This is a genomic window from Xanthomonas sacchari (assembly GCF_024266585.1).
Lineage (GTDB): Bacteria > Pseudomonadota > Gammaproteobacteria > Xanthomonadales > Xanthomonadaceae > Xanthomonas_A > Xanthomonas_A sacchari_C.
Genome location: NZ_CP100647.1, coordinates 4,035,553 through 4,090,080, shown reverse-complemented (window position 1 = coordinate 4,090,080; position 54,528 = coordinate 4,035,553). Strand labels below are relative to the sequence as shown.

General features: G+C 66.7%; 59 protein-coding genes and 5 tRNA genes (2 of these 64 cut by a window edge). 59 read left to right on the top strand and 5 right to left on the bottom strand.

What is annotated here, in order from left to right; all coding sequences use genetic code 11:
• Positions 1-760, bottom strand: partial view of a glutamyl-tRNA reductase gene (gene hemA / locus NKJ47_RS17170; protein ID WP_254458968.1) — the 5' portion only. The gene continues 524 nt to the left of window position 1, outside the view; 760 of the gene's 1,284 nt are visible here — the first part of the coding sequence; it begins with the start codon at positions 758-760; the stop codon falls past the left edge of the window.
• A 67-nt stretch (positions 761-827) separates the two neighbouring features.
• Between hemA and NKJ47_RS17165 the strand changes: the two genes are divergently transcribed.
• The 53 genes from NKJ47_RS17165 (at position 828) to NKJ47_RS16905 (ending at position 42,541) form a co-directional block, all read left to right on the top strand.
• Positions 828-2,498 (top strand): tetratricopeptide repeat protein, encoded by a 1,671-nt coding sequence (locus tag NKJ47_RS17165; RefSeq protein ID WP_254458967.1) that lies wholly within the window; start codon positions 828-830, stop codon positions 2,496-2,498.
• Positions 2,495-3,148: a lipoprotein insertase outer membrane protein LolB gene (lolB, locus tag NKJ47_RS17160; RefSeq protein WP_254458966.1), complete on the top strand. Its 654-nt coding sequence runs from the start codon at positions 2,495-2,497 to the stop codon at positions 3,146-3,148. Before NKJ47_RS17165 ends, lolB begins: the two co-directional genes overlap by 4 nt.
• Entirely contained in the window at positions 3,145-4,059 is a 915-nt protein-coding gene (gene ispE, locus NKJ47_RS17155) for a 4-(cytidine 5'-diphospho)-2-C-methyl-D-erythritol kinase (protein ID WP_254458965.1), read from the top strand. The genes lolB and ispE overlap by 4 nt, the downstream gene beginning before the upstream one ends.
• Positions 4,022-4,098, top strand: a tRNA-Gln gene (locus NKJ47_RS17150). The genes ispE and NKJ47_RS17150 overlap by 38 nt, the downstream gene beginning before the upstream one ends.
• A 133-nt stretch (positions 4,099-4,231) precedes the next feature.
• Positions 4,232-5,191 (top strand): ribose-phosphate diphosphokinase, encoded by a 960-nt coding sequence (locus tag NKJ47_RS17145; protein ID WP_160966991.1) that lies wholly within the window; start codon positions 4,232-4,234, stop codon positions 5,189-5,191.
• A gap of 167 nt (positions 5,192-5,358) precedes the next feature.
• Positions 5,359-6,006 (top strand): 50S ribosomal protein L25/general stress protein Ctc, encoded by a 648-nt coding sequence (locus tag NKJ47_RS17140; RefSeq protein ID WP_254458964.1) that lies wholly within the window; start codon positions 5,359-5,361, stop codon positions 6,004-6,006.
• Positions 6,007-6,060: 54 nt separating this feature from the next.
• On the top strand, positions 6,061-6,642 hold the full coding sequence (gene pth, locus NKJ47_RS17135) for an aminoacyl-tRNA hydrolase (protein WP_254458963.1): 582 nt from the start codon (positions 6,061-6,063) through the stop codon (positions 6,640-6,642).
• Positions 6,643-6,721: 79 nt separating this feature from the next.
• A complete protein-coding gene (ychF, locus tag NKJ47_RS17130) occupies positions 6,722-7,813 on the top strand; it encodes a redox-regulated ATPase YchF (RefSeq protein ID WP_010341267.1) in 1,092 nt (363 codons plus the stop codon).
• 158 nt (positions 7,814-7,971) lie between these two features.
• Positions 7,972-8,057 (top strand) — tRNA-Tyr (locus NKJ47_RS17125).
• Positions 8,058-8,089: 32 nt separating this feature from the next.
• Positions 8,090-8,163 (top strand) — tRNA-Gly (locus NKJ47_RS17120).
• A gap of 30 nt (positions 8,164-8,193) precedes the next feature.
• Positions 8,194-8,269, top strand: a tRNA-Thr gene (locus tag NKJ47_RS17115).
• A gap of 45 nt (positions 8,270-8,314) precedes the next feature.
• Positions 8,315-9,505 carry an elongation factor Tu gene (gene tuf, locus NKJ47_RS17110; RefSeq protein ID WP_242081676.1) on the top strand — a complete coding sequence of 397 codons (1,191 nt, stop codon included), beginning with the start codon at positions 8,315-8,317 and terminating at the stop codon, positions 9,503-9,505.
• 166 nt (positions 9,506-9,671) lie between these two features.
• A tRNA-Trp gene (locus NKJ47_RS17105) sits at positions 9,672-9,747 on the top strand.
• 50 nt (positions 9,748-9,797) lie between these two features.
• Complete coding sequence (secE, locus tag NKJ47_RS17100; RefSeq protein WP_254458962.1) at positions 9,798-10,211, top strand: preprotein translocase subunit SecE; 414 nt, start codon at positions 9,798-9,800, stop codon at positions 10,209-10,211.
• A gap of 13 nt (positions 10,212-10,224) precedes the next feature.
• A complete protein-coding gene (gene nusG, locus NKJ47_RS17095) occupies positions 10,225-10,782 on the top strand; it encodes a transcription termination/antitermination protein NusG (RefSeq protein ID WP_048490043.1) in 558 nt (185 codons plus the stop codon).
• 200 nt (positions 10,783-10,982) lie between these two features.
• Positions 10,983-11,411 carry a 50S ribosomal protein L11 gene (rplK, locus tag NKJ47_RS17090; protein ID WP_010341342.1) on the top strand — a complete coding sequence of 143 codons (429 nt, stop codon included), beginning with the start codon at positions 10,983-10,985 and terminating at the stop codon, positions 11,409-11,411.
• Between the two features lie 3 nt (positions 11,412-11,414).
• Positions 11,415-12,113: a 50S ribosomal protein L1 gene (gene rplA, locus NKJ47_RS17085; RefSeq protein ID WP_254458961.1), complete on the top strand. Its 699-nt coding sequence runs from the start codon at positions 11,415-11,417 to the stop codon at positions 12,111-12,113.
• Positions 12,114-12,597: 484 nt separating this feature from the next.
• The gene (rplJ, locus tag NKJ47_RS17080) at positions 12,598-13,140 is read left to right on the top strand and encodes a 50S ribosomal protein L10 (RefSeq protein ID WP_010341340.1); all 543 of its coding nucleotides are present in this window, start codon (positions 12,598-12,600) and stop codon (positions 13,138-13,140) included.
• A 63-nt stretch (positions 13,141-13,203) separates the two neighbouring features.
• Positions 13,204-13,572, top strand: coding sequence for a 50S ribosomal protein L7/L12 (rplL, locus tag NKJ47_RS17075; RefSeq protein WP_019797548.1), 369 nt, complete (start codon positions 13,204-13,206; stop codon positions 13,570-13,572).
• A gap of 299 nt (positions 13,573-13,871) precedes the next feature.
• Entirely contained in the window at positions 13,872-18,023 is a 4,152-nt protein-coding gene (gene rpoB / locus NKJ47_RS17070) for a DNA-directed RNA polymerase subunit beta (RefSeq protein ID WP_254458960.1), read from the top strand.
• 130 nt (positions 18,024-18,153) lie between these two features.
• Positions 18,154-22,371 carry a DNA-directed RNA polymerase subunit beta' gene (rpoC, locus tag NKJ47_RS17065; RefSeq protein WP_254458959.1) on the top strand — a complete coding sequence of 1,406 codons (4,218 nt, stop codon included), beginning with the start codon at positions 18,154-18,156 and terminating at the stop codon, positions 22,369-22,371.
• 228 nt (positions 22,372-22,599) lie between these two features.
• The gene (gene rpsL / locus NKJ47_RS17060; RefSeq protein WP_003469157.1) at positions 22,600-22,974 is read left to right on the top strand and encodes a 30S ribosomal protein S12; all 375 of its coding nucleotides are present in this window, start codon (positions 22,600-22,602) and stop codon (positions 22,972-22,974) included.
• A gap of 12 nt (positions 22,975-22,986) precedes the next feature.
• On the top strand, positions 22,987-23,454 hold the full coding sequence (gene rpsG, locus NKJ47_RS17055) for a 30S ribosomal protein S7 (RefSeq protein WP_010341334.1): 468 nt from the start codon (positions 22,987-22,989) through the stop codon (positions 23,452-23,454).
• A gap of 138 nt (positions 23,455-23,592) precedes the next feature.
• Positions 23,593-25,683 carry an elongation factor G gene (gene fusA, locus NKJ47_RS17050; protein WP_017914774.1) on the top strand — a complete coding sequence of 697 codons (2,091 nt, stop codon included), beginning with the start codon at positions 23,593-23,595 and terminating at the stop codon, positions 25,681-25,683.
• A gap of 90 nt (positions 25,684-25,773) precedes the next feature.
• Complete coding sequence (gene tuf / locus NKJ47_RS17045; RefSeq protein ID WP_242081676.1) at positions 25,774-26,964, top strand: elongation factor Tu; 1,191 nt, start codon at positions 25,774-25,776, stop codon at positions 26,962-26,964.
• A 475-nt stretch (positions 26,965-27,439) separates the two neighbouring features.
• Positions 27,440-27,751 (top strand): 30S ribosomal protein S10, encoded by a 312-nt coding sequence (rpsJ, locus tag NKJ47_RS17040; RefSeq protein ID WP_010341589.1) that lies wholly within the window; start codon positions 27,440-27,442, stop codon positions 27,749-27,751.
• Between the two features lie 11 nt (positions 27,752-27,762).
• Positions 27,763-28,413, top strand: a complete 651-nt coding sequence (gene rplC, locus NKJ47_RS17035; protein ID WP_019796625.1) for a 50S ribosomal protein L3 — start codon at positions 27,763-27,765, stop codon at positions 28,411-28,413.
• Between the two features lie 12 nt (positions 28,414-28,425).
• Positions 28,426-29,031, top strand: coding sequence for a 50S ribosomal protein L4 (rplD, locus tag NKJ47_RS17030; protein WP_010341591.1), 606 nt, complete (start codon positions 28,426-28,428; stop codon positions 29,029-29,031).
• Positions 29,028-29,327, top strand: a complete 300-nt coding sequence (gene rplW / locus NKJ47_RS17025) for a 50S ribosomal protein L23 (protein WP_010341592.1) — start codon at positions 29,028-29,030, stop codon at positions 29,325-29,327. Before rplD ends, rplW begins: the two co-directional genes overlap by 4 nt.
• A gap of 10 nt (positions 29,328-29,337) precedes the next feature.
• The gene (gene rplB, locus NKJ47_RS17020) at positions 29,338-30,165 is read left to right on the top strand and encodes a 50S ribosomal protein L2 (RefSeq protein ID WP_010341593.1); all 828 of its coding nucleotides are present in this window, start codon (positions 29,338-29,340) and stop codon (positions 30,163-30,165) included.
• Between the two features lie 6 nt (positions 30,166-30,171).
• A complete protein-coding gene (rpsS, locus tag NKJ47_RS17015; RefSeq protein ID WP_010341594.1) occupies positions 30,172-30,441 on the top strand; it encodes a 30S ribosomal protein S19 in 270 nt (89 codons plus the stop codon).
• A gap of 12 nt (positions 30,442-30,453) precedes the next feature.
• A complete protein-coding gene (gene rplV / locus NKJ47_RS17010; protein WP_003470663.1) occupies positions 30,454-30,789 on the top strand; it encodes a 50S ribosomal protein L22 in 336 nt (111 codons plus the stop codon).
• Positions 30,790-30,806: 17 nt separating this feature from the next.
• Entirely contained in the window at positions 30,807-31,541 is a 735-nt protein-coding gene (gene rpsC, locus NKJ47_RS17005; protein WP_010341595.1) for a 30S ribosomal protein S3, read from the top strand.
• A 5-nt stretch (positions 31,542-31,546) separates the two neighbouring features.
• A complete protein-coding gene (rplP, locus tag NKJ47_RS17000; RefSeq protein ID WP_003470657.1) occupies positions 31,547-31,960 on the top strand; it encodes a 50S ribosomal protein L16 in 414 nt (137 codons plus the stop codon).
• Positions 31,960-32,145 carry a 50S ribosomal protein L29 gene (gene rpmC, locus NKJ47_RS16995; RefSeq protein WP_010341597.1) on the top strand — a complete coding sequence of 62 codons (186 nt, stop codon included), beginning with the start codon at positions 31,960-31,962 and terminating at the stop codon, positions 32,143-32,145. The genes rplP and rpmC overlap by 1 nt, the downstream gene beginning before the upstream one ends.
• Before the next feature lie 11 nt (positions 32,146-32,156).
• Entirely contained in the window at positions 32,157-32,426 is a 270-nt protein-coding gene (rpsQ, locus tag NKJ47_RS16990; protein ID WP_010341599.1) for a 30S ribosomal protein S17, read from the top strand.
• A gap of 14 nt (positions 32,427-32,440) precedes the next feature.
• Positions 32,441-32,809 (top strand): 50S ribosomal protein L14, encoded by a 369-nt coding sequence (gene rplN, locus NKJ47_RS16985; protein ID WP_003486699.1) that lies wholly within the window; start codon positions 32,441-32,443, stop codon positions 32,807-32,809.
• Positions 32,810-32,824: 15 nt separating this feature from the next.
• On the top strand, positions 32,825-33,142 hold the full coding sequence (gene rplX, locus NKJ47_RS16980) for a 50S ribosomal protein L24 (protein ID WP_010341604.1): 318 nt from the start codon (positions 32,825-32,827) through the stop codon (positions 33,140-33,142).
• A gap of 11 nt (positions 33,143-33,153) precedes the next feature.
• Positions 33,154-33,696, top strand: coding sequence for a 50S ribosomal protein L5 (gene rplE / locus NKJ47_RS16975; protein ID WP_010341606.1), 543 nt, complete (start codon positions 33,154-33,156; stop codon positions 33,694-33,696).
• A gap of 107 nt (positions 33,697-33,803) precedes the next feature.
• A complete protein-coding gene (rpsN, locus tag NKJ47_RS16970; RefSeq protein ID WP_160967013.1) occupies positions 33,804-34,109 on the top strand; it encodes a 30S ribosomal protein S14 in 306 nt (101 codons plus the stop codon).
• Positions 34,110-34,361: 252 nt separating this feature from the next.
• On the top strand, positions 34,362-34,760 hold the full coding sequence (rpsH, locus tag NKJ47_RS16965) for a 30S ribosomal protein S8 (protein WP_010340446.1): 399 nt from the start codon (positions 34,362-34,364) through the stop codon (positions 34,758-34,760).
• A 16-nt stretch (positions 34,761-34,776) separates the two neighbouring features.
• Positions 34,777-35,304 (top strand): 50S ribosomal protein L6, encoded by a 528-nt coding sequence (rplF, locus tag NKJ47_RS16960; RefSeq protein ID WP_017908703.1) that lies wholly within the window; start codon positions 34,777-34,779, stop codon positions 35,302-35,304.
• 85 nt (positions 35,305-35,389) lie between these two features.
• Positions 35,390-35,749 carry a 50S ribosomal protein L18 gene (rplR, locus tag NKJ47_RS16955; protein ID WP_254458958.1) on the top strand — a complete coding sequence of 120 codons (360 nt, stop codon included), beginning with the start codon at positions 35,390-35,392 and terminating at the stop codon, positions 35,747-35,749.
• A gap of 155 nt (positions 35,750-35,904) precedes the next feature.
• Entirely contained in the window at positions 35,905-36,450 is a 546-nt protein-coding gene (rpsE, locus tag NKJ47_RS16950) for a 30S ribosomal protein S5 (protein ID WP_010340449.1), read from the top strand.
• Positions 36,443-36,634 (top strand): 50S ribosomal protein L30, encoded by a 192-nt coding sequence (rpmD, locus tag NKJ47_RS16945; protein ID WP_010340450.1) that lies wholly within the window; start codon positions 36,443-36,445, stop codon positions 36,632-36,634. Before rpsE ends, rpmD begins: the two co-directional genes overlap by 8 nt.
• 6 nt (positions 36,635-36,640) lie before the next feature.
• A complete protein-coding gene (gene rplO, locus NKJ47_RS16940) occupies positions 36,641-37,084 on the top strand; it encodes a 50S ribosomal protein L15 (RefSeq protein ID WP_019796105.1) in 444 nt (147 codons plus the stop codon).
• 7 nt (positions 37,085-37,091) lie between these two features.
• Positions 37,092-38,462 (top strand): preprotein translocase subunit SecY, encoded by a 1,371-nt coding sequence (secY, locus tag NKJ47_RS16935; RefSeq protein WP_254458957.1) that lies wholly within the window; start codon positions 37,092-37,094, stop codon positions 38,460-38,462.
• Positions 38,463-38,801: 339 nt separating this feature from the next.
• Positions 38,802-39,158, top strand: a complete 357-nt coding sequence (gene rpsM / locus NKJ47_RS16930; protein ID WP_010340453.1) for a 30S ribosomal protein S13 — start codon at positions 38,802-38,804, stop codon at positions 39,156-39,158.
• Positions 39,159-39,167: 9 nt separating this feature from the next.
• Complete coding sequence (gene rpsK / locus NKJ47_RS16925; protein WP_003470632.1) at positions 39,168-39,560, top strand: 30S ribosomal protein S11; 393 nt, start codon at positions 39,168-39,170, stop codon at positions 39,558-39,560.
• A gap of 14 nt (positions 39,561-39,574) precedes the next feature.
• Positions 39,575-40,204, top strand: coding sequence for a 30S ribosomal protein S4 (gene rpsD / locus NKJ47_RS16920; RefSeq protein WP_184502563.1), 630 nt, complete (start codon positions 39,575-39,577; stop codon positions 40,202-40,204).
• A 50-nt stretch (positions 40,205-40,254) separates the two neighbouring features.
• Positions 40,255-41,253 carry a DNA-directed RNA polymerase subunit alpha gene (locus tag NKJ47_RS16915; protein ID WP_010340455.1) on the top strand — a complete coding sequence of 333 codons (999 nt, stop codon included), beginning with the start codon at positions 40,255-40,257 and terminating at the stop codon, positions 41,251-41,253.
• A gap of 200 nt (positions 41,254-41,453) precedes the next feature.
• Complete coding sequence (gene rplQ / locus NKJ47_RS16910; protein ID WP_010340456.1) at positions 41,454-41,837, top strand: 50S ribosomal protein L17; 384 nt, start codon at positions 41,454-41,456, stop codon at positions 41,835-41,837.
• A gap of 191 nt (positions 41,838-42,028) precedes the next feature.
• Entirely contained in the window at positions 42,029-42,541 is a 513-nt protein-coding gene (locus tag NKJ47_RS16905) for a disulfide bond formation protein B (RefSeq protein ID WP_254458956.1), read from the top strand.
• A 164-nt stretch (positions 42,542-42,705) separates the two neighbouring features.
• Here the strand turns inward: NKJ47_RS16905 and NKJ47_RS16900 are convergent, their stop codons facing one another.
• Together NKJ47_RS16900 and NKJ47_RS16895 are read right to left on the bottom strand one after the other, a co-directional pair.
• Positions 42,706-43,596, bottom strand: a complete 891-nt coding sequence (locus NKJ47_RS16900; RefSeq protein WP_254458955.1) for an alpha/beta hydrolase family protein — start codon at positions 43,594-43,596, stop codon at positions 42,706-42,708.
• A gap of 274 nt (positions 43,597-43,870) precedes the next feature.
• A complete protein-coding gene (locus tag NKJ47_RS16895; protein WP_254458954.1) occupies positions 43,871-46,015 on the bottom strand; it encodes a TonB-dependent receptor in 2,145 nt (714 codons plus the stop codon).
• Between the two features lie 199 nt (positions 46,016-46,214).
• On the opposite strand from NKJ47_RS16895, the gene NKJ47_RS16890 reads away from it, so the two are divergent.
• Together NKJ47_RS16890 and NKJ47_RS16885 are read left to right on the top strand one after the other, a co-directional pair.
• The gene (locus NKJ47_RS16890) at positions 46,215-47,609 is read left to right on the top strand and encodes a class II 3-deoxy-7-phosphoheptulonate synthase (RefSeq protein WP_254458953.1); all 1,395 of its coding nucleotides are present in this window, start codon (positions 46,215-46,217) and stop codon (positions 47,607-47,609) included.
• Positions 47,610-47,870: 261 nt separating this feature from the next.
• Complete coding sequence (locus NKJ47_RS16885) at positions 47,871-49,034, top strand: mechanosensitive ion channel family protein (protein WP_254458952.1); 1,164 nt, start codon at positions 47,871-47,873, stop codon at positions 49,032-49,034.
• 166 nt (positions 49,035-49,200) lie between these two features.
• Here NKJ47_RS16885 and NKJ47_RS16880 read toward each other — a convergent pair whose 3' ends face one another.
• Together NKJ47_RS16880 and typA are read right to left on the bottom strand one after the other, a co-directional pair.
• Positions 49,201-49,686 carry a DUF2127 domain-containing protein gene (locus tag NKJ47_RS16880; RefSeq protein WP_254458951.1) on the bottom strand — a complete coding sequence of 162 codons (486 nt, stop codon included), beginning with the start codon at positions 49,684-49,686 and terminating at the stop codon, positions 49,201-49,203.
• A gap of 16 nt (positions 49,687-49,702) precedes the next feature.
• Positions 49,703-51,532 carry a translational GTPase TypA gene (gene typA, locus NKJ47_RS16875; protein WP_010340464.1) on the bottom strand — a complete coding sequence of 610 codons (1,830 nt, stop codon included), beginning with the start codon at positions 51,530-51,532 and terminating at the stop codon, positions 49,703-49,705.
• Positions 51,533-51,730: 198 nt separating this feature from the next.
• On the opposite strand from typA, the gene NKJ47_RS16870 reads away from it, so the two are divergent.
• The 4 genes from NKJ47_RS16870 to NKJ47_RS16855 form a co-directional block, all read left to right on the top strand.
• Positions 51,731-52,225, top strand: a complete 495-nt coding sequence (locus tag NKJ47_RS16870) for a peptidylprolyl isomerase (protein ID WP_184502556.1) — start codon at positions 51,731-51,733, stop codon at positions 52,223-52,225.
• Positions 52,226-52,314: 89 nt separating this feature from the next.
• Positions 52,315-52,692 (top strand): glutaredoxin family protein, encoded by a 378-nt coding sequence (locus tag NKJ47_RS16865; RefSeq protein ID WP_254458950.1) that lies wholly within the window; start codon positions 52,315-52,317, stop codon positions 52,690-52,692.
• 36 nt (positions 52,693-52,728) lie between these two features.
• Entirely contained in the window at positions 52,729-53,715 is a 987-nt protein-coding gene (locus tag NKJ47_RS16860; protein ID WP_209248487.1) for a malate dehydrogenase, read from the top strand.
• 69 nt (positions 53,716-53,784) lie between these two features.
• A protein-coding gene (locus NKJ47_RS16855; RefSeq protein ID WP_254458949.1) for a LysR family transcriptional regulator crosses the window boundary here: on the top strand, positions 53,785-54,528 show its 5' portion. Its footprint extends 135 nt past the window's final position; the window shows 744 of its 879 coding nt (coding positions 1-744); it begins with the start codon at positions 53,785-53,787; its stop codon lies beyond the right edge, outside the window.

Below are 54,528 nucleotides of genomic sequence, written 5' to 3'. Positions count from 1 at the left end.
CCTGCGCCCGGGTCACTACCGGCTCGCGCGCGGCGGTGGCCGAGAACACCACGTCGGCCTCGTGCAGGTGGCGCTCCAGCTCGCTCAGCGGCAGCGCCACGCCGCCGTGGCGGCTGGCCAGTTCCTGCGCGTGGGCGAGGGTGCGGTTGGCGATCAGCAGGCGCCGCACGCGGCCCTCGCTGAGATGCTTGGCGGCCAGCTCGATGGTCTCGCCGGCGCCGACCAGCAGCACGGTGGATTCGCTGAGCCGGGCGAAGGAGTTCTGCGCCAGGCGCACCGCGGTGGAGGCGACCGACACCGGATTGGCGCCGACCCGGGTGTCGGTGCGCGCGCGCTTGGCCACCGAGAAGGTCTGCTGGAACAGCCGGTCCAGGCGGCCGCCCATCGCCCCGTGCTCGCGCGCCAGCGACCAGGCGTCCTTCACCTGGCCGAGGATCTGCGGCTCGCCCAGCACCATCGAGTCCAGCCCGGTGGCGACCCGGAACAGGTGCCGCACCGCGTCCGCGTCCTGGTGCTGGTACAGGTAGCCGTGCAGGCCGGCGGCGTGCGAGTCCAGCCAGTCGGCCAGGTGCTGCGCATCGCTGGCGATGGCGTACAGCTCGGTGCGGTTGCAGGTGGACAGCAGCGCCGCCTCGGCGACGTCGGGCAGCGCGCGCAGCGATTGCAGCGCGCGCGGCAACGCATCGCCGGCGAATGCCACCCGTTCGCGCAGGTCGACCGGCGCGGTCTGGTGGTTCAATCCGAGCACCCACAACGTCATCTGTTCAGTTGCTTGCGATAAGCTGCTGGCCATTCAAGGGCCCCATTTTACGGCCCGGCCGCTTCCGATGCCCGCACTGATTCGCATCCGTACCTTTCTGTTGCTGTCCGCAATCGCCGCCGTGGCCGCACCGGCCGCCGCCAAGGCGCCGAGCCCCGCCCAGGATGTGATGACGCCGGTGCTGGCCGGTGAGTTCGCGCTGCAGGCCGGGCAATTGGCCGACGCCTCGCGCTGGTACCTGCAGGCGGCCAACGCCAGCCCGGGCGATGCCGGCCTGGCCGAACGCGCCACCCGCATCGCGATGCTGGCCAACGACAGCACCGCCGCCGCCCAGGCCCTGGCGCTGTGGCGGCAGCGTGCGCCCGAGTCGCTGGCCATGCGCAGCGCCGAGGCCGCGCTGGCCCTGCGCAACGGCAACCTGCGCCAGGCGCGCAGCCTGCTGGTGGCCCTGCTGCGCGACAAGGACCCGCGCGGCTGGCGCTTCGCGCTGATCGCCCTGGTCAGCGGCAACCGCGATCCGGAGGTCGCGGCCAAGGCCCTGGACCAGTTGCTCGACGCCAACGCCATCCCCGACCAGCTCGAGGCCTGGCAGGAGTTCGGGCGCCTGGCGCTGCGCCTGGATCAGCCCAAGCTGGCCGAACGCATCGTCGACCAACTGGTCAAGCGCTTCCCGCAGGAGCCGCGGGTCGCGCTGCTGCATGCCACGCAGTTGCAGCAGGCGGGCAAGACCGAACAGGCGCGGGCGCTGCTGCAGGGCGTCGAGCCCGAGGTGGCGGGCGACCCGGACCTGCGCACCGCGCTGGCCTACGCCTACGACGCGATCGGCGACACCGCTGCCGCGGCGCGGGTGCTGGCGCTGGGGCCGCAGACCACCCAGAACTACGGCCTGCGCGCCTCGATGCTGGCCAAGCTGCAGGACAACGCCGCCCTGACCGCGCTGTACGACGAGCTGCGCAAGGGCGCCGACCGGCCCGATCCGGAGCGGCGCCTGTTGCTCGGCAAGATCGCCGAGTTCCTCAAGCGCAACCAGGAAGCGGTGGACTGGTACCGCGGCGTGCCGGGCGGTCCGCTGCGCAGCGAGGCGCGGCTGCGCGCTGCCGGCGCGCTGTACGCGCTTGGCCAGAAGGACGCCGCCTTCGCCGAGGCGCGCGCGCTGCAGGACGATGCCGAGGCCGACGATGCCGCGCGCCGCGACGCCTACGTGCTGGAGGCGGAACTGCGCCAGCGCAGCGGCGACGACGCCGGCGAGCTGCAGGTGTTCGAGCGCGGCCTGGCCGCGTACCCGGACGACAACGCGCTGCTGTACGCACGCGGGTTGGCCTGGGAGCGCCGCGACCGCATCGACCGCGCCGAAGCCGACCTGCGCAAGATCCTGGTCACCGAGCCGGAGAACGTGGCGGCGCTGAATGCGCTCGGCTACACCCTGGCCGACCGTACCAAGCGCTACCGCGAGGCGCTGCAACTGATCGACCGCGCACGCACCGCCGACCCCGACAATGCCGCGATCATCGACAGCTACGGCTGGGTGCTGTATCGGCTCGGCAAGACCCAGGAAGCGCTGGTGCAACTGCGCCGCGCCTGGAGCCTGGTCAAGGATCCGGAAATCGCCGCGCACATCGGCCAGGTGCTGTGGGAGCAGGGCAAGCGCGAGGAAGCCAACAAGTACTTCGAGGAGGCGCGCAAGCTCGATCCGGACAATCGCGCGCTGCGCCGCGCGCTGGAACAGGTGGCGTCGTGAGTTCCGGTCTGCGCGCCGCCTGGGCGCTGGCCGCCGGGCTGTTGCTGGCCGGTTGCAGTGCGCTGCCGACGCGCGCCCCGGCGCCGGTTGCCGTCGCCGCGCCCGATGCCGCCGCGCAGCAGGCCGAGGCGGCACGCGCGCAGTGGCTGCAGGCGCATCCGGACTGGGCGTTCCAGGGGCGGGTGGCGATCACCAAGGGCCGCAACGGCGGCAGCGGCCGCATCGACTGGACGCAGCGGCAGCGGCAGTACGAAGTGCAGCTCAGTGCGCCGGTGACCCGGCAGAGCTGGCGCCTGATCGGCGACAGCCACTCCGAGGCCGGGCGCCTGGAAGGGTTGGAGGGCGGCCCGCGCGAGGGCGAGAACGCCGAGCAACTGCTGCTGGAGGCGACCGGCTGGGAAATCCCGGTCAACCTGCTGCCGGACTGGGTGCGCGGGCTGGTGGCGACCGACGCGCAGGCGCCGGAGCGGGTCGACTACGACGCGCAGGGGCGGCCGCACACGCTGCGGCAGATGGGCTGGGAGATCGAATTCCAGGACTGGTACCCGCCCAGCGACGGCCGTCCGGCACTGCCGCGGCGCATCGAGGCGCGCAACGGCGACGCCAAGGTGCGCCTGCTGGTCGACGCCTGGACCGTGCCCGCGCCATGAGCGGGACCATCGACGGGGGCTGGTCGAGCTGGCCGGCCCCGGCGAAGCTGAACCTGTTCCTGCAGATCACCGGCCGCCGCGCCGATGGCTACCACCAGCTGCAGACCGTGTTCCGGCTGCTGGACTGGGGCGATACGGTGCACCTGCGGTTGCGTCCCGACGGGGTGGTGGCGCGGATCGGCCCCTCTGTGGCCGGCGTCGCCGAGGCCGACGACCTGCTGGTGCGGGCTGCGCGGCTGCTGCAAAAAGCGGCGAATGTCGCGCAAGGGGTGGAGATCCGCGTCGAAAAGTGCATCCCGGCCGGTGGTGGCTTCGGGGGCGGCTCGTCCGATGCGGCGACCGCACTGGTGGCGCTGAACGCGCTGTGGGGCGCCGGGCTGGACGAGGACGCCCTGGCCGCGCTCGGCCTGTCGCTGGGGGCGGACGTGCCGGTGTTCGTGCGCGGGCGCGACGCCTGGGCCGAGGGGGTGGGGGAGCGGTTGACCCCGCTCGCGCTGCCGCCGGCCTGGTATGTGCTCGCCGATCCGGGGGTGCACGTGCCCACCGCGGCACTGTTCCAGTCCCCCGATTTGACGCGGGATGCTGCGCCCGCGAAAATAGCGGACTTCGTTTCAGGTCTCCTGCTCGGCAACGCGTTCGAGCCGGTCCTGCTTCGCCGCGAACCGGCCGTCCAGGCCACGTTCCAGGCGCTCGCGCGGATCGGCACGCCACGCTTGACCGGATCGGGAAGCGGTTGTTTCGTCGAGTTCGCCGATCGCGCTGCCGCCGTGCGCGCGCTGGCGGACTTGCCGGATGGGATGCGCGCCTGGGTGGCAGGTGGCGTCCCGCGTTCGCCGCTGCTCGACGCGCTGGAGGCTTGGCACAGGTTTACGCAGGGGCGTCGCCAAGAGGCCCAAGGCACCAGGTTTTGATCCTGGCATTCGTAGGTTCGAATCCTACCGCCCCTGCCATTGTTCCACGCGGATCCGCCTGCATGCGCATGCGCGGCCGGATCCGACAGGCGCGGCGCCGCCCCGCCTGACCGCCGCCGGTTCCACGTCGTTTCGTCGCTACACGCTCTTTGCAGCCACCCGAGAGACCCTCATGCAAGACCAACGCAACCTGCTGGTGTTCTCCGGCAACGCCAACAAGCCCCTGGCCAAAAGCATCTGCCGCGAGCTGGGCGTGCGCCCAGGCAAGGCGATGGTCTCCAGCTTCTCCGACGGCGAAGTGCAGGTGGAGATCGAGGAGAACGTGCGCCGGCAGGAAGTGTTCGTGATCCAGCCGACCTGCGCGCCCAGCGCAGAGAACCTCATGGAGCTGCTGGTGATCATCGACGCGCTCAAGCGCGCCAGCGCCGCCAGCGTCACCGCGGTGGTGCCGTACTTCGGCTACTCGCGGCAGGACCGGCGCATGCGCTCCTCGCGCGTGCCGATCACCGCCAAGGTCGCGGCGAAGATGTTCAGCGCGGTCAATGCCGACCGCGTGCTGACCGTGGACCTGCACGCCGACCAGATCCAGGGCTTCTTCGACATCCCGGTCGACAACGTCTACGCCTCCCCGCTGCTGCTGGCCGACATCTGGCGCGCCTACGGCACCGACAACCTGATCGTGGTGTCGCCGGACGTGGGCGGCGTGGTCCGCGCGCGCGCCGTGGCCAAGCGCCTGGACGATGCGGACCTGGCGATCATCGACAAGCGCCGCCCGCGCGCCAACGTGTCCACGGTGATGAACATCATCGGCGACGTCGAGGGCAAGACCTGCGTGCTGGTCGACGATATCGTCGACACCGCCGGCACCCTGTGCGCCGCCGCGGCCGCGCTGAAGGAGCGCGGCGCGCTGAAGGTCGCCGCGTACTGCACGCACCCGGTCCTGTCGGGCCCGGCGGTGAGCAACATCACCAATTCGCAGCTGGACGAACTGGTGGTCACCGACACCATCCCGCTGTCGGAGGCCGCCCGCGCCTGCGGCAAGATCCGTCAGCTCAGCGTCGCCGAGCTGCTGGCCGAAACCATCCGCCGCATCGCCTTTGGCGAGTCGGTGAGTTCGTTGTACGTCGATTAAGGCTGGGAATGGGGAATCGGGAATAGGGAATGGGCCTAGCGCGGCATTGCGCTGTTGCGATTCCCCATTCCCGATTCCCCAATCCCGGCTTCACAGACTCTTCTGGTCGCGGAAGAGTCCCTCAAACCGCCGCGAGGCGGTTCATTCAACCAAGGTAGTAAACACAAATGGCAACCACGCATGAAATCAAGGTTCAGCGCCGCGAGGTCGAGGGTAAGGGTGCGAGCCGCCGCCTCCGTCGCGACGGCCTGATCCCGGCCATCGTCTACGGTGGCGAGTTGAAGCCGGTCAACATCCAGCTCGACCACAACGAAGTCTGGCTGGCCAGCCAGAACGACTGGTTCTATTCGTCCATCCTCAGCCTGAGCCTGAACGGCGACGTGCAGAAGGTGCTGCTGCGCGATATGCAGCGTCACCCGTTCAAGCAGCTGATCATGCACATCGACTTCCAGCGCGTGAACGACAACGAGGCGTTGCACGCTTCGGTGCCGCTGCACTTCATCAACGAGGACGTGTCCCCGGCCGGCAAGTCGGCTGAAGTCGTCGTCACCCACGAGCTGAACGAAATCCAGGTCGTGTGCCTGCCGAAGGACCTGCCGGAGTTCGTCGAAGTCGACCTGTCCGCGCTGTCGGTCGGCGACGTGATCCACCTGTCCGACCTGAAGCTGCCGGCCGGCGTCGAGCTGCCGGAACTGAAGCTGGGCAAGGAGCACGACGTGGCGGTGGTCATCGCCAAGCACGGCCGTGTCGAGGAAGAGCCGGAAGCCACCGACGCGGCGGCCGCCGCCGAGCCGGCCAAGAAGGACGCCAAGTAATCGCCTGCGCGGCGCCCGGGCCTTCGGTCCGGGCGTCGCGGCGATGCATTGCGCATGACTGGTCTGCGGCTGATCGTCGGCCTGGGCAATCCCGGTGCCGAACACGCGAACACCCGGCACAACGCCGGGTTTCGTTTTGTCGACGCGTTGGCCGAGCGGGCCGGCGCGCGCTGGAGCGTGGACGCCAAGCTGTTCGGCGAGACCGCCAAGGTCGAGATCGCCGGGCAGGCGGTATGGCTGCTGAAGCCGGCCACCTTCATGAATCTCAGCGGCAAGTCGGTGACCGCCGCGCTGCGCTTCTGGAAGATCGAACCGGCGCAGGCGCTGCTGGCGCACGACGAACTGGACCTGGCGCCGGGCACGGCGCGGCTCAAGTTCGACGGCGGCCACGGCGGCCAGAACGGACTGCGCGATACCATTCGCCTGCTCGGACATGCCGGCTTCCACCGCCTGCGCATCGGCATCGGCCATCCCGGGCACAAGGACAAGGTGGTGCCTTGGGTGCTGGGACGCGCCGGCAAGGACGACCAGATCCTCATCGATCGCGCCATCGACGACGCCATCGCGGTGCTGCCGCTGGCGGTGCAGGGCGACTTCAACGAGGCGATGAAGCGGTTGCATACGCAGGGGAAATAGGGAATGGGGAATGGGGAATGGAAAGGCGGCTATGCTTTCCGATTCCCTATTCCCGATTCTCCATTCCCGGATTACACACATGGGCATCAAATGCGGCATCGTCGGCCTGCCCAACGTCGGCAAGTCGACCCTGTTCAATGCGCTGACCAAGGCGGGCATCGCCGCGGCCAACTTTCCGTTCTGCACGATCGAGCCGAACGTGGGCGTGGTGCCGGTGCCGGATCCGCGCCTGAACGCGCTGGCGGCGATCATCAATCCGCAGAAGGTCGTGCCGACCGCGGTCGAGTTCGTCGACATCGCCGGCCTGGTCGCCGGTGCGGCCAGCGGTGAAGGCCTGGGCAACAAGTTTCTGGCGCACATTCGCGAAGTCGACGCGATCACCCACGTGGTGCGCTGCTTCGAGCATGGCGACATCATCCACGTGAACAACAAGGTCGACCCGGTCTCGGACATCGAGACCATCGACACCGAGCTGGCCCTGGCCGACCTGGACAGCGTGGAGAAGGCGCTCAACCGCGCCGAGCGTTCGGCCAAGGGTGGCGACAAGGACGCGGCGGCGCGCAAGCCGGTGCTGGCCAAGCTGCAGGCCGCGCTGGCCGAGGGCAAGGCCGGGCGCAATGCGGGCCTGGACGAGGAGGAGAAGGCGCTGGTGCGCGACCTGTTCCTGCTCACGCTCAAGCCGGTGATGTACATCGCCAACGTGCTGGAAGACGGGTTCGAGAACAATCCGCACCTGGACGCCGTGCGCGCGCATGCCGCCGCCGAGGGCGCCGAGGTGGTGCCGGTGTCGGCGGCGATCGAGGAAGAGCTGTCGCAGTTGGACGACGCCGACCGCGATGCGTTCCTGGCCGACCTGGGCCTGAGCGAGCCCGGCCTGAACCGGGTGATCCGCGCCGGCTACACCTTGCTGGGGCTGCAGACCTACTTCACCGCGGGTGTGAAGGAAGTGCGCGCCTGGACGGTCAAGGCCGGGTCGACCGCGCCGCAGGCCGCGGCGGTGATCCACACCGACTTCGAGAAGGGCTTCATTCGCGCCGAAACCATCGCCTACGACGACTTCATCAAGTACAAGGGCGAGGCCGGGGCCAAGGAAGCCGGGCGTCTGCGCCTGGAGGGCAAGGAATACCGCGTGCAGGAAGGCGACATCCTGCATTTCCGCTTCAACGTCTGAGGCGTGCGTGCGTCCTGGCCGGGTGCACGCAGACAGCGACGATTTCCTGCGACATCGCGTCAAAATAGTGTTGACAAGACGGGGATGTCAGGGAAGAATAGCGGGCTGTTTCACCCCTCTCTGATTTCGGCCTCGCAGCCGGGTCCGAGTGGGCAGTTGGAGGGATACCCAAGCGGCCAACGGGGGCAGACTGTAAATCTGCTGGCTTACGCCTTCGGTGGTTCGAATCCACCTCCCTCCACCAGTTATTTTGTTGTGGCAATGCGGCATCCCGTAGCGGGAGTAGTTCAACGGTAGAACCTCAGCCTTCCAAGCTGATGGTGCGGGTTCGATTCCCGTCTCCCGCTCCATTGAACGCGCTTGTGTCACAATAGAACAACGCTCACGTAGCTCAGTCGGTAGAGCACCTCCTTGGTAAGGAGGAGGTCGAAGGTTCGATTCCTTTCGTGAGCACCATATTCAGTCGTCAAATCTTTCTACGATCATCGAGAAGAAGCAGCCATGGCCAAGGGTAAGTTCGAGCGCACCAAGCCGCACGTCAACGTCGGCACCATCGGTCACGTCGACCACGGCAAGACCACGCTGACCGCGGCGCTGACCAAGATCGGCGCAGAGCGCTTCGGCGGCGAGTTCAAGGCGTATGACGCGATCGACGCGGCGCCGGAAGAGAAGGCGCGCGGCATCACGATCTCGACCGCCCACGTGGAATACGAATCCCCGACGCGCCACTACGCGCACGTGGATTGCCCGGGTCACGCGGACTACGTGAAGAACATGATCACCGGTGCGGCGCAGATGGACGGCGCGATCCTGGTGTGCTCGGCCGCCGACGGCCCGATGCCGCAGACCCGCGAGCACATCCTGCTGTCGCGTCAGGTCGGCGTGCCGCACATCGTGGTGTTCCTGAACAAGGCCGACATGGTCGACGACGCCGAGCTGCTCGAGCTGGTCGAGATGGAAGTGCGCGAGCTGCTGAGCAAGTACGACTTCCCGGGCGACGACACCCCGATCATCCACGGTTCGGCCCGTCTGGCGCTGGAAGGCGACCAGAGCGAGATCGGCGTGCCGGCGATCCTGAAGCTGGTGGACGCGCTGGACTCGTTCATCCCGGAGCCGCAGCGCGACGTGGACAAGCCGTTCCTGATGCCGGTGGAAGACGTGTTCTCGATCTCGGGCCGCGGCACCGTGGTGACCGGCCGTATCGAGCGCGGCGTGATCAAGGTGGGCGACGAAATCGAAATCGTCGGCATCCGTGCGACGCAGAAGACCACCGTGACCGGCGTGGAAATGTTCCGCAAGCTGCTGGACCAGGGTCAGGCGGGCGACAACGCGGGCCTGCTGCTGCGCGGCACCAAGCGTGACGACGTGGAGCGCGGCCAGGTGCTGTGCAAGCCGGGTTCGATCAAGCCGCACACCGACTTCGAAGCCGAAGTGTACGTGCTGTCGAAGGACGAGGGCGGCCGTCACACCCCGTTCTTCAAGGGCTACCGTCCGCAGTTCTACTTCCGCACCACCGACATCACCGGTGCGGTGCAGCTGCCGGAAGGCGTGGAAATGGTGATGCCGGGCGACAACGTCAAGATGGTGGTGACGCTGATCAACCCGGTGGCGATGGACGAAGGCCTGCGTTTCGCGATCCGCGAAGGCGGCCGTACCGTCGGCGCCGGCGTGGTGGCCAAGATCATCAAGTAATGCCCTCCGGCGGCCGTGGCCGCCGGGCTCGACGGCAGGATGGCGGCCTCGGTCGCCGGAATCCGACGAGGTGCAAGGCGGCTCCGGCCGCCGGGTTCAGCGAAGGGCGGGCCGGAACCTTCGGTCCGCCTTCGCCGTCTCAGGGAAGTGCAGTCGTTCTTACTACACGCCAGTAGCTCAATTGGCAGAGCAGCGGTCTCCAAAACCGCAGGTTGGGGGTTCGAGTCCCTCCTGGCGTGCCAATCTGCCGCTCCCTATCCAGTGACCTCGGTCGCATAGCAGCAAGAGTCGGATGAACAGCAAGATCGAGCATTCCAAAGGCCCCGCCGCATCCTCTGGCGGCGATATCGTCAAGTACGTCATCGCTGCGCTGCTGGTGGTCGCCGGCCTGTTTGTCTGGTTCTGGTTCGGCGAGCCGAGTCGTGCTGCGCAATTGGGAGGCTGGTCCGGTCCGCTGCGCGGACTGGCCGTGTTGGCCGGCCTGGTCGCCGGTGCCGCGGTGTTCCTGCTGACCGCCAAGGGCCGCGAAGGCCGTGAGTTCCTGTCCGAATCCCGATTCGAACTGCGTAAGGTGGTGTGGCCGACCCGTCAGGAAGCCATTCGCACCACCTGGGTGGTGATCGTGGTGGTGATCATTCTGAGTCTGCTGCTGGGCGGGTTCGATTTCCTGATCCAGAAGCTGATGCAGTGGTTCGTGAGCCGTTGAGGAGAGTGCAGCAGTGAAGCGTTGGTATGTCGTTCACGCCTATTCAGGCTTCGAGAAGTCCGTGGCGCAAGCGCTGCGCGACCGTATTGTGCGTGACGAGATGCAGGAGCGCTTCGGCGACGTGCTGGTCCCCACCGAGGAAGTGATCGAGATGCGCTCCGGCCAGAAGCGCCGTTCCGAGCGCAAGTTCTTCCCGGGTTACGTGCTGGTGCAGATCGAGACCCACGACGAAGGCGGCATCCCGCGCATCGACAACGAAAGCTGGCACCTGGTCAAGGAAACGCCGAAGGTGATGGGCTTCATCGGCGGCACCGCCGACCGTCCGCTGCCGATCCGCGACGAAGAGGCCGATGCGATACTGCAGCGTGTTCAGGATGGCGTGGAAAAGCCGCGTCCGAAGGTGCTGTTCGAGCCGGGCCAGATGGTCCGCGTCACCGACGGCCCATTCAACGACTTCAACGGCGTGGTCGAGGAAGTCAACTACGAGAAGAGCCGCCTGCGCGTGGCGGTGCTGATCTTCGGTCGCTCCACCCCGGTGGAACTGGAATTCGGCCAGGTCGAGAAGGCCTGAGCCCGCCCCGGCGCGGCTGCGCCGGGCGCCAAAATCTCTGCTATACTGCGCGGCTCCCTGTCCAGGCAAGCCGCCGGGCAGAGCGGAAGCCGCCGCGAGGCGGCTTTCTGCGCACTTCAAAAACGTGATGGCGGGACGCGTGATTTTCCCGTCGCGATGGGGAGCCTGCGGTTCAGGCGCTAGCACCCGGAGACACTAAAATGGCAAAGAAAGTCGTCGGTTACATCAAGCTGCAGGTGAAGGCCGGTCAGGCCAACCCCTCGCCGCCGGTCGGTCCTGCGCTGGGTCAGCGCGGTCTGAACATCATGGAATTCTGCAAGGCGTTCAATGCCGCAACGCAGAAGCTGGAGCCGGGCCTGCCGACTCCGGTCATCATCACGGCCTATTCGGACCGTACCTTCACCTTCGTCACCAAGAGCACCCCGGCCAGCGTGCTGCTGAAGAAGGCCGCGGGCGTCAGCTCCGGCTCCAAGCGCCCGAACACCGAGAAGGTGGGCAAGGTGACCCGCAAGCAGCTCGAAGAGATCGCCAAGGCGAAGGAAGCCGACCTGACGGCGGCGGAGCTGGAAGCGGCGGTACGCACGATTGCGGGTTCCGCCCGCAGCATGGGCCTGACGGTGGAGGGTTAAGCAATGGCACAGACCAAGCGACAGAAAGCGATCCGTGCTGCCGTGCAGCCGGGCAAGGCGTATTCGATCGACGAAGCGCTGAAGATCGTCAAGACCACCAGCAAGGCCAAGTTCGTCGAAGCCGTCGACGTGGCCGTGCGTCTGGGCGTGGACGCCAAGAAGTCCGACCAGCAGGTGCGCGGTTCCACCGTGCTGCCGGCCGGTACCGGCAAGAGCGTGCGCGTGGCCGTGTTCGCCCCCGCCGGCGCCAAGGCTGACGAAGCGCTGGCCGCCGGTGCCGACGCCGTCGGCATGGACGACCTGGCCGAGAAGATGCAGGGCGGCGACCTGAACTACGACGTGGTCATCGCCACCCCGGACGCGATGCGCGTCGTCGGCAAGCTGGGCACCCTGCTGGGCCCGCGCGGCCTGATGCCGAACCCCAAGGTCGGCACAGTGTCCGCCAACCCGGCCGAAGCGGTCAAGAACGCCAAGTCGGGTCAGGTGCGCTACCGCACCGACAAGGCCGGCATCATCCACTGCACCATCGGCAAGGCCAGCTTCGAAGACGACGCGCTGAAGAGCAACCTGCAGGCGCTGCTGCTGGATCTGGTCAAGGCTAAGCCGGCGACCTCGAAGGGCACCTACCTGCAGAAGATCTCGGTGAGCTCGACCATGGGTCCGGGCGTCACCGTCGATCAGGCCTCGCTGTCCCTGAAGTAATCGCAACACGGCGCCGCCCGTCAGGTGCGGCGCCGGTTTCACCCTTTTGAAGGCGTCGCCCGGGGCAACCCGGCGCGAAGCCGTCAAAGACCGCAGGCGCGGTCTGCGCACACCGACGACGGGCACGGAAGCTCGACACGGCAAGGAGTCGCCGTCGGTACAGCGGGATCGCTTAATCCAGTCCCCTCGGGGACGCGCCGGCGTAGATGGTGCCGCCTTTCTGGAGTTTTTCTGGTGCAGGCCAGTCCGGTGTTCCGGGCGCGCTCACTCCAGGTCTGGAACGGCCACCAACTGGGATGCCATGCGGCATCCCCGGCATCCAGGAAGGACGCCGCCCAGGACCGCAAGCGGCAGGAGCCGCGAGCGGAGTAAGTTTGAAGCGGGGATTCGAGATTAGAGATTGGGGATTGGCAAGAGCGGCGTTGCGGCTCCTGACGAATCCCGAATCACCAATCCCAACTCCCGGCTTTAACGGAGGAGTGCAATGGCTCTCAATCTGTCCCAGAAGCAAGAAGTCGTCGCCGAACTGGCCGACGTCGCCGCGAAGGCCCACTCCTTGGTTGCTGCCGAGTACGCCGGCATCACGGTCTCCCAGATGACCGCGATGCGCAAGAAGGCGCGCGAAACCGGTGTGTACTTGCGTGTTGTCAAGAACACCCTGGCCGCGCGTGCCGTTGCCGGTACCGAATACGAGTGCGTCCAGGACGCGCTGGTCGGTCCGCTGCTGTATGCGTTCTCGACGGAAGAACCCGGCGCTGCCGGTCGTCTGATCAAGGAATTCGCCAAGGGTAACGACAAGCTGCAGGCCAAGGTCGTGTCGCTGGGTGGCCAGCTGTATCCGGCCGCTCATCTCGAGGTGTTGGCGTCGCTGCCGACCCGCGAGCAGGCGCTGGCCATGCTGGCACGCGTCCTGGCCGAGCCGGCGAGCATGTTCGCCCGTGCGGTCAAGGCCGTGGGCGACAAGCAGGGTGGCGGCGACGCCGCTCCCGCCGACGCCGAAGCGGAAGCCCCGGCCGAAACGGCTTAAGTTCGCGACACCTGAAACGGTTCACTAGAACCTCATCCAGAAAAAATTCCAAAGGTAATCACAATGTCCCTGTCTAACGAGCAGATCGTCGACGCAATCGCCGAAAAGACCCTCATGGAAGTGATGGAGCTGGTCAAGGCCATCGAAGACAAGTTCGGCGTCTCCGCCGCCGCCCCGGTCGCCGCTGCCGGTCCGGCCGTGGCCGCCGCGCCGGTCGAAGAGCAGACCGAGTTCAACGTCATCCTGGTCGACGCCGGCGCCAAGAAGGTCGACGTCATCAAGGCTGTCCGCGCCATCACCGGCCTGGGCCTGAAGGAAGCCAAGGACCTCACCGAGGCCGGCGGCGTGCTGAAGGAAGCCGTGTCGAAGGAAGACGCCGACAAGTTCAAGAAGGACCTGGAAGCCGCTGGCGCGAAGGTCGAAGTCAAGTAAGCAGTCCCTTGCATCGCCAGCCGTTCAAGGCGATGCACTGAAGGCTGGGGGCGAAAGCCCCCGGCCTTTGGCCGTTTCAGGCGGGAACCGGGAGTCGGGAATGGAGAATCGGAACAGCCACGGCACGTGCGCTCCACGATTCCCCTTTCTCCATTCCCCATTCCTCATTCCCCGAGTTGGTAGTTGGAAGTAGCGGGAGAAGGCGTGCTGGTGCCGGCAATACCAGCGACTTCCAACTGACAATTTATGTTCACTCAGGGCCGCGGACGCGCGGCCCGCATCAGCCAAGGTGATACCTCATGACGTCTTATTCGTTCACCGAAAAGAAGCGTATCCGCAAGGACTTCGGCAAGCAGCGCTCGATCCTCGAAGTGCCGTTCCTGCTCGCCATCCAGGTGGATTCCTACCGCGAATTCCTGCAGGAGAACACCGACCCGAACAAGCGTTCGGACCACGGCCTGCACGCGGCCCTGAAATCGGTGTTCCCGATCTCCAGCTACAGCGGCAACGCGGCGCTGGAGTACGTCGGCTACAAGCTCGGCGAACCGGTGTTCGACGAGCGTGAATGCCGCCAGCGCGGCATGAGCTACGGCGCGCCGCTGCGCGTGACCGTGCGCCTGGTGATCTACGACCGCGAGTCCTCGACCAAGGCGATCAAGTACGTCAAGGAGCAGGAGGTCTACCTCGGCGAAATCCCGCTGATGACCGACAACGGCACCTTCATCGTCAACGGTACCGAGCGCGTCATCGTCTCGCAGCTGCACCGTTCGCCGGGCGTGTTCTTCGACCACGACCGTGGCAAGACCCACAGCTCGGGCAAGCTGCTGTACAGCGCCCGCATCATTCCGTACCGCGGCTCCTGGCTGGACTTCGAGTTCGACCCGAAGGACGCGCTGTTCACCCGTATCGACCGCCGCCGCAAGCTGCCGGTGTCGATCCTGCTGCGCGCGCTCGGCTACTCGAACGAGGAGATGCTCTCGGAGTTCTTCGAGATCAACACCTTCCACATCGACCCGAAGGAAGGCGTGCAGCTGGAGCTGGTGCCCGAGCGCCTGCGCGGCGAGACCCTGAACTTCGACCTGGCCGATGGCGACAAGGTCATCGTCGAAGCCGGCAAGCGCATCACCGCGCGTCACGTCAAGCAGCTCGAGGCCTCCGGCATCGCCGCGCTGGCCGTGCCCGACGAATACCTGGTCGGCCGCATCCTGTCGCACGACGTGGTCGATGCCTCGACCGGCGAACTGCTGGCCAGCGCCAACGACGAGATCAGCGAAGATCAGCTGACCGCGTTCCGCAAGGCCGGCGTCGACGCCGTGGGCACGCTGTGGGTCAACGACCTGGATCGTGGCCCGTACCTGTCCAACACCCTGCGCATCGATCCGACCAAGACCCAGCTCGAGGCGCTGGTCGAGATCTACCGCATGATGCGTCCGGGCGAGCCGCCGACCAAGGACGCCGCGCAGAACCTGTTCCACAACCTGTTCTTCACCTTCGAGCGCTACGACCTGTCCACGGTCGGCCGCATGAAGTTCAACCGCCGCGTCGGCCGCAAGGAAGTCACCGGCGAGTCGGTGCTGTACGACAAGAAGTACTTCGGCGAGCGCAACGACGAGGAGTCCAAGCGCCTGGTGGCCGAACACGGCGACAGCTCCGACATCCTGGACGTGATCAAGGTCCTGACCGAGATCCGCAACGGCCGCGGCGTGGTCGACGACATCGACCACCTGGGCAACCGTCGCGTGCGCTCGGTCGGCGAAATGGCCGAGAACGTGTTCCGCGTGGGCCTGGTCCGCGTCGAGCGCGCGGTCAAGGAGCGCCTGTCGATGGCCGAGTCCGAGGGCCTGACCCCGCAGGAACTGATCAACGCCAAGCCGGTGGCCGCGGCGATCAAGGAGTTCTTCGGCTCCTCGCAGCTGTCGCAGTTCATGGACCAGAACAACCCGCTGTCGGAAGTGACGCACAAGCGTCGCGTGTCCGCGCTGGGTCCGGGCGGTCTGACCCGCGAGCGCGCCGGCTTCGAAGTGCGCGACGTGCATCCGACCCACTACGGCCGCGTCTGCACCATCGAAACCCCGGAAGGCCCGAACATCGGCCTGATCAACTCGCTGGCGGTGTACGCCCGCACCAACCAGTACGGCTTCCTGGAGACGCCGTACCGTAAGGTCGTGGACGGCCAGATCACCGACGAGGTCGAGTACCTGTCGGCGATCGAGGAGAACGAGTACGTCATCGCCCAGGCCAACGCGCTGCACGACGCCAAGAGCCGCCTGACCGAGCAGTTCGTGCCGTGCCGCTACCAGGGCGAGTCGCTGCTGAAGCCGCCGGCGGAAGTGCACTTCATGGACGTGTCGCCGATGCAGACCGTGTCGATCGCGGCCGCGCTGGTGCCGTTCCTGGAGCACGACGACGCCAACCGCGCGCTGATGGGCGCGAACATGCAGCGCCAGGCCGTGCCGACGCTGCGTGCGCAGAAGCCGCTGGTCGGTACCGGCATCGAGCGCGCCGTGGCGCGCGACTCGGGCGTGACCGTGAACGCGCGCCGTGGCGGCGTGATCGAGCAGATCGACGCCGGCCGCATCGTGGTGAAGGTCAACGAGGCCGAGATCGGCGGCGGTACCGACGCCGGCGTCGACATCTACAACCTGATCAAGTACACCCGCTCCAACCAGAACACCTGCATCAACCAGCGTCCGCTGGTGAACGTGGGCGACGTGATCGCGCGCGGCGACGTGCTGGCCGACGGTCCCTCGACCGACATCGGCGAGCTGGCCCTGGGCCAGAACATGCTGATCGCGTTCATGCCGTGGAACGGCTACAACTTCGAGGACTCCATCCTGCTCTCCGAGCGCGTGGTGGAAGAGGATCGCTACACCACGATCCACATCGAAGAGCTGACCTGCGTGGCGCGCGACACCAAGCTGGGGCCGGAGGAAATCTCCGCCGACATCCCCAACGTGTCCGAGCAGGCGCTGAACCGTCTGGACGAGAGCGGCGTGGTGTACATCGGTGCGGAAGTGCGCGCCGGCGACATCATGGTCGGCAAGGTCACGCCGAAGGGCGAGAGCCAGCTGACCCCGGAAGAGAAGCTGCTGCGCGCGATCTTCGGCGAGAAGGCCTCCGACGTGAAGGACAGCTCGCTGCGCGTGCCGCCGGGCATGGACGGCACCGTCATCGACGTGCAGGTGTTCACCCGCGACGGCATCGAGAAGGACAAGCGCGCCCGCCAGATCGAGGAAAACGAGATCAAGCGGGTCAAGAAGGACTTCGACGACCAGTTCCGCATCCTCGAGAGCGCGATCTACGCGCGTCTGCGCACCCAGCTGATCGGCAAGGTCGCCAATGGCGGTCCGAACCTGAAGAAGGGCGACACCATCAGCGACGCCTACCTGGACGGCCTGAAGAAGTCCGACTGGTTCGCGCTGCGCATGAAGGACGAGGACGCCTCCGAGGCGATCGAGCGCGCGCAGAAGCAGATCCAGGCGCACGAGAAGGAGTTCGAGCGTCGCTTCGCCGACAAGCGCGGCAAGATCACCGCCGGCGACGACCTCGCCCCGGGCGTGCTGAAGATGGTCAAGGTGTTCCTGGCGGTGAAGCGCCGCATCCAGCCCGGCGACAAGATGGCCGGTCGCCACGGCAACAAGGGTGTCGTGTCGATGATCCAGCCGATCGAGGACATGCCGTACATGGCCAACGGCGAGACCGTGGACATCGTGCTGAACCCGCTGGGCGTGCCGTCGCGTATGAACATCGGCCAGGTGCTGGAAGTGCATCTGGGCTGGGCCGCCAAGGGCCTGGGTCGCAAGATCCAGAACATGCTCGAGGCCCAGGCCAAGGTCGCCGACCTGCGCAAGTTCCTGGCGCAGATCTACAACCACGACCAGAAGCTGGGCGAGGACCGCGTGGATCTGGACCAGTTCAGCGACGCGGAGCTGCTGGCGCTGTCGAAGAACCTGACCGACGGCGTGCCGATGGCCACCCCGGTGTTCGACGGTGCCACCGAGGCCGAGATCAAGCACATGCTCGAACTCGCCGACCTGCCGATCAGCGGCCAGACCCAGCTGTACGACGGCCGCACCGGCGAGGCGTTCGATCGCCACACCACGGTCGGCTACATGCACATGCTGAAGCTGAACCACCTGGTCGACGACAAGATGCACGCGCGCTCCACCGGCCCGTACTCGCTGGTCACCCAGCAGCCGCTGGGCGGCAAGGCGCAGTTCGGCGGCCAGCGCTTCGGCGAAATGGAAGTCTGGGCGCTGGAAGCCTACGGCGCGGCCTACACCCTGCAGGAAATGCTGACGGTGAAGTCCGACGACGTGCAGGGCCGCAACCAGATGTACAAGAACATCGTCGACGGCGAGCACGAGATGGTCGCCGGCATGCCGGAGTCCTTCAACGTGCTGGTGAAGGAAATCCGCTCGCTGGCGATCAACATGGAACTGGAAGACTGAGGGCAGGGAATGAGGAGTCGGGAGTAGGAAACCGCCCGGGCGCGTGCCGACAGGCCGCCGGCGTTTCCCACCCCGACTCCCCGCTTCCAACGATTCCCTATTCGCTATTCCCGATTCCCGGAGAAATCAAATGAAAGACCTGCTCAACCTCTTCAACCAGCAGCGCCAGACGCTGGACTTCGACGCGATCAAGATCGCGCTGGCCTCGCCGGACCTGATCCGTTCGTGGTCCTTCGGCGAAGTGAAGAAGCCGGAAACCATCAACTACCGTACCTTCAAGCCGGAGCGCGACGGCCTGTTCTGCGCCGCCATCTTCGGCCCGATCAAGGACTACGAGTGCCTGTGCGGCAAGTACAAGCGCATGAAGCACCGCGGCGTGGTCTGCGAGAAGTGCGGCACCGAAGTGACCCTGGCCAAGGTGCGTCGCGAGCGCATGGGCCACATCGACCTGGCCTCGCCGGTCGCGCACATCTGGTTCCTGAAGTCGCTGCCGTCGCGCATCGGCCTGATGCTGGACATGACCCTGCGCGACATCGAGCGCGTGCTGTACTTCGAAGCCTACGTGGTGACCGAGCCGGGCCTGACCGCCCTGGAGCGCCGCCAGCTGCTGACCGAAGAGCAGTACCTGACCGCGCGCCAGGAGCACGGTGACGACTTCGACGCCGCCATGGGCGCCGAGGCGGTGTACGAGCTGCTGCGCACCATCGACCTGCAGTCGGAAATGACCCGCCTGCGCGAAGAGATCGCCGGCACCGGGTCGGAAACCAAGCTCAAGCGCCTGACCAAGCGCATCAAGCTGATCGAGGCCTTCATCGAGTCCGGCAACCGTCCGGAGTGGATGGTGATGACCGTGCTGCCGGTGCTGCCGCCGGATCTGCGTCCGCTGGTGCCGCTGGACGGCGGCCGCTTCGCGACCTCCGACCTGAACGACCTGTACCGCCGCGTCATCAACCGCAACAACCGCCTGCGCCGCCTGCTCGAGCTGAACGCGCCGGACATCATCGTGCGCAACGAAAAGCGCATGCTGCAGGAATCGGTCGACGCGCTGCTGGACAACGGCCGCCGCGGCCGCGCCATCACCGGCACCAACAAGCGCCCGCTGAAGTCGCTGGCCGACATGATCAAGGGCAAGCAGGGCCGGTTCCGCCAGAACCTGCTCGGCAAGCGCGTGGACTACTCCGGCCGTTCGGTGATCGTGGTCGGCCCGACCCTGCGCCTGCACGAGTGCGGCCTGCCGAAGAAGATGGCGCTGGAGCTGTTCAAGCCGTTCGTGTTCGCCAAGCTGCAGCGTCGCGGCCTGGCCACCACCATCAAGGCCGCCAAGAAGCTGGTCGAGCGCGAAGAAGCCGAGGTCTGGGACATCCTGGAAGAGGTGATCCGCGAGCACCCGGTGCTGCTGAACCGTGCGCCGACCCTGCACCGCCTGGGCATCCAGGCGTTCGAGCCGGTGCTGATCGAAGGCAAGGCGATCCAGCTGCACCCGCTGGTCTGCACCGCGTTCAACGCCGACTTCGACGGTGACCAGATGGCCGTGCACGTGCCGCTGTCGCTGGAAGCGCAGCTGGAAGCGCGCGCGCTGATGATGTCCACCAACAACATCCTGTCGCCGGCCAACGGCGAGCCGATCATCGTGCCGTCGCAGGACGTGGTGCTGGGCCTGTACTACATGAGCCGCGCCCTGGAGAACAAGAAGGGCGAGGGCATGGTGTTCGCCAACATCGCCGAAGTGAAGCGCGCCTACGACAACCGTGCGGTCGAACTGCACGCCAAGGTCAAGGTCCGCATCACCGAGACGGTGATCGACGAAGAGGGCAACCGCAGCAAGAAGACCTCGATCGTGGACACCACGATCGGGCGCGCGCTGCTGGCCGAGATCCTGCCGGAAGGCCTGCCGTTCGCGCTGGCCAACACCGAGCTGACCAAGAAGAACATCAGCCGCCTGATCAACTCCAGCTACCGCCAGCTGGGCCTGAAGGACAGCGTGGTGTTCGCCGACAAGCTGATGTACACCGGCTTCGCCTACGCCACCCGCGCCGGCGTGTCGATCGGCATCGACGACATGCTGATCCCGTCGGAGAAGAAGGGCATCCTCGGCGAGGCCGAGCAGGAAGTGCTGGAGATCCAGGAGCAGTACCAGTCCGGCCTGGTCACCGCCGGCGAGCGCTACAACAAGGTCGTGGACATCTGGTCGCGCACCAACGAGCGCATCGCCAAGGCGATGATGGACACCATCGGTACCGAGAAGGTGGTCAACGCCAAGGGCGAGACCATCGACCAGAAGTCGATGAACTCGCTGTACATCATGGCCGACTCCGGCGCGCGTGGTTCGCAGGCGCAGATCCGTCAGCTGGCCGGCATGCGCGGCCTGATGGCCCGCCCGGACGGCTCGATCATCGAGACGCCGATCAAGGCGAACTTCCGCGAAGGCCTGAACGTGCAGGAGTACTTCAACTCCACCCACGGTGCCCGTAAGGGTCTGGCCGATACCGCGCTGAAGACCGCCAACTCCGGTTACCTGACCCGTCGCCTGGTCGACGTGGCGCAGGACGTGGTGATCACCGAGCCCGATTGCGGCACCACCGACGGCCTGACCATGACCCCGATCGTGGAAGGCGGCGACGTGGTCGAGCCGCTGCGCGACCGCGTGCTCGGCCGCGTGGTGGCCGAGGACGTGTTCCTGCCGGGCAACGACGAGGATCCGATCGTCACCCGCAACACCCTGCTCGACGAGCAGTGGGTGGCCAAGCTGGAAGAGGCCGGCGTGCAGTCGGTCAAGGTCCGCTCGACCATCACCTGCGAATCGGCGTTCGGCGTGTGCGCGCGCTGCTACGGCCGCGACCTGGCCCGTGGCCACCTGGTCAACATCGGCGAAGCGGTCGGCGTCATCGCCGCGCAGTCGATCGGCGAGCCGGGTACCCAGCTGACCATGCGTACCTTCCACATCGGCGGCGCGGCCTCGCGTGCGGCGGCGGTGGACAACATCACGGTCAAGACCACCGGTTCGATCAAGTTCAACAACCTCAAGTCGGTCGAGCACGCCAACGGCTCGCTGGTGGCGGTGTCGCGCTCGGGCGAACTGTCGGTGCTCGACGGCCACGGCCGCGAGCGCGAGCGCTACAAGCTGCCGTACGGCGCCACCATCACCGCCAAGGACGGTGATGCGGTCAAGGCCGGCCAGTCGGTGGCGAACTGGGATCCGCACAACCACCCGATCGTGTCGGAAGTGGCCGGTTTCATCCGCTTCATCGACTTCATCGACGGCGTCACCGTCATCGAGAAGACCGACGAACTGACCGGCCTGGCCTCGCGCGAGATCACCGATCCGAAGCGTCGCGGCACCCAGGCCAAGGACCTGCGCCCGATCGTGCGCATCGTCGACGCCAAGGGCAACGACCTGACCATCCCGGGCACCGATCTGCCGGCGCAGTACCTGCTGCCGCCGCGTTCGATCGTCAACCTGCAGGACGGCGCACCGGTCGGCGTGGGCGACGTGGTCGCCAAGATCCCGCAGGAAGCGTCCAAGACCCGCGACATCACCGGCGGTCTGCCGCGCGTGGCCGACCTGTTCGAGGCGCGCAAGCCGAAGGATCCGGCGATCCTGGCCGAGCGTTCGGGCATCATCAGCTTCGGCAAGGACACCAAGGGCAAGCAGCGCCTGATCATCAAGGACACCGACGGGTCGGAGCACGAAGAGCTGATCCCGAAGTACCGCCAGATCATCGTGTTCGAAGGCGAGCACGTGGCCAAGGGCGAAACCGTGGTGGACGGCGAGCCGAGCCCGCAGGACATCCTGCGCCTGCTGGGCGTCGAGCCGCTGGCCGCGTACCTGGTCAAGGAAATCCAGGACGTGTACCGCCTGCAGGGCGTGAAGATCAACGACAAGCACATCGAGGTCATCACCCGGCAGATGCTGCGCAAGGTCGAGATCATCGACCAGGGCAACAGCAAGTTCCTCAACGGCGAGCAGGCCGAGCGCCAGCGCGTCATCGAGGAGAACGCCCGCCTGGTCGCGCGCAACGAGCTGCCGGCCAAGTACGAGCCGGTGCTGCTGGGCATCACCAAGGCCTCGCTGGCCACCGAGTCGTTCATCTCGGCGGCGTCGTTCCAGGAGACCACCCGCGTCCTCACCGAGGCGGCGGTCCGCGGCACCAGCGACACGCTGCGTGGCCTGAAGGAAAACGTGATCGTGGGTCGCCTGATCCCGGCCGGTACCGGCCTGGCGTACCACAACACGCGCCGCCGCAATGCCAGCGGCCTGACCGAGTCGGAGATGCAGACCCTGTCCGGCGGCAGCGCCGAGCCGGCGGTCGAGACCTCCGCAGCGGCGGCTGCCGGCAGCGAAGAGTAAGCAGTACGCCGGACCGGTCCCGCCCGCGGGGCCGGTCTACCAAGCGAAAGGGGGTGCAGCGGAAGCGCCCCGTATTCCGGCCCCGGATGGGCCAGCAAGTAAAAATTCCGTTGTGTTGACGGCGCTTTGACTTGCCCGCTATACTTTCCTGTCCCGGCAGGCCGTCCTTCGGCCTGCCTTCGTTTTCACGCATCCAGGCCCGACGGCCTCAATCAGAAGAATCCACTGATGGCGACGATCAACCAGCTGGTCCGCAAGCCGCGGCAGGCGACCACCTACAAGAGCGCCTCTCCGGCGCTGGACAAGTGCCCGCAGCGCCGTGGCGTCTGCACGCGCGTGTACACCACCACCCCGAAGAAGCCGAACTCGGCCCTGCGCAAGGTCGCCAAGGTGCGCCTGACGAACCAGGAAGAGGTCATCAGCTACATCGGCGGCGAAGGCCACAACCTGCAGGAGCACTCCGTGGTCCTGATCCGCGGCGGCCGCGTCAAGGACCTGCCGGGCGTGCGCTACCACACCGTGCGCGGTTCGCTCGACGCCGCCGGCGTTGCCAAGCGTCGCCAGGGTCGTTCCAAGTACGGCGCCAAGCGCCCGAAGAGCTAAGGGAAAGTACACATGTCTCGTAAAGGTAATACGCCGCAGCGCGCCGTTCTCCCGGATCCCAAGCACGGGAGCGAAACCATCGCCCGCTTCATCAACATGGTGATGCTGAGCGGCAAGAAGTCGGTCGCCGAAAAGATCGTCTACGGCGCGATGGACGTCATCGGCGAGAAGAACCCCAACGCCATCGAGCTGGTGCAGAAGGCGCTGGACAACGTCGCTCCGGCGGTCGAAGTCAAGTCGCGCCGCGTCGGCGGTGCCACCTACCAGGTGCCGGTCGAGGTGCGTTCCTCCCGTCGCATGGCGCTGGCGATGCGCTGGCTGATCGACTCGGCGCGCAAGCGCGGCGAGAACTCGATGCCGCGCAAGCTCGCGGCCGAGCTGGTCGATGCCTCGGAAAACCGTGGCGGCGCCATCAAGAAGCGCGAAGAGACTCACCGCATGGCGGAAGCGAACAAGGCGTTCGCGCACTACCGCTGGTGACCTTCCGGGCCTTGGAAACGGGGCCCGCTGGCACCATCTGAGTGCCGCTAGCCGCGCCGTTGCGCGCGGCACAAATCCGAAGGCCGCCGCAAGGCGGCGTTCGGCCATCCGAAATCCAAGAAATTTGAGAGGCTCCCTGTGGCCCGTACCACTCCCATCGAGCGTTACCGCAACTTCGGCATCATGGCCCACATCGATGCCGGCAAGACCACCACCTCCGAACGCATCCTGTTCTACACCGGCGTCAGCCACAAGATCGGCGAGGTGCATGACGGTGCCGCGACGATGGACTGGATGGAGCAGGAGCAGGAGCGTGGCATCACGATCACCTCCGCGGCCACTACCGCGTTCTGGACCGGTATGGACAAGTCCATGCCGCAGCACCGCTTCAACATCATCGACACCCCCGGGCACGTGGACTTCACCATCGAAGTCGAGCGCTCGCTGCGCGTGCTCGACGGCGCGGTGTTCGTGCTGTGCGCGGTCGGCGGCGTGCAGCCGCAGTCCGAGACCGTGTGGCGTCAGGCCAACAAGTACGCGGTGCCGCGTCTGGCGTTCGTCAACAAGATGGACCGTACCGGCGCCAACTTCGACAAGGTCGTCGAGCAGCTGAAGGCTCGCCTGGGCGCCTACCCGGTGCCGATGCAGGTGCCGATCGGCGCCGAAGACGGCTTCGAGGGCGTGGTCGACCTGGTCAAGATGAAGGCGATCCACTGGGATACCGCTTCGCAGGGCACCGTGTTCGAATACCGCGACATCCCCGCGCACCTGGTCGACAAGGCCACCGAGGCGCGCGCGTTCATGGTCGAGGCCGCGGCCGAAGCCAATGAAGACCTGATGGACAAGTACCTCAACGAGGGCGACCTGTCCGAGGCCGAGATCCTGGGCGGTCTGCGCGAGCGTACCCTGAAGGTGGAAGTGGTGCCGGTGTACTGCGGTACCGCGTTCAAGAACAAGGGCGTGCAGGCCATGCTCGACGGCGTGATCCAGCTGCTGCCGTCGCCCAGCGACCGTCCGCCGGTCAAGGGCATCGACGAGGACGAGAAGGAAGACAGCCGTCCGGCCACCGACACCGCGCCGTTCTCGGCGCTGGCGTTCAAGATCATGACCGACCCGTTCGTCGGCTCGCTGACCTTCTTCCGCGTCTACTCGGGCACGCTGAACTCCGGCGACCAGGTGTACAACCCGGTCAAGTCGAAGAAGGAGCGCGTGGGCCGCATCCTGCAGATGCACTCCAACAACCGCGAAGAGATCAAGGAAGTGCGCGCGGGCGACATCGCCGCGGCGGTGGGCCTGAAGGACGTCACCACCGGCGACACGCTGTGCGCGCAGGACCACATCATCACCCTGGAGCGCATGGTGTTCCCGGAGCCGGTGATCTCGATGGCGGTCGAGCCGAAGACCAAGTCGGACCAGGAAAAGATGGGCATCGCGCTGAGCCGTCTGGCGCAGGAAGATCCCTCGTTCCGCGTCAACACCGACGAAGAGTCCGGCCAGACCATCATCCGCGGCATGGGCGAGCTGCACCTGGAAATCATCGTCGACCGCATGAAGCGCGAGTTCAACGTGGAGGCCAACGTCGGCAAGCCGCAGGTGGCCTACCGCGAGACCATCCGCAAGGCGGTCAAGCAGGAAGGCAAGTTCGTGCGCCAGTCGGGCGGTAAGGGCCAGTACGGCCACGTCGTGCTCGAGATCGAGCCGCAGGAACGCGGCCAGGGCTACACCTTCGAGAACGCGATCGTCGGCGGCGTGGTGCCGAAGGAATACATTCCGGCGGTGGACAAGGGCATCCAGGAAGCGGTGGCCAACGGCGTGATGGCCGGCTACCCGATCGTGGACGTCAAGGTGCGCCTGATCGACGGTTCGTACCACGACGTCGACTCGTCGGAAATGGCGTTCAAGATCGCCGGCTCGATGGGCTTCAAGGAAGGCTTCAACAAGGCCAACCCGGTGCTGCTGGAGCCGATCATGAAGGTCGAGATCGTCACCCCGGAGGACTACCTGGGCGACGTGATGGGCGACGTGAGCCGCCGTCGCGGCATCCTGCAGGGCCAGGACGACAGCCCGTCGGGCAAGGTGATCAACGCGATGGTGCCGCTGGGCGAAATGTTCGGCTACGCCACCACGCTGCGCTCGATGTCGCAGGGTCGCGCCACGTTCTCGATGGAGTTCGACCACTACGCCGAAGCGCCGGCCAACATCGCCGACTCGGTCATCAAGAAGAACTGAGATTAGAGCGGCGAGATGCGTGCCGCGGACCAGGTCCGCGCCGCATCCCGCTCGCTCGTCCCCCAATACGAATCACGAGGTAGAGAAGACATGGCAAAGGGTAAGTTCGAGCGCACCAAGCCGCACGTCAACGTCGGCACCATCGGTCACGTCGACCACGGCAAGACCACGCTGACCGCGGCGCTGACCAAGATCGGCGCAGAGCGCTTCGGCGGCGAGTTCAAGGCGTATGACGCGATCGACGCGGCGCCGGAAGAGAAGGCGCGCGGCATCACGATCTCGACCGCCCACGTGGAATACGAATCCCCGACGCGCCACTACGCGCACGTGGATTGCCCGGGTCACGCGGACTACGTGAAGAACATGATCACCGGTGCGGCGCAGATGGACGGCGCGATCCTGGTGTGCTCGGCCGCCGACGGCCCGATGCCGCAGACCCGCGAGCACATCCTGCTGTCGCGTCAGGTCGGCGTGCCGCACATCGTGGTGTTCCTGAACAAGGCCGACATGGTCGACGACGCCGAGCTGCTCGAGCTGGTCGAGATGGAAGTGCGCGAGCTGCTGAGCAAGTACGACTTCCCGGGCGACGACACCCCGATCATCCACGGTTCGGCCCGTCTGGCGCTGGAAGGCGACCAGAGCGAGATCGGCGTGCCGGCGATCCTGAAGCTGGTGGACGCGCTGGACTCGTTCATCCCGGAGCCGCAGCGCGACGTGGACAAGCCGTTCCTGATGCCGGTGGAAGACGTGTTCTCGATCTCGGGCCGCGGCACCGTGGTGACCGGCCGTATCGAGCGCGGCGTGATCAAGGTGGGCGACGAAATCGAAATCGTCGGCATCCGTGCGACGCAGAAGACCACCGTGACCGGCGTGGAAATGTTCCGCAAGCTGCTGGACCAGGGTCAGGCGGGCGACAACGCGGGCCTGCTGCTGCGCGGCACCAAGCGTGACGACGTGGAGCGCGGCCAGGTGCTGTGCAAGCCGGGTTCGATCAAGCCGCACACCGACTTCGAAGCCGAAGTGTACGTGCTGTCGAAGGACGAGGGCGGCCGTCACACCCCGTTCTTCAAGGGCTACCGTCCGCAGTTCTACTTCCGCACCACCGACATCACCGGTGCGGTGCAGCTGCCGGAAGGCGTGGAAATGGTGATGCCGGGCGACAACGTCAAGATGGTGGTGACGCTGATCAACCCGGTGGCGATGGACGAAGGCCTGCGTTTCGCGATCCGCGAGGGCGGCCGTACCGTCGGCGCCGGCGTGGTGGCCAAGATCATCAAGTAATGCCCTCCGGCGGCCGTGGCCGCCGGGTGGATCTGCCAGCGACCGCGGTCGCCGGCAGCACGAAGGGTCGGCGCAAGCCGGCCCTTCGTCGTTTGCGGGGATGCCAACGGCCCTGCGATTTGTTGCCGTGCCGTGTTGCGCAGGCGTGAAGTCGTCGCTATAATGCGCGGCTCGGCGTTCCTGGGTAGGGCGCCGGCAAGACAGCGAAAAGAGAGGCAGGACGCCGCTCGTGTTCGCAGGACCGGGAAGGTCGCGTCGCATGGAGCACTCAACAACCCCGGGTTGTTGACGTTGCTCTAGCTGCGCATTATACTTTTCCGTCTGGGCAGGCCGGGTCGACTGGTCTGCCCCAGTTTTTGGGGCGGAGGAATGCCCCCGCCGAGCCGGATGCTTGGCGGTACGACTTCAGGAAACAACCGGGGCAGGTATCCCAGAGGCCTTGCCCGTCGCTCTTTTAACGAAGGAACCCACCGTCATGGCGGACCAAAAGATCCGGATTCGGCTGAAGGCGTTCGATCATCGTTTGATCGACCGTTCGGCCAGCGAGATCGTCGAGACGGCCAAGCGGACCGGCGCGCAAGTGCGTGGCCCGATCCCGCTGCCGACCAAGATCGAACGCTACACCATCCTCGTTTCCCCGCACGTCGACAAGGACGCGCGTGACCAGTACGAGACCCGCACGCACAAGCGCGTGCTCGACATCGTCGACCCCAACGACAAGACCGTGGACGCGCTGATGAAGCTCGAACTCGCGGCTGGCGTCGATGTCCAGATCAAGTTGACCTGAGGACTACGACCATGACGAAGAAGTATTCGTTGGGCTTCGTGGGCCGCAAGGCCGGCATGAGCCGCGTCTTCACCGAAGACGGCCGCTCCATCCCGGTGACCCTGATCGAAGCGACCCCGAACCGCATCACCCAGCTCAAGACCGTCGAAGCCGACGGCTACAGCGCCGTGCAGATCACCGTGGGCGCCCGTCGCGCCGCGCTGGTCAACAAGCCGGCTGCCGGCCACTTCGCCAAGGCGAAGGTGGAAGCGGGTCGCGGCCTGTGGGAGTTCCGCGTCGAGGACGCGCAGCTGGGCGAGTTCGCCGTCGGCGGCGAAATCAAGGCGGACATCTTCGCCGTCGGCCAGAAGGTCGATGTCCAGGGCGTCACCAAGGGTAAGGGCTTCCAAGGCACCATCAAGCGGCACAACTTCCGCATGGGCGACGCCACCCACGGTAACTCGCTGTCGCATCGCGCGCCGGGTTCGCTGGGCCAGCGCCAGACCCCGGGCCGCGTTTTCCCGGGCAAGAAGATGTCCGGCCACATGGGCGCGGTGCAGCAGAGCACGCAGAATCTGGAAGTGGTCAAGGTCGACGTCGAGCGTGGCCTGATCGCCATCCGCGGCGCTGTGCCTGGCGCTGCCGGTGGCGACGTGATCGTGCGTCCGGCTAGCAAGGCATAAGGAGAGATGACGATGGAACTCGTTATCACGGGTAGCAACAACAAGGTCTCGGTCTCCGACGCCGTGTTCGGCCGCGATTTCAGCGAGGATCTGGTCCACCAGGTCGTCGTCGCCTATCGCAACGCCGGCCGCGCCGGCACCAAGGCGCAGAAGACGCGTTCGGAAGTCAACGGCACCACCAAGAAGTCGAAGAAGCAGAAGGGCGGTGGCGCTCGCCACGGCGCGCTGACCGCTCCGATTTTCGTCGGCGGTGGCGTGACCTTCGCGGCCAAGCCGCGTAGCTTCGAGCAGAAGGTCAACCGCAAGATGTACCGCGCGGCCATCTGCGCGATTCTCTCGGAACTGAACCGCCAGGGCCGCCTGATGGTCGTCGACGCGTTCGACGTCGAGGCCAGCAAGACCAAGGGCCTGGTCGAGAAGCTGAAGGGTCTGGAAGTGGGCAAGCGCCCGCTGATCGTGACCGAAGAAGCCTCCGAGCATCTGTACCTGTCGGCCCGCAACCTTCCCTATGTGGAAGTGCGTGACGTGCAGGGCCTGGATCCGGTGTCGCTGGTCGGGGCCGACACGGTCGTGATCACCGCCGATGCGGTCAAGAAGGTCGAGGAGTGGCTGGCATGAGCAGCAACGAAAAAATCTTCAGCGTGCTGCGCGCTCCGCGTGTCTCGGAAAAGACCGCGCGCCTGCAGGAACTCTCCAATCAGTACGTCTTCGAGATTTCGAACGAAGCCACCAAGGCCGATGTCAAGGCCGCGGTCGAGCAGCTGTTCGACGTCAAGGTCGAGTCGGTCAACGTGTTGAACGTCAAGGGCAAGAACAAGTCCTTCCGTTCGCGCAGCGGTCGTCGCGGCGATTGGCGCAAGGCGTACGTGCGTCTGGCCGAAGGCCAGTCCATCGACGTAACGGCCAAGGCCTGAGGTACATCCCATGCCATTGATGAAATTCAAGCCCACCTCCGCAGGCCGTCGTTCGGCCGTGCGCGTGGTCACGCCCGATCTGCACAAGGGCGCCCCGCACGCTGCACTGGTGGAAAAGCAGAGCAAGTCCGGTGGTCGTAACCACCACGGCCGCATCACCACCCGCCACGTCGGCGGTGGCCACAAGCAGCACTACCGCGTCATCGACTTCAAGCGCAACAAGGAAGGTATCCCGGCGCGCGTGGAGCGGATCGAATACGATCCCAACCGCACCGCCCATATCGCCCTGCTGTGCTACGCCGACGGCGAGCGCCGCTACATCATCGCGCCGAAGGGTCTGAAGGCCGGCGACCAGGTGATCGCGGGTTCGGATGCGCCGATCAAGACCGGCAACACCCTGCCGCTGCGCAACATCCCGGTCGGTACCACCGTCCACGGGATCGAGCTGAAGCCGGGCAAGGGCGCGCAGATCGCGCGTGCCGCCGGCGCCGCGGTGCAGCTGGTCGCGCGTGAAGGCATCTACGCCACCCTGCGTCTGCGCTCCGGCGAAATGCGCAAGGTGCCGTCCGAGTGCCGCGCCACCATCGGCGAAGTCGGCAACGACGAGCACAACCTCGAGAAGCTGGGCAAGGCGGGCGCCAAGCGCTGGCGCGGCGTGCGTCCGACCGTTCGCGGTGCGGCCATGAACCCGGTGGACCACCCGCACGGTGGTGGTGAGGCGAAGGCCGGTCAGGGTAATCCGCATCCGGTCACCCCGTGGGGTGTCCCGACCAAGGGTTACAAGACGCGCCATAACAAGCGCACCGAACAATTCATCGTCCGCGATCGTAGGGGCTAATCGACCATGGCACGTTCACTCAAGAAGGGCCCGTTCGTCGATCACCACCTCGTCAAGAAGGTGGAGGCCGCGGCCGGTAGCAAGCGTCCGATCAAGACCTGGTCGCGTCGCTCGATGATCCTGCCGGAGATGGTGGGTTTCACCATCGCCGTGCATAACGGCAAGAACCACGTTCCGGTGCTGGTCAACGAGAACATGGTCGGCCACAAGCTCGGCGAATTTGCCGTCACCCGGACCTTCAAGGGTCACGGTGGCGACAAGAAGTCGGGCCGGTAAGGAGAGATGACGATGGAAGCGAAAGCAATCCTGCGCACCGCGCGCATCTCCCCGCAGAAGGCCCGCCTGGTCGCTGACCAGGTCCGCGGTCTTTCCGCCGAGCGGGCGGTCAACCTGCTGAAGTTCTCGGACAAGAAGGCTGCCCACCTGATCAAGAAGGTGGTGGAGTCGGCGATCGCCAATGCCGAGAACAATCAAGGCGCGGATGTCGACGAGCTGAAGGTCAAGACCATCATGGTTGATGAAGGTCCGACCCTGAAGCGTTTCATGGCGCGGGCGAAAGGCCGCGGTACCCGCATCCTCAAGCGCACCAGCCACATCACTGTGGTTGTGGGCGCCGCCAAGTAAGCGGAAAGGAAAAGACGATGGGTCATAAAGTTCATCCGATCGGAATCCGCCTGGGTATCGCCAAGGACTGGAATTCCAAGTGGTACGCCAACAAGGCCGAGTTCGCCGGTTACCTGGCGGCCGACCTCAAGGTCCGCGAAATGCTGCGCAAGAAGCTGGCGCAGGCGGGCATCAGCAAGATCCTGATCGAGCGTCCGGCCAAGACCGCGCGCGTGACGATCCACACCGCCCGCCCGGGCGTGGTGATCGGCAAGCGTGGCGAGGACATCGAGAAGCTGCGCAAGGAAGTGAGCGAGATGATGGGCGTCCCCGCCCACATCAACGTCACCGAAGTGCGCAAGCCGGAGCTGGATGCGCAGCTGGTCGCCGAGTCGATCGCGCAGCAGCTGGAGCGTCGCATCATGTTCCGCCGCGCGATGAAGCGCTCGGTCGGCAACGCGATGCGCCTGGGTGCCCTGGGCATCAAGGTCAACGTCGCCGGCCGTCTGAACGGTGCGGAAATCGCCCGTTCCGAGTGGTACCGCGAGGGCCGCGTGCCGCTGCACACGCTGCGTGCCGACATCGACTATGGCTTCGCCGAAGCCAAGACGACCTACGGCATCATCGGCATCAAGGTCTGGATCTACAAGGGCGAGATCTTCGATTTCTCCCAGGTTGGCCAGGAAAAGCAGGACGATTCCCCGCGCAACGATCGTAACGATCGCGGCGACCGTGGCGACCGTCCGTCGCGTCCGGCCCGTGAAGCGAGGTAACGGCAATGTTGCAACCCAAGCGAACCAAATACCGCAAGATGCACAAGGGTCGTAACGACGGCCTGGCGTGGAGCGGAAACGCCGTCAGCTTCGGCGAGTACGGGCTGAAGGCCACGGCGCACGGTCAGCTGACCGCGCGCCAGATCGAGGCGGCGCGCCGCTCGATCAGCCGCTACGTCAAGCGCGGCGGCAAGATGTGGATCCGCGTGTTCCCGGACAAGCCGATCACCAAGAAGCCGATCGAAGTGCGAATGGGCTCCGGTAAGGGTAACGTCGAGTACTGGGTCGCCCAGATCCAGCCCGGTCGCATGATCTATGAAATCGAAGGCGTCGGCGAAGATGTCGCGCGCGAGGCGTTCCGCCTGGCCGCTGCCAAGCTTTCGGTGACCACCACCTTCGTGACCCGGACGGTACGCTGATGGACATCAAACAACTCCGCGAGAAGTCGGCCGACGATCTGAAGGCCCACCTGACCGATCTGCGCAAGGAGCAGTTCGCCCTGCGCATGCAGCAGGTCACCGGGCAGCTGCCGAAGACTCACGAAACCCGCCGGGTGCGCCGCGAGATCGCTCGCGTCAAGCACCTGCTCGGCAGCACGAAGTAAGGATGGCCGCGATGAGCGACAATAACGAAAGCAAGACGCTGCGCACGGTCGAAGGCCGTGTGGTCAGCAACAAGATGGACAAGACCGTCACCGTGCTGGTGGAGCGTCAGGTCAAGCATGCGCTGTACGGCAAGTACATCAAGCGCTCGACCAAGCTCCACGCCCACGACGCCGACAACGCCTGCAACGAAGGCGATGTCGTGCGCGTGACCGAGATTGCGCCGATGTCCAAGACCAAGAACTGGCGGGTGGTGGAAATCGTCACCCGCGCGGCCGAATAAGGGAGATCTGAATCATGATCCAGATGCAGAGCTACCTCGACGTCGCCGACAATTCCGGTGCCAAGGAAGTGATGTGCATCAAGGTGCTCGGCGGCTCCAAGCGCCGCTACGCGCACATTGGCGACATCATCAAGGTCACCGTCAAGGACGCGATCCCGCGCGGCAAGGTCAAGAAGGGCGAAGTCTACGACGCCGTCGTGGTGCGCACCCGCAAGGGTGTGCGTCGTCCGGACGGTTCGTTGATCCGCTTCGACGGCAACGCCGCGGTGTTGCTCAACAACAAGCAGGAGCCGATCGGTACGCGCATCTTCGGGCCTGTCACCCGCGAGCTGCGTTCCGAGAAGTTCATGAAGATCGTCTCGCTCGCTCCCGAAGTGCTGTGAGCGGAGGACATACACATGGCTAACCGTATCAAGAAGGGCGACCAGGTCGTCGTCACTACCGGCAAGGACAAGGGCAAGCAGGGCGAAGTCGTCCGCGTCGACGGCGACCGCGTGGTCGTCTCCAACGCGAACATCGTCAAGCGCCACACCAAGCCGAACCCGCAGGCGGGCGTCGCCGGCGGCGTGGTCGAGCGCGAAGCGTCGATCCATATTTCCAACGTTGCGATCCTCAACCCGGCGACGGGCAAGGGCGACCGCGTTGGCTTCAAGGTGCTGGAGGATGGACGCAAACTGCGTGTGTTCCGCTCCAGCGGTGAGGCGCTCGACGCCTGAGGAATGACACAATGACTTCCCGTCTCGAAAAGATCTACAAGGAAGAAGTGGTACCGGCTCTGATGAAGAAGTTCGGTTACACCAATCCGATGGAAGTGCCGAAGCTGGTCAAGGTCACGCTGAACATGGGCGTGGGCGAGGCCGCGACGAACAAGAAGATCCTGGAAAACGCCGTCGCCGACATGGCCAAGGTCTCCGGCCAGAAGCCGGTGGTGACCAAGTCGCGCATCTCGGTGGCCTCGTTCAAGATCCGCGATGGCTGGCCGATCGGCTGCAAGACCACGCTGCGTCGCGCCAAGATGTACGAGTTCCTGGATCGCCTGATCAACATCTCGCTGCCGCGCGTGCGCGACTTCCGCGGTGTCTCGGGGCGTTCGTTCGACGGCCGCGGCAACTTCAACATGGGCGTGAAGGAGCAGATCATCTTCCCGGAAATCGACTTCGACGCCGTCGACGCGATCCGCGGTATGGATATCGCCATCACCACCACCGCCAAGACCGACGCCGAAGCCAAGGCGCTGCTCGAAGCGTTCAAGTTCCCGTTCCGTAACTGATTGACGCCGGGATTCGGGACTCGGGATTCGGGATGGAAGGGCGTCACGCCCGCCACCCCGGATCCGCAGATCTCCAATCCCCAATCTCGAATCCCGAGGATTTACAGATGGCAAAGACCTCCATGGTCAACCGCGACATCAAGCGCAAGAAGCTGGCGAAGAAGTTCGCCGACAAGCGTGATGCGCTGAAGAAGATCATCGCCTCCGGCACCGCCTCGTACGACGAGAAGGCCGAGGCCGTGACCAAGCTGCAGAAGCTGCCGCGCGATTCGTCGCCGAGCCGCCAGCGCACCCGTTGCGAACTGTCCGGCCGCCCGCGTGGCGTGTACAGCAAGTTCGGCCTGGGCCGCAACATGCTGCGCAAGGCGACCATGAACGGCGACGTGCCGGGCCTGCGCAAGGCCAGCTGGTAATTCCAGCGGCGCCGGTCCCGTCCGCGGGGCCGGGGCAGGGCGGTCCCGCCGCCCGCGTGTCGTTCAGACAACGAGTCCGACGCAAGTCGGACTTTTTGTCGTATACTCCCGCTCCTTGCCTCGCGGCAGGGACGGGTATGCAGCCGTCGCGGGTTCCTCCGGCGGTTGCGCTTCACCCCCAGCGTCATTCCACAGCTCCACCACACAAGATTTTCGCGAAAGCGGATATCGGTGCACTCAAAGGTAGACACCATGAGCATGACTGATCCCATCGCCGACCTGCTGGTCCGCATCAAGAATGCGGCCGCGGTTGGCAAGCCGACGGTGAAGATGCCGTCCTCCAAGATCAAGGTTGCGATCGCGGAAGTGCTGAAGGCCGAAGGCTACATCAGCGATCTGCGCGTCAACGCGATCGAGAACAACAAGTCCGAACTGGAAATCGTGCTGAAGTATTTCGAGGGCCGTCCGGTCATCGATACGCTCAAGCGCGTTTCGCGTTCGGGTCTGCGCCAGTATCGCGGCAAGACCGAGCTGCCGAAGGTTCTCGGCGGTCTGGGCGTTGCCATCATTTCCACGTCCAAGGGCATCATGACCGATGCGCAGGCCCGTCAGGCCGGCGTCGGTGGCGAAGTCCTGTGCTTCGTGGCCTAAGGGAAGGAGTACTTACATGTCCCGCGTAGCCAAGAAGCCGATCTCCCTCCCGAAGGGCGTCGAACTCACCGTCCAGGCCGACCAGGTCAGTGTCAAGGGCCCGAAGGGCACCCTGTCGCTGCCGAAGCCCGCCGGCGTCGAAATCAAGCAGGAAAATGGCGTCGCCACGCTGTCGGCGAACGATCCGTCGCACATCGCCATCACCGGCACCGTCCGCGCCATCCTGGCGAACATGGTGCAGGGCGTGTCCGCGGGCTTCGAGCGCAAGCTCGAGCTGGTGGGCGTCGGCTACCGTGCCACGATGCAGGGCAAGGACCTGAGCCTGGCGCTCGGTTTCTCGCACCCGATCGTGTTCAGCGCGCCGGAAGGCATCACCCTGGCCGCTCCGACCCAGACCGAGATCCTGGTGCAGGGCGCCGACAAGCAGCGCGTCGGCGAAGTTGCCGCCAAGATCCGCGGTTTCCGTCCGCCGGAGCCCTACAAGGGCAAGGGTGTGAAGTACGCCGGTGAAGCCATCATTCGCAAGGAAGCCAAGAAGGCCTAAGCCAGGTCCTTCCGCCAGGAGTCCGGCCGCGAGGCCGGGTTCCCCACGAACGCCTCGCTTCCTTCAGCTTCCGTAGGACACAGACATGACCATCAACAAGAACATCGCCCGCCTGCGTCGCGCCAAGTCGACCCGCGCCCACATCCGCGAGCTCGGCGTCGCCCGCCTTTCGGTGCTGCGCACCGGCCAGCACCTGTACGCGCAGGTCTTCACCGCCGACGGCTCCAAGGTCCTCGCCGCGGCGAACACCCTGCAGGCCGACGTCAAGGAAGGCCTGAAGAACGGCAAGAACAGCGACGCCGCCGCCAAGGTCGGCAAGCTGATCGCCGAGCGCGCCAAGGCCGCGGGCGTCGAGAAGGTCGCCTTCGACCGCTCGGGCTACCGCTACCACGGCCGCATCAAGGCGCTGGCCGACGCCGCGCGCGAAGGCGGCCTGCAGTTCTGATCCTTGCGGGTGCGGCGATGCCGCGCCCGTCCCGCCGATGCGGGGTGCATCGGACCTTGGCGCGCCTTCTGCGCGCGTCCGGGGAACACGGCTCCAGACCACAACCACAAGCGGCAACGAAGCCGTAAATCTTTTCCTCTATCAAGGACATCACAATGGCTGAAGAACAGCGTGCACCGCGGGGTCGTGATCGCGACCGCAACCGCGAAGAGAAAGTCGACGACGGCATGATCGAGAAGCTGGTCGCGGTCAACCGCGTCAGCAAGACGGTCAAGGGCGGTCGCCAGTTCACCTTCACCGCGCTGACCGTGGTCGGCGACGGCAACGGCAAGATCGGTTTCGGTTACGGCAAGGCGCGCGAAGTGCCGGTCGCGATCCAGAAGTCGATGGAGTACGCGCGCAAGGGCATGCTCAACATCGACCTGAACAACGGCACCCTGTGGCACCCGGTGAAGTCCGGCCACGGCGCGGCGCGCGTGTTCATGATGCCGGCCTCGGAAGGTACCGGCGTGATCGCCGGCGGCGCGATGCGCGCCGTGCTGGAAGCGGTCGGCGTGAAGAACGTGCTGGCCAAGGCCGTCGGTTCGCGCAACCCGATCAACCTGGTGCGCGCGACCCTGCGCGGCCTGGAAGACATGCAGTCGCCGGCCCGCATCGCGGCCAAGCGCGGCAAGAAGGTGGAGGATCTGACCCATGGCTAATGAATCCACCAAGACGGTGAAGGTGCGCCTGGTGCGCGGCCTGCGTGGTACCCAGTCGCGTCACCGCCTGTCGGTGCGTGCCCTGGGCCTGAACAAGCTCAACGATGTGCGCGAACTGAAGGACAGCCCGCAAGTGCGCGGCCTGATCAACAAGGTTCAGTACCTCGTCCAGGTTGAGGAGTAATCGACCATGACTTTGCATCTGAATGATCTGAAGCCCGCGCCGGGCGCGCGCACCGAGCGCACTCGCGTCGGTCGCGGCATCGGTTCCGGCCTGGGCAAGACCGCCGGCCGCGGCCACAAGGGTTCGTTCGCGCGCAAGGGCGGCGGCAAGATCAAGGCCGGCTTCGAAGGCGGCCAGACCCCCATGCAGCGCCGTCTGCCGAAGATCGGCTTCCGTTCGAAGATGGCCAAGGACACCGCCGAGGTGCTGTCCTACCAGCTCGACAACCTGCCGGCCGGCGAGATCGATTTCGCCGCGCTGCGCGCCGCGAAGCTGGTCCCGAGCACCGCGAAGAAGGCCAAGGTGGTGCTGAAGGGCGAACTGACCAAGGCGTTCGTGCTGAAGGGCGTCGCCGCGACCGCCGGTGCCAAGGCGGCAATCGAAGCTGCCGGCGGCAGCGTGCAGGAGTAACACGCAGATGGCGCAGGCTGGCATGGGTAACCTCGGCGGCGGGCTCGGCAAGTTCACGGAACTTCGCCAGCGCCTGTTGTTCGTTCTCGGCGCATTGATCGTCTACCGCATCGGCTGCTACGTGCCGGTGCCGGGCGTCAATCCCGAAGCCATGCTTGCGCTGATGCAGGCGCAGGGCGGCGGCATCGTGGACATGTTCAACATGTTCTCGGGCGGCGCCCTGCACCGTTTCAGCATCTTCGCGCTGAACGTGATGCCGTACATTTCGGCATCGATCGTGATCCAGCTGGCCACGCACATCTTTCCGTCGCTGAAGGCGATGCAGAAGGAAGGCGAATCGGGCCGGCGCAAGATCACCCAGTATTCGCGCATCGGCGCGGTGCTGCTGGCGGTGGTGCAGGGCGGCAGCATCGCCCTGGCGCTGCAGAACCAGACCGCACCGGGCGGTGCGCCGGTGGTGTACGCCCCCGGCATGGGCTTCGTGCTCACCGCGGTGATCGCGCTGACCGCCGGCACCATCTTCCTGATGTGGGTCGGCGAGCAGGTGACCGAGCGCGGCATCGGCAACGGCGTCTCGCTGATCATCTTCGCCGGCATCGTCGCCGGCCTGCCGGCGGCGGCGATCCAGACCGTGGAGTCCTACCGCGACGGCAACATGAGCTTCATCTCGCTGCTGCTGATTGTGCTGACCATCCTCGCCTTCACCCTGTTCGTGGTGTTCGTCGAGCGCGGGCAGCGGCGGATCACGGTGAACTACGCGCGCCGCCAGGGCGGCCGCAACGCGTACATGAACCAGACCTCGTTCCTGCCGCTGAAGCTCAACATGGCCGGCGTGATCCCGCCGATCTTCGCCTCGAGCATCCTCGCCTTCCCGGCGACGCTGTCGATGTGGTCGGGCCAGGCCGCCTCCAACAGCACCTTCGGCAGCGTGCTGCAGCGCATCGCCAATGCGCTGGGCCCGGGCGAGCCGGTGCACATGATCGTGTTCGCCGCGCTGATCATCGGTTTCGCGTTCTTCTATACCGCGCTGGTGTTCAACTCGCAGGAAACCGCGGACAACCTGAAGAAATCCGGCGCGCTGATCCCCGGCATCCGCCCGGGCAAGGCCACCGCCGACTATGTCGACGGCGTGCTGACCCGCCTGACCGCGGCCGGCTCGGTGTACCTGGTGATCGTCTGCCTGCTGCCGGAAGTGATGCGCGTCCAGCTCGGCACCACCTTCCATTTCGGCGGCACCTCGCTGCTGATCGCGGTCGTGGTGGTGATGGACTTCATCGCGCAGATCCAGGCGCACCTGATGTCGCACCAGTACGAAAGCCTGTTGAAGAAGGCCAACCTCAAGGGCGGCTCGCGCGGCGGCGGTTTTGCCCGCGGTTGATTGCTATACTGTTTGAATCCCTCCGCGAAGACGCCCCGGCTCCCGGGCGCAGTCTTCCGACTTGAAGGGCGGCCCGTGCAGCGGTCTCGTGCGCGGGTGAGACGTGGTGGTCCTGCGCTGGAGTAGCGCGGGCGACAGGGCGGAGGTTTCTTCCTGTCAACGACGTCCGGCGCCGGAGCATGGGCACACTCCCCATGCCGGGCTTGCGGAACCGTGAGGTTTCGTGGGCTTCCATGTAACCCGAGACCTTGCTAGACTTACAAGTTCACTTTTTGATCCATCCTGCCGGATGGCGCCGTGGTGCGCCGTCGGGCCATCACTCAGTTGGAGAACCGCGTCATGGCGCGTATTGCAGGCGTCAACCTGCCAGCCCAGAAGCACGTCTGGGTCGGGTTGCAAAGCATCTACGGCATCGGCCGTACCCGTTCGAAGAAGGTCTGCGAAGCCGCAGGCGTGACCTCGACCACCAAGATCCGCGACCTGTCCGAGCCGGAAATCGAGCGCCTGCGTCTCGAAGTCGGCAAGTACATCGTCGAAGGCGACCTGCGTCGCGAAATCGGCATCGCCATCAAGCGACTGATGGACCTGGGCTGCTACCGCGGCCTGCGCCACCGTCGTGGCCTGCCCCTGCGCGGTCAGCGCACCCGTACCAACGCCCGCACCCGCAAGGGTCCGCGCAAGGCGATCAAGAAGTAAGGGACCGACATGGCTAAGCCCGCAGCAGCAAAGACCAAGAAAAAGATCAAGCGCGTCGTCACCGACGGCGTCGCCCACGTCCACGCTTCGTTCAACAACACCATCGTGACCATCACCGACCGTCAGGGCAATGCGTTGTCCTGGGCGACCTCCGGTGGCGCCGGTTTCCGCGGTTCGCGCAAGTCCACGCCGTTCGCGGCGCAGGTGGCCGCCGAGAAGGCCGGGCGCGCTGCGCTCGACTACGGCGTGAAGTCGCTGGAAGTGCGCATCAAGGGCCCGGGTCCGGGTCGCGAGTCCGCCGTCCGTTCGTTGAACAACGTCGGATACAAGATCACCAACATCATCGACGTGACGCCGATCCCGCACAACGGGTGCCGTCCGCCGAAGAAGCGTCGCGTCTAAAGGAGCGATAAGAAATGGCTCGTTATATCGGTCCTACCTGTAAGCTCGCGCGCCGCGAAGGCGCCGATCTTTCCCTCAAGAGCCCGGCGCGTGCGCTGGACTCCAAGTGCAAGCTGGAGCAGAAGCCCGGCCAGCACGGCGCGACCGCCCGCAAGGGCAAGCTGTCCGACTACGCCACCCAGCTGCGCGAAAAGCAGAAGGTCAAGCGTATCTACGGCCTGCTGGAGCGTCAGTTCCGCAACTACTACAAGAAGGCCTCGACCAAGAAGGGCAACACCGGCGAGAACCTGCTGCAGCTGCTGGAAACCCGCCTGGACAACGTCGTCTACCGCATGGGCTTCGCCGTCACCCGTCCGGCCGCTCGCCAGCTGGTGTCGCACCGTGGCGTGCTGGTCAACGGCAAGTCGGTGAACCTGGCCTCGTACCAGGTCAAGGCCGGCGACGCGATCGCCCTGTCGGAAAAGGCGCAGAAGCAGCTTCGCGTGCAGGAAGCGCTGAGCGTTGCCGAAACGCACGACCTGAACCCGTCCTGGGTCGAGGTCGATTCGAAGAAGTTCAGCGGCATCTTCAAGGCCGTGCCGGATCGTGCGGACCTGCCTGCCGACATCAACGAAGCGCTGATCGTCGAGTTGTATTCGAAGTAATCACATTGGAGAGCCTCCGGTCACGGAGGCTCGTCAGGAGAACCCGCAACATGACGGTTACCGCCAACCAGGTTCTGCGCCCGCGTGGGCCGCAGATCGAACGCCTTACCGACAACCGCGCCAAGGTCGTGATCGAGCCCTTGGAGCGCGGGTATGGGCATACGCTGGGCAATGCCCTGCGTCGCGTGCTGCTGTCCTCGATTCCCGGCTTCGCGATCACCGAAGTCGAGATCGACGGCGTGCTGCACGAGTACACCACGGTCGAAGGGCTGCAGGAGGACGTGCTGGAAGTCCTGCTGAACCTCAAGGACGTGGCCATCCGCATGCATACCGGTGACAGCGCCACGCTGTCGCTGTCCAAGCAGGGTCCGGGCACGGTCACTGCCGCCGACATCAAGACCGACCACAACGTCGAGATCCTCAACAACGACCACGTGATCTGCCACCTGACCAAGGACACGGCGATCAACATGCGTCTGAAGATCGAGCGTGGCTTCGGCTACCAGCCGGCCGCCGCGCGTCGCCGTCCGGACGAAGAGACCCGTACCATCGGTCGCCTGGTCCTGGACGCCTCGTTCTCGCCGGTGCGCCGCGTCGCCTACGCGGTCGAGTCGGCCCGCGTCGAACAGCGTACCGACCTGGATAAGCTGGTCCTGGACATCGAAACCAACGGCACGATCGATGCCGAGGAAGCCGTGCGCACCGCCGCCGATATCCTCAGCGACCAGCTGTCGGTGTTCGGCGACTTCACCCATCGCGACCGTGGCGCGGCCAAGCCGGCCAGCAACGGCGTGGATCCGGTGCTGCTGCGTCCGATCGACGACCTGGAACTGACCGTGCGTTCGGCCAACTGCCTGAAGGCCGAGAGCATCTACTACATCGGCGATCTGATCCAGAAGACCGAAGTGGAGCTGCTCAAGACCCCGAACCTGGGCAAGAAGTCGCTCACCGAGATCAAGGAAGTGCTGGCCCAGCGTGGCCTGTCGCTCGGCATGAAGCTGGAGAACTGGCCGCCGGCCGGCGTCGCCCAGCACGGCATGCTCGGCTGAGTCTTGCGTATCCGGCCGGTGCCGCAAGGTGCCGGCCGCGCGTTGTTCGCTTCATCCGCACCATCACGTCGACGGGTCGCCAAGCCCGCGGCGTCGCCCGGTCAAGGACGGCCGGCACGGACCATCCGCAGTCCACATTCAACGCCAGGACGGCGACAGCGATTTCCATCAGTCCCACTCTTCCATAGGAATCCCAACCCATGCGTCACCAGAAATCCGGCCGCAAGTTCAGCCGCACCAGCGCCCACCGCGAAGCGATGTTCAAGAACATGGCGGCGTCGCTGATCAAGCACGAGCTGATCAAGACCACCCTGCCGAAGGCCAAGGAACTGCGCCGCGTCGCCGAGCCGCTGATCACCCTGGCCAAGGTCGACAACGTCGCCAACCGCCGCCTGGCCTTCGCGCGCCTGCGCGACAAGGAAGCGGTCGGCACCCTGTTCACCACGCTGGGCCCGCGCTACCAGGCGCGCCCGGGTGGCTACCTGCGCATCCTCAAGTGCGGCTTCCGCGCCGGCGACAACGCGCCGATGGCCTACGTCGAGCTGGTCGACCGCCCGGCCGTGGCCGAGGAAGTGGCCGAGTAATCGGTCCGCCCCTGCAGCAGCAAGAAGCCCGGCTTGTCCGGGCTTTTTTGTTTTTGCGGCCGGGATTGGGGATTGGGGATTGGTAGAGTACGGCGGCGGTGCGGGCAGGGCGGCCAATGGCGCCATGACACATGGTGATGGAACGCACGATCGCGGATAATGCGCGGATCGTCGCTGCGAGTCCGAGTCCGATGAATCCGTTACGCTGGGGTTTCCGCGCGCAGTTCCTGCTCGGCTTTCTGATCTGCGCCGGCTTGCTGGGCTATGCGATCTTCGTGCAGCTGCAGCTGGGCATCGAGCCGTGCCCGCTGTGCATCTTCCAGCGCATCGCCTTCGCCGCGCTGGGTGTGCTGTTCCTGCTCGGCGCCCTGCACGGGCCGCGCAGCGCCGGTGGGCGCAAGCTCTACGGCGTCCTGGCGTTCCTGGCCGCGGCCGTGGGCGCCGGCATCTCCACCAAGCACGTGTCGGTGCAGCTGTTCCCGGATCCGATGGCCTCCTGCGGCCCGCCGCTAAGCTTCCTGCGCGAGACCATGGGGCCGTTCGAGGTGCTGCGCCGGGTGCTGACCGGCACCGGCGACTGCGGCAACATCGACTGGCGCTTCCTCGGCCTGTCGATGCCGATGTGGTGCCTGATCTGCTTCGTGCTGCTGGCCGTGTTCGCGCTCTATGCCGGCTTCAAGAGCCGCCGGCGCACGCTGATCTGAGCGTGCCGCTGCGGCGCGCCGAGCGTGCGGCCTGACGGCGCCTTTGGGCGGCAGCCGCTGAGGCTGCCGCAGGCGGCGGCGCCTGCAAGCGCTCGCCGCCACACACCGAGGTTCTCCACCCGGTCCGGCCGGCGCCCCCGGCGATCGCGATGGCGAGCTGTGGGTCAGTGCGACGCGCTGGCCGGCGCCGGCGACGGTAAGGGTGTCGCCCGCGGGACGACCTGGGCGAGGAACGCCGCCACCGGCCTGGCCCACACCTTGGGAGTGGCCTGGGCAAAGGTCTTGTGGCCATCGTCGCCGAACGCCGGCAGGTCGACGAAGGTCACCGGGGGCCTTGAGCCGGAGCGGTAGGCCGCATACATGCGGTGCGCCAGCTCGGACCGGAAGAAGTGATCGTTCTCCGTATACAGCCACAGCTGCGGCAGCATATTGGCCGCACCCAGGGTTTTTTCCGCGTCGACCAGGCGGTCCTCGCCGGCGCAGATGACTTCCTTGCCGTTGCTGCCGCGCCCGCCGGCGAAACTGATCACGCCGAGCACGCCCGGCGGCGGCGCATCGGCCAGCGCCACCGCGCCGAGGCCGCCGGCCGATTGGCCGACCACGACGATGCGCTGCGGGTCCACGTCGGGAAGGCGCGCGGCGGCGTCGACGATCGCCGCTTCGGCCGCGGCGATCTTGCGCCCGGCGACGACGAAATCGACGTCATGGCAGTTGCCGGCGCCTTCCAGGTAGCGTCCGCTGGAGCTGCCGTAGCCGGGCCGCAGCGCCAGCACCACCATGTAGCCGCGGGCGACGAACCAGCGGGCGGCACGGGCGAAGCCGAGGCGGGTGTCGGCGAGCTTGCGCTTGTCCGCAGGCGTGCCGTGGTGGATGACGATCAGCGGGAATGGGCCGGGGCCGGTGGGGCGATACACGCGTGCGGCGAGATCGTAGTCGACGCCTTGGACGGCGACCGGCATTCGGAAATCCGTGACGCTTTCGGCATGCGCCAGCGGGGAGGCCGCGAGGATGAGGAGGGCGCTCGTGAGGGCGGCGGCGAACAGGTGTTTGCGCATGGGCGGGACCTGGCATGGACGGAGGCGTGGCAACGCGTCGTGGCGGTCCGCTGCGATCGGCATGCCGTCGCGGGCCTGCCTGCGCTGGGCTAGGCCGCGGCCACGACGCGGCACGCGGGCTTCGCTGGAATGCCGGACGGGGCGCGGCAAGTGGCCGGACCCGTCGCGTCCTGCAGCGACCTGCCGTGGCGGATCGGGGCGGCGCGCCGCCGCTCCGCTGCCACGACGCCTGCGGCGCACGACCGGTGCGCCGCAGGCCGTCGCCCCGGCCTGCTCAGAAGTCCTGCTGCAGGCTCAGGTAGACGCCGCGGCGCGGCGCCCATTGCGGCGCGAACACGCCGATGCCGCCGCCGTCGCGCAACTGGTAGTGGCGGTCGAGCACGTTGAGCACCGCCAGCTGCGCGTGCAGCGGGTGGCTGCTGGCCAGGGCGAAGTCGTGGCCGGCGCTGAGGTTGAGCTGGAAGTACGCCGGCAGCTCGCCGCCGTTGGGCACGCCGTCTGCGTCGGTGCGCAGGCCGCTGCCGAACAGGTAGTCGGCGCCGATGCGGCTGTCGTCGGCCAGGGCGTAGTTGATGCCGCCGGAGGAGGTCAGCTTCTGGTCGTGGTCCAGGTGGATCCAGTGGTCGTAGGCGTAGGCCAGCGCATCCGGGTCGAAGTTGTACAGGCTGGTCATCACCCGCTTGCCCATGGCCTTGCTGTAGGCCGCGTTGAAGTAGGCGTTGATCGGGCCGTTGCTGTAGTCGGCGCTGAACTCGGCGCCGCGGATGCGACCGTAGCGGTAGTTGAAGGTGGAATAGACGTAGGCGGCGCCGAACTGGCCTTCGTCCTGCAGGCGGTCGGCCTTACGGTAGTAGGTGTCCAGGCCCAGGGTCAGGTGGTCGCCGACCATCTGCGAGATGCCCAGGTCGTAGTAGTCGCTGCGCTCGCTCAGCGGCTTGGTCGGGCCGCCCGCCGCCGACTGCTGGTTGGTGGTGCCGTCGTACAGGGCGATGTCGCTGGTGGAGATCAGCTCGGTGGCCGGCGGGGTGAAGTAGCGCGCATAGCCGGCGTGCACGGTGGTGCTGTCGCTGGCGTGCCAGACCACGCCCAAGCGCGGGCTGAGCTGGCCCTCGGTGGTGCCGAAGGCCTTGTAGCGGTCGCCACGCAGGCCGTAGTTGATGGTCCAGGCGTCGCTCGGCTGCCATTCGTCCTGCAGGTAGACCGCGTAGGTGCTGGCGTGGAAGCGGCTGGCGTCGGGGATGAACAGCGGCACGTCGCTGCTCTGGCTGCCGTCGTCGTTGGCCGGGAACACGTAGGCGTTGTTGCTGGCGTTGGCGTGTTCGAAGTTGCCGTACACGCCATAGCGCAGGGTATGCGTGCTGCCCCACGGCGTGGAGAAGTCGGCCTGCAGGGTGCTGGCGCGGTTGGCGCGCTGCACCTGCGAGGCAATGCCGTTGAAGATCAGGTCGCCGGCGATGTCCGGGGAGAACGCGACGCTGCTGTAGCGTTGGCCGGCCGACAGCTGGTAGCTGGTGTCGCCGAGCGCACCCTGCAGCACCAGGGTGCCGAAGCGGGTGTTCTCGCGCTGGTTCTCGTCGAGCTGGGAGGAATCGAAGGTGCTGGTGCCCTGGTAGGTGAACGCCGGCGTCTGCCCCGGATTGTTGGGGATCTGGAAGCGGTTGTTGGCGTAGCCGACCAGCAGGCTGAGCCGGGTGTTCTCGTTCAGCAGGTAGCTGAGGTCGGCGAAGCCCTTGCCCTGGTGGGTCTTGTCGTGGATCGGGTTGTCGCTGTCGGTCGGATTCTCCATGCCGATGCGGTTCTGCAGGTAGTTGCCGCTGGCGAACCAGCTGAAGCGGCCGTCGCTGCCCCACCACGAGGCGTTGGGGTTGAGCGTGCCGTAGGAGCCGCCGGTGATGCCGACGCTGCCGCCGTTGCCCAGTTCCACGCCGTTCTTGGTGGTGATGTCGACCACCGCCGCGGTGCGGTCGCCGAACTGTGCCGGCAGCGCGCCGTCGAGCAGGCGGATGTTCTTGATCGTGCGCGGGTCCAGGGTCTGGCCGAAGCCGGAGATGGATTCGGGGATCATCACGCCGTTGATGCGGTACTGCAGGTTGGCGTGGTCGCCGCGCACATGGATGCCGCCATAGGAGTCCTGGACCACGCCCGGCGCCTGCAGCAGCACCTGGTTGAGCGGGGTGGAGGCGCCCAGCGGCAGGCGCGCGATGTCCTCGGCGCTGATCGCGTACTGGCTGCTGCCGATGTCCGGCGACAGCGCGTTGCGTGCGGCTTCCAGCTTGGCGGTGACGGTGACCGGGTCGAGATCGACGGTCGGCTCGGTGGCGGCGGCGGTGCTGTCGACGGCGGCGTCCGCGGCGAGGGCGAGACCGGGGGCGACCAGGAGGATCAGGGCGATGGCGGAGGAGAGGGGGCGACGTGTCATGGCAAGGCGGACCGAAGGGGAGGAATTGTTACTTAATAACAGTGTGCTTTCGCAAAAACGCCGGCGTAGGCCGGAAGTCATGGCGGCATCGCGATGTTGCTTGCCGTTCATGTCGTGGCGCTGCCAGCGTGACCGGCGCACGACGCTATGCGGCGCGCTCCGGCTCTGCGAACATCACACACTGCCAAGGAGTCCTTTCATGAATCTGTCCGCCGCCCCCGTGTCCGCATCCGCCTCGTCGTCCTGGTCGCCCGCGAGCTGGCGCGAGCGGCCGGCGTTGCAGATGCCGGTGTATCCGGACCCGCAGGCGCTGGAGGCCACGCTGGCGGAACTGCGGCAGTTGCCGCCGCTGGTGACCTCCTGGGAGATCTTCGCGCTGAAGAAGCAGCTGGCCGAGGCGCAGGAGGGCAAGCGGTTCCTGCTGCAGGGCGGCGATTGCGCGGAAAACTTCAACGATTGCGAATCCGGCACCATCTCCAACCGGCTCAAGGTCCTGCTGCAGATGAGCCTGGTGCTGGTGCACGGCCTGCGCCTGCCGGTGGTGCGCGTCGGCCGTTACGCCGGGCAGTACGCCAAGCCGCGCTCGGCCGACACCGAGACCCGCGACGGCGTGACCCTGCCCAGCTACCGCGGCGACGTGGTCAACGGGCCGGAGTTCACCGCGCAGGCGCGGGTGCCGGATCCGCGGCGCATGATCACTGCGCACTCGCGTTCGGCGATGACCATGAACTTCGTGCGTGCGCTGATCGACGGCGGCTTCGCCGACCTGCACCATCCCGAGTACTGGAACCTGAGCTGGGTCGGCTACTCGCCGCTGGCCGAGGACTACCAGAAGATGGTGGCCTCGATCGGCGATGCGGTGCGCTTCATGGAGACCCTGTCCGGCGCGCAGCTGTACAACCTCAACCGCGTCGATTTCTACACCTCGCACGAGGCCTTGCTGCTGCCCTACGAGGAAGCGCTGACCCGCGAGGTGCCGCGGCAGTGGGGCTGGTTCAACCTCAGCACGCACTATCCGTGGATCGGCATGCGCACCGCGGCGCTGGATGGCGCGCACGTGGAGTACTTCCGCGGCATCCGCAATCCGATCGCGATCAAGGTCGGGCCGTCGGCGCAGCCGGACCAGTTGCTGCGCCTGATCGACGTGCTCAATCCGGAAGACGAGCCGGGCCGGCTGACCTTCATCCACCGCATGGGCGCGGCGCAGATCGCCGAGAAGCTGCCGCCGCTGCTGGACGCGGTGAAGCGCGACGGCCGCCGCGTGCTGTGGGTGTGCGATGCGATGCACGGCAACACCGAGAGCACCAGCAACGGCTACAAGACCCGGCGCTACCAGAACGTGCTAGGCGAAGTGGAGCAGTCGTTCGACATCCATGCCGCGGCCGGGACCCGCCTGGGCGGCGTGCATCTGGAGCTGACCGGCGAGGACGTCACCGAGTGCACCGGCGGCGCGCGCGAGCTGACCGAGCGCGACCTGGAGCGCGCCTACCGCTCCAGCGTCGACCCGCGCCTGAACTACGAGCAGTCGTTGGAGATCGCGATGGCGATCGTGCGCAAGCAGAACGGGCGCAACGTCGCCACGCCGCTGGCGTAGTCGGTTAGTGTAGTTGGTTGGTCTAGTCGGCGGCGCGCGTACCCGCGTGTCGACGCTGGTGCCGTGCACAGACGCGCGTGGCGCCGCTGCAGTCCCCACGCGCCGGCATCGCGCGGCTGCCGCCGGCATGCGGCCCGGTGTTCGCAAGCGCTAGCGTGCGCGCCGGTGCGCCAGGCGGCGCCTGGCGCGTACGCTCGACATCGCGCTAATCCCCGCGCTGCCATGCTGTCGCGACTCCTCCCCCCGACACAGGAGCGCATCTTGGCCCTCGATCTCCACTGGCTGCCGTGGCGTGCCTACACGCTGCCGATCGGCGCCGCGCTGATTCTCGGTTTCCTGGCCTGGTGGCTGTTGCTGCGCATCGCCCAGCGCATGCGCGGCCGCGACTACCGGCGCGCGCGCATCGTGCGCGTGGTCAGCGTGCCGGTCGCCTTCCTGCTGCCGATGCTGATGCTCAGCTTCGCGCTCGAATCCACGCCGCTGGACGATGCGGCGCTGAGCGACCTGCAGCACCTGCTGCACATCGGCATGATCGGTTGCGTGACCTGGTTGCTGGTGCGTGGCGTGGCGGCGCTGGAAACGGCGATCCTGCGCAGCCATCCGATCGAGGTGGCGGACAACCTGACCGCGCGCCGCGTGCAGACCCAGACCCGGGTGCTGGCGCGGGTGGCGATGGGCACGATCATCCTGGTCGGCACCTCGATCGTGCTGTTGACCTTTCCGGCGGTGCGGCAGATCGGCACCACCCTGCTGGCCTCGGCCGGCATCATCGGCCTGGTCGCCGGTATCGCCGCCAAGCCGGTGTTCGGCAATTTGATCGCCGGCCTGCAGATCGCGCTGACCCAGCCGATCCGGCTCGACGACGTGGTCATCGTCGAAGGCGAATGGGGCCGCATCGAGGAGATCGGCAGTTCCTACGTGGTGGTGCGGATCTGGGACGAGCGGCGGATGGTGGTGCCGCTGACCTGGTTCATCGAGAACCCGTTCCAGAACTGGACGCGCAACAGCGCCGACCTGCTCGGCACCGCGTTCCTGTGGCTGGACTACCGCACGCCGATCGCGCAGGTGCGCGCCGAGCTCGAGCGGATCTGCAAGAGCGAGCCGCTCTGGGACGGCCGGGTGTGCGTGACCCAGGTGACCGACACCAGCGAACGCACGATCCAGGTGCGCCTGCTGGTCAGCGCGCGCAACTCCGGCGATGCCTTCGACCTGCGCTGCATCGTGCGCGAACGCATGCTGGATTTCCTGGTGCGCGAGCATCCCTACGCCTTGCCGCTGCTGCGCGCGGAACTGGCGCCGGAGCCGGCGCAGCTGTCGCATCCGCCGGTGCGCGCCAGCGATTCGGAGGCGATGCGCTCGCCGGGTGCCGAGGATGGGGCGCCGGCGGTGAATGCCGCAACCGGCGAGGCACGCGCGGCGCGGTGATTGATCGCTGAGCGATGCTGCGGCGGAGGGGGCATGCCGCGTTGGACGGGGCGCGCTGCGCACGGTCAACGGTGCGCCGGATGCCGGGCGCAGGAGCGCGCCACGCCTGAAGCGCAGGCGCGTATCGTTTGAAGGAAATCGGCGCCGCTGCGGCGCCGGGTGCGGCTCAGACCGCCGGAGGATGCCGCCGGCGCCGGACCAGGTCGCGGGCCAGGATGCCGACCACGGCGAGGTTGATCGCCAGCACCGCCCACGACGCCCAGCCGGGGTGGCGCACGATCGCGTAGACGTCGAACGGCAGGTAGATGGCCGCGGAGATGCAGCCCAGCAGCGAGGCCCAGGCCTTGGCGCGCCACAGGCCCCACGCCTCGATGATGTGCAGCACGCCGTAGGCGAGCATGCCGGCGGCGGCCAGGTGCACCGCCCCCGGGCTGATCATGGTCAGCAGCGAGGGCAGGGCGCCGTGGTCCGGGTCCAGGCTGAAGCGCACGATCAGCCGGTCCACCCCCGCGCGCAGCGGGGCCGGCCCCATCAGTTCCAGCCCCGTGGCCGCCAGCACCGCCAGCAGGCCCTTGCTGGCCTCCAGCAGTGCGATCAGGTGCAGGCCCGGATGCGCATGCGGATCCGGGTTGTACGCCTTCTCGGCGGCCATGGGCGGGTGCTGCCGCTTAGCCCGCGCGACCGGCGCGCTTGCGCTCGTTTTCGGTCAGGTGCTTCTTGCGCAAGCGGATCTCCTTCGGGGTGACTTCGACCAGTTCGTCGTCCTCGATGAAGTCCAGCGCCTGCTCCAGCGTGTACTTGATCGCCGGGGTCAGCTTGATCGCATCGTCCTTGCCCGAGGCGCGCATGTTGGTCAGCGGCTTGGTCTTGATCGCGTTGACGGTCAGGTCGTTGTCCTTGGAGTGGATGCCGACCAGCTGCCCTTCATACACGTTGTCGCCTTCGGCGGCAAACAGGCGGCCGCGCTCTTCCAGCGGGCCCAGCGCGTAGGCGGGGGTGGCGCCCGGCGCATTGGCGATCATCACGCCGTTCTGGCGCTTGGCGATCGCGCCCTGTTCCTTCGGGCCGTAGTGGTCGAACACGTGGAACAGCAGGCCCGACCCCTGGGTCAGGGTGCGGAACTCGTTCTGGAAGCCGATCAGGCCGCGCGCCGGGATCATGTAGTCCAGGCGCACGCGGCCCTTGCCGTCCGGCTCCATGTTCTTCAGCTGGCCCTTGCGGATGCCCAGCTTCTCCATGACGCCGCCCTGGTGCTGCTCCTCGATGTCCACCACCAGCTGCTCGACCGGCTCCATCAGCTGCCCGTCGATTTCCTTGATGATGACTTCCGGGCGCGACACGGCCAGTTCGAAGCCCTCGCGGCGCATGTTCTCGATCAGCACCGACAGGTGCAGTTCGCCGCGGCCGGAGACCAGGAACTTGTCAGCGTCTTCCAGCTGCTGCACCTTCAGCGCCACGTTGTGCACGGTCTCGCGCTCCAGCCGGTCCTTGAGCTGGCGGCTGGTCAGGAACTTGCCGCCGGACAGGTCCTTGTTGCCGGCGAACGGCGAGTTGTTGACCTGGAAGGTCATCGAGATGGTCGGCTCGTCCACGGTCAGCGGCGGCAGCGCCTCGGGGGCTTCCAGCGCGCAGACGGTGTCGGAGATGGTCAGTTCCTGGATGCCGGAGATGGCGACGATGTCGCCGGCCTGCGCGCTGTCCTGCTCGATCCGCTCCAGGCCCAGGAAGCCCAGCACCTGCAGCACCTTGCCCTGGCGCTTCTTGCCTTCGCGGTCGATCACCGCCACCGGCATGTTCTTCTTCAGCACGCCGCGCTGGATGCGGCCGATGCCGATCACGCCGACGAAGTTGTTGTAGTCCAGCTGGCTGATGCGCATCTGGAACGGGCCGTCCGGATCCACGTCCGGCTTCGGCGCGTGCTGCATGATCGCTTCGTACAGCGGGGTCATGTCGCCGTCGCGCACGCTGTCGTCCAGCGAGGCGTAGCCGTTCAGCGCCGAGGTGTAGACGATCGGGAAGTCGAGCTGCTCGTTGGTGGCGCCGAGCTTGTCGAACAGGTCGAACACCTGGTCGATCACCCAGTCCGGGCGCGCGCCGGGGCGGTCGATCTTGTTGACCACCACGATCGGCTTGAAGCCCATCGCGAACGCCTTCTGGGTCACGAAGCGGGTCTGCGGCATCGGCCCGTCCATCGCGTCCACCAGGATCAGCACGGTGTCCACCATCGACAGCACGCGCTCCACCTCGCCGCCGAAGTCGGCGTGTCCGGGGGTGTCGACGATGTTGATGCGGTTGCCCTGCCAGGTGATGGCGGTGTTCTTGGCCAGGATGGTGATGCCGCGTTCCTTTTCCTGGTCGTTGCTGTCCATCACGCGCTCGGCCAGCACCGTGCGCTCGGACAGGGTGCCGGACTGCTTCAGCAGGCAGTCGACGAGGGTGGTCTTGCCGTGGTCGACGTGGGCGACGATGGCGATATTGCGAAGATTTTCGATGGACATGCGAAAGGGGGCCAGCCGGCGCCAGGAGAAGGAAAGGAAGCCACCTAGTATACCCGGATCCCGTGACGCCTGCCGGCGGCCCGCGGCGGGAGGCCGGGCAGGGGCGTTCAGGTGCCGGCGGCAGGCGCGGGCGAAGCCTGAACAAGGCGCCGTGTATCCTATGCGCCCTTCATGACGCCCCCGTTTCCAAGGAATCCCATGTCCCTGATCGCCCATTTCGACACCGCCCGCGGCCCGATCAAGATCGAGCTGTATCCCGACAAGGCCCCGCTGACCGTGGCCAACTTCGTGAACCTGGCCAAGCGCGGCTTCTACGACGGGCTGAACTTCCACCGCGTGATCGCCGACTTCATGATCCAGGGCGGCTGCCCGGAAGGCTCCGGCCGCGGCGGCCCGGGCTACCGCTTCGAGGACGAGACCAACAACGGCGTGCGCCACGACCGCGGCGTGCTGTCCATGGCCAATGCCGGCCCCAGCACCAACGGCAGCCAGTTCTTCATCACCCACGTCGCCACCCCGTGGCTGGACGGCAAGCACACCGTGTTCGGCAAGGTGCTCGAGGGCCTGGACGTGGTCGACAGCGTCGCCCAGGGCGATGTGATCAACAAGATCACCATCGAAGGCGACGCCGAGGCGGTGCTGGCGGCCAAGGCCGACCGCGTCGCCGAGTGGAACCGCACGCTCGACGCCTGAGCCGCCCCCGTCCGCGCGGCCGGTCCTGCGGCCGGCCGCGCGGCGCAACCTGCTACCATTTCCCGGTTCGCTGCCGCACCCGACCGCCGATGACGATGCGCCCCCTTGTGTTGTGCCTGCTGCTGCTCGCCATCGGCGGCGGCGTGCACGCGTGGTGGCGCAGCGCGGCCACGCCGCCGTCGGCCGCACTGGCCGCCGGCGACCCGCGCCTGCTGACCGGCGACGCCGGCATCGTCATGCTCGCCGCCGACTGGTGCGGCTACTGCCGCCGGCAACAGGCCGATTTCGCCCGCGCCCAGGTCCGCTACACGGTCCTGGACGTGGAGCAGGAGGCCGGCCGCCAGGCCGCCGCCGCGCTCGGCCTGGAAGGCGTGCCGATCACCGTGATCGGCCAGCACGTGGTCGAAGGCTACGACACCGCCGCCCTGGACCTGCACCTGCAGCCGCTGGGCTATCGCGTCTACTGATCCACCCCACCCACTTTCTTAGCAGAGGAATCCCCCATGAAAGCACCCGTTCGTGTTGCCGTGACCGGCGCCGCCGGCCAGATCGGTTATGCCCTGCTGTTCCGTATCGCCTCCGGCGAGATGCTGGGCAAGGACCAGCCGGTGATCCTGCAGTTGCTGGAACTGCCGATGGAGAAGGCCCAGGCCGCGCTGAAGGGCGTGATGATGGAGCTGGAAGACTGCGCGTTCCCGCTGCTGGCCGGCATGGTCGGCACCGACGACGCCGAAGTGGCGTTCAAGGACGCCGACATCGCCCTGCTGGTCGGCGCGCGTCCGCGCGGCCCGGGCATGGAGCGCAAGGACCTGCTGCTGGAGAACGCCAAGATCTTCACCGCGCAGGGCGCGGCGCTGAACAAGGTGGCCAAGCGCGACGTCAAGGTGCTGGTGGTCGGCAACCCGGCCAACACCAACGCCTACATCGCCATGAAGTCGGCGCCGGACCTGAACCCGAAGAACTTCACCGCGATGCTGCGCCTGGACCACAACCGCGCGCTGAGCCAGCTCTCGCTCAAGCTCGGCAAGCCGGTCGGCGGCATCGAGAAGCTGGTGGTGTGGGGCAACCACAGCCCGACCATGTACCCGGACTACCGCTTCGCCACCGCCGACGGCGCCTCCATCGCCGAGGCGATCAACGACCAGGAATGGAACGCCGGCACCTTCATCCCGACCGTGGGCAAGCGCGGCGCGGCGATCATCGAAGCGCGCGGCCTGTCCTCGGCCGCCTCGGCCGCCAACGCCGCCATCGACCACGTGCGCGACTGGGTGCTGGGCAGCAACGGCAAGTGGGTGACCATGGGCGTGCCGTCCGACGGTTCCTACGGCATCCCGGAAGGGGTGATCTTCGGCTTCCCGGTCACCACCGAGAACGGCAAGTACACCATCGTCAAGGACCTGCCGATCGACGACTTCAGCCAGAAGTACGTCGACAAGACCCTGGCCGAGCTGGAAGAAGAGCGCAGCGGCGTGGCCCACCTGCTGGGCTGATCGCCAGCGCGATCGCGTGATCACGGAACGCCGGGCCCCGCCCGGCGTTTCGCGTTGTGGAAGCCCGACATGATGAATCTGATCCACTGGCGGCTGTACGTCGCCGTCGTCGAGTGCGGCAGCATCAGCGCCGGCGCGGCGCGCTGCGGCATCACCCAGTCCGGCGCCAGCCAGGCCATCGCGCAGATGGAGCACGTGCTGGGCGCGGCGCTGCTGCTGCGCGAGCGCGGGCGGATCCGGCCGACCCCGTTCGGCGCGCGTGCGCTGGAACATGCGCGGGCGATGCTGGCCGAACTGGGGCAGCTGCAGGCGCTGGCCAGGGCGCAGCGTGCGCCCGCCGCGCCGTCGCTGCGGGTCGCCGGCTTCGCTTCGTCGCGGCCGTGGCTGGCGCCGCGCCTGCGCGCGTTCGAGCGGGCGCATCCGGACACGGGCGTGGTCTGGCTGGAAGGCAGCGACGAGGAGGTCGAGGCCTGGCTGGCGGCCGGGACGGTCGACCTGGGCGTGGTGCTGGATCCGGCGCCGGAGCGCGACGCCACGGTGTTCGGCAGCGACGAATGGCTGGCGGTGCTGCCGCCGGCGCTGGCGCGTCCGCAGGCGCGCGACATCGCCCTGGCGGAACTGCTGGCGCTGCCGTTCGTGCTGGCCACCGGCGGGTGCTGGCTGCATGCGCAGCGCCTGGCCGAACGCGCCGGGCTGACGATCGCCGACCTGCGCCTGCAGGTGCGCGACTGGTCCAGCGCCTGGACCCTGGTGCGCGACGGCGTTGGCGCCAGCCTGCTGCCGGCATCGGTGCTGCCGGCCGAGCGCGACGGG

Excerpts from the sequence above, each read along its gene's own strand:
- NKJ47_RS17165 (WP_254458967.1), top strand. The coding sequence starts at position 828 with ATGCCCGCACTGATTCGCATCCGTACCTTTCTGTTGCTGTCCGCAATC.
- ispE (WP_254458965.1), top strand. The coding sequence starts at position 3,145 with ATGAGCGGGACCATCGACGGGGGCTGGTCGAGCTGGCCGGCCCCGGCG.
- NKJ47_RS17145 (WP_160966991.1), top strand. The coding sequence starts at position 4,232 with ATGCAAGACCAACGCAACCTGCTGGTGTTCTCCGGCAACGCCAACAAG.
- NKJ47_RS17140 (WP_254458964.1), top strand. The coding sequence starts at position 5,359 with ATGGCAACCACGCATGAAATCAAGGTTCAGCGCCGCGAGGTCGAGGGT.
- pth (WP_254458963.1), top strand. The coding sequence starts at position 6,061 with ATGACTGGTCTGCGGCTGATCGTCGGCCTGGGCAATCCCGGTGCCGAA.
- ychF (WP_010341267.1), top strand. The coding sequence starts at position 6,722 with ATGGGCATCAAATGCGGCATCGTCGGCCTGCCCAACGTCGGCAAGTCG.
- tuf (WP_242081676.1), top strand. The coding sequence starts at position 8,315 with ATGGCCAAGGGTAAGTTCGAGCGCACCAAGCCGCACGTCAACGTCGGC.
- secE (WP_254458962.1), top strand. The coding sequence starts at position 9,798 with ATGAACAGCAAGATCGAGCATTCCAAAGGCCCCGCCGCATCCTCTGGC.
- rplK (WP_010341342.1), top strand. The coding sequence starts at position 10,983 with ATGGCAAAGAAAGTCGTCGGTTACATCAAGCTGCAGGTGAAGGCCGGT.
- rplA (WP_254458961.1), top strand. The coding sequence starts at position 11,415 with ATGGCACAGACCAAGCGACAGAAAGCGATCCGTGCTGCCGTGCAGCCG.
- rplJ (WP_010341340.1), top strand. The coding sequence starts at position 12,598 with ATGGCTCTCAATCTGTCCCAGAAGCAAGAAGTCGTCGCCGAACTGGCC.
- rplL (WP_019797548.1), top strand. The coding sequence starts at position 13,204 with ATGTCCCTGTCTAACGAGCAGATCGTCGACGCAATCGCCGAAAAGACC.
- rpoB (WP_254458960.1), top strand. The coding sequence starts at position 13,872 with ATGACGTCTTATTCGTTCACCGAAAAGAAGCGTATCCGCAAGGACTTC.
- rpoC (WP_254458959.1), top strand. The coding sequence starts at position 18,154 with ATGAAAGACCTGCTCAACCTCTTCAACCAGCAGCGCCAGACGCTGGAC.
- rpsL (WP_003469157.1), top strand. The coding sequence starts at position 22,600 with ATGGCGACGATCAACCAGCTGGTCCGCAAGCCGCGGCAGGCGACCACC.
- rpsG (WP_010341334.1), top strand. The coding sequence starts at position 22,987 with ATGTCTCGTAAAGGTAATACGCCGCAGCGCGCCGTTCTCCCGGATCCC.
- tuf (WP_242081676.1), top strand. The coding sequence starts at position 25,774 with ATGGCAAAGGGTAAGTTCGAGCGCACCAAGCCGCACGTCAACGTCGGC.
- rpsJ (WP_010341589.1), top strand. The coding sequence starts at position 27,440 with ATGGCGGACCAAAAGATCCGGATTCGGCTGAAGGCGTTCGATCATCGT.
- rplC (WP_019796625.1), top strand. The coding sequence starts at position 27,763 with ATGACGAAGAAGTATTCGTTGGGCTTCGTGGGCCGCAAGGCCGGCATG.
- rplD (WP_010341591.1), top strand. The coding sequence starts at position 28,426 with ATGGAACTCGTTATCACGGGTAGCAACAACAAGGTCTCGGTCTCCGAC.
- rplW (WP_010341592.1), top strand. The coding sequence starts at position 29,028 with ATGAGCAGCAACGAAAAAATCTTCAGCGTGCTGCGCGCTCCGCGTGTC.
- rplB (WP_010341593.1), top strand. The coding sequence starts at position 29,338 with ATGCCATTGATGAAATTCAAGCCCACCTCCGCAGGCCGTCGTTCGGCC.
- rpsS (WP_010341594.1), top strand. The coding sequence starts at position 30,172 with ATGGCACGTTCACTCAAGAAGGGCCCGTTCGTCGATCACCACCTCGTC.
- rplV (WP_003470663.1), top strand. The coding sequence starts at position 30,454 with ATGGAAGCGAAAGCAATCCTGCGCACCGCGCGCATCTCCCCGCAGAAG.
- rpsC (WP_010341595.1), top strand. The coding sequence starts at position 30,807 with ATGGGTCATAAAGTTCATCCGATCGGAATCCGCCTGGGTATCGCCAAG.
- rplP (WP_003470657.1), top strand. The coding sequence starts at position 31,547 with ATGTTGCAACCCAAGCGAACCAAATACCGCAAGATGCACAAGGGTCGT.
- rpmC (WP_010341597.1), top strand. The coding sequence starts at position 31,960 with ATGGACATCAAACAACTCCGCGAGAAGTCGGCCGACGATCTGAAGGCC.
- rpsQ (WP_010341599.1), top strand. The coding sequence starts at position 32,157 with ATGAGCGACAATAACGAAAGCAAGACGCTGCGCACGGTCGAAGGCCGT.
- rplN (WP_003486699.1), top strand. The coding sequence starts at position 32,441 with ATGATCCAGATGCAGAGCTACCTCGACGTCGCCGACAATTCCGGTGCC.
- rplX (WP_010341604.1), top strand. The coding sequence starts at position 32,825 with ATGGCTAACCGTATCAAGAAGGGCGACCAGGTCGTCGTCACTACCGGC.
- rplE (WP_010341606.1), top strand. The coding sequence starts at position 33,154 with ATGACTTCCCGTCTCGAAAAGATCTACAAGGAAGAAGTGGTACCGGCT.
- rpsN (WP_160967013.1), top strand. The coding sequence starts at position 33,804 with ATGGCAAAGACCTCCATGGTCAACCGCGACATCAAGCGCAAGAAGCTG.
- rpsH (WP_010340446.1), top strand. The coding sequence starts at position 34,362 with ATGAGCATGACTGATCCCATCGCCGACCTGCTGGTCCGCATCAAGAAT.
- rplF (WP_017908703.1), top strand. The coding sequence starts at position 34,777 with ATGTCCCGCGTAGCCAAGAAGCCGATCTCCCTCCCGAAGGGCGTCGAA.
- rplR (WP_254458958.1), top strand. The coding sequence starts at position 35,390 with ATGACCATCAACAAGAACATCGCCCGCCTGCGTCGCGCCAAGTCGACC.
- rpsE (WP_010340449.1), top strand. The coding sequence starts at position 35,905 with ATGGCTGAAGAACAGCGTGCACCGCGGGGTCGTGATCGCGACCGCAAC.
- rpmD (WP_010340450.1), top strand. The coding sequence starts at position 36,443 with ATGGCTAATGAATCCACCAAGACGGTGAAGGTGCGCCTGGTGCGCGGC.
- rplO (WP_019796105.1), top strand. The coding sequence starts at position 36,641 with ATGACTTTGCATCTGAATGATCTGAAGCCCGCGCCGGGCGCGCGCACC.
- secY (WP_254458957.1), top strand. The coding sequence starts at position 37,092 with ATGGCGCAGGCTGGCATGGGTAACCTCGGCGGCGGGCTCGGCAAGTTC.
- rpsM (WP_010340453.1), top strand. The coding sequence starts at position 38,802 with ATGGCGCGTATTGCAGGCGTCAACCTGCCAGCCCAGAAGCACGTCTGG.
- rpsK (WP_003470632.1), top strand. The coding sequence starts at position 39,168 with ATGGCTAAGCCCGCAGCAGCAAAGACCAAGAAAAAGATCAAGCGCGTC.
- rpsD (WP_184502563.1), top strand. The coding sequence starts at position 39,575 with ATGGCTCGTTATATCGGTCCTACCTGTAAGCTCGCGCGCCGCGAAGGC.
- NKJ47_RS16915 (WP_010340455.1), top strand. The coding sequence starts at position 40,255 with ATGACGGTTACCGCCAACCAGGTTCTGCGCCCGCGTGGGCCGCAGATC.
- rplQ (WP_010340456.1), top strand. The coding sequence starts at position 41,454 with ATGCGTCACCAGAAATCCGGCCGCAAGTTCAGCCGCACCAGCGCCCAC.
- NKJ47_RS16905 (WP_254458956.1), top strand. The coding sequence starts at position 42,029 with ATGAATCCGTTACGCTGGGGTTTCCGCGCGCAGTTCCTGCTCGGCTTT.
- NKJ47_RS16900 (WP_254458955.1), bottom strand. The coding sequence starts at position 43,596 with ATGCGCAAACACCTGTTCGCCGCCGCCCTCACGAGCGCCCTCCTCATC.
- NKJ47_RS16895 (WP_254458954.1), bottom strand. The coding sequence starts at position 46,015 with ATGACACGTCGCCCCCTCTCCTCCGCCATCGCCCTGATCCTCCTGGTC.
- NKJ47_RS16890 (WP_254458953.1), top strand. The coding sequence starts at position 46,215 with ATGAATCTGTCCGCCGCCCCCGTGTCCGCATCCGCCTCGTCGTCCTGG.
- NKJ47_RS16880 (WP_254458951.1), bottom strand. The coding sequence starts at position 49,686 with ATGGCCGCCGAGAAGGCGTACAACCCGGATCCGCATGCGCATCCGGGC.
- typA (WP_010340464.1), bottom strand. The coding sequence starts at position 51,532 with ATGTCCATCGAAAATCTTCGCAATATCGCCATCGTCGCCCACGTCGAC.
- NKJ47_RS16870 (WP_184502556.1), top strand. The coding sequence starts at position 51,731 with ATGTCCCTGATCGCCCATTTCGACACCGCCCGCGGCCCGATCAAGATC.
- NKJ47_RS16865 (WP_254458950.1), top strand. The coding sequence starts at position 52,315 with ATGACGATGCGCCCCCTTGTGTTGTGCCTGCTGCTGCTCGCCATCGGC.
- NKJ47_RS16860 (WP_209248487.1), top strand. The coding sequence starts at position 52,729 with ATGAAAGCACCCGTTCGTGTTGCCGTGACCGGCGCCGCCGGCCAGATC.